The organism is Corynebacterium endometrii (assembly GCF_004795735.1).
GTDB lineage: Bacteria > Actinomycetota > Actinomycetes > Mycobacteriales > Mycobacteriaceae > Corynebacterium > Corynebacterium endometrii.
Map to the genome: position 1 here is coordinate 630,170 of NZ_CP039247.1, position 57,274 is coordinate 687,443.

The following is a 57,274-nucleotide window of genomic DNA, read 5'->3' on the forward strand; positions in this document are numbered from 1 at the left end:
CTCCGAGTACGGCGTGCCGGGCGAGCTGACCGCCGAGCAGCTGCGCGAGGCCCTGGTTGCTGACGCCAATTCCGAATATGACCAGCTCGAGGAAACCATCACGGGCATTGGCGGTGAGAAGCAGATGCGCAACACCGAGCGCATGGTCATCCTTCCGATCATCGACCAAAAGTGGCGCGAGCACCTCTACGAGATGGACTACCTCAAGGAGGGCATTGGTCTGCGCGCGATGGCGCAGCGGGACCCTCTGGTTGAATATCAGAAGGAGGGCGGGGACCTCTTCCACGCGATGAATGATTCCATCAAGGAAGAGACCGTTCGTCAGTTGTTCCTGCTGCGTAAGCAGTTCCTGGCGCAGGAGGCGGCGGCCGCGGAGCAGGCGGCTAAAGCCAACGGTGATGGCGCCGTAGAGGCCTAAGGATTCGGCGTTCCCGGGCCCCAAGGCCTGCTTAATGCCAAAAATTGCCCGAACCGGGGTGTTGTCTAACGCGTCAACACCCCGGTTTCCTTAGTTTTCCGCCCTTGCCCGGGCCCCATGGGTTCCTAAAGGAGCCTGAAGGAGACTAGCTTTTCGCCCTCGATCGAACCGGTGAACGCGTGCTGGGCGCTGCCAATGCCCGCGGTGCCAAAGATTTCCCCATTGGGCCTAATGTGGATGGAGCGAACCTTTGCCTCGCGCTTGCGCTTAAGCTCATGGGCGCGGATCCAGGTACCTAGGTGAAGCTTGATGGTGGGGTGGAAGTGCTTGTGGGGCAGGTGCGTTATGGCGCGCTGCCCGGCCGCAACGTCCACGGCCAAGCTCACCAGCCTGGTGGCAATTTTTCTAGTGCGCACGTCCGTGACGTGGCTGGGCCGCGAATACACCACGCGGTCTTCCGGCACATACAGCTTGAGATGGGCAAACCCCGGAATCGCGGTATACACAATTAAATCTCCTTAGTCTAAAGTGCGGACGCGCAAAGCCACGTGCGGTCCTAACCAACACAAGGAGGAAACGGCGCACGGTTCCGCGAGCGGTAGCCGTGCTTGAGCCAAAATAAATCCCCCGATTTGCCACTATTGTGCCACACCACCAGCCGCTACGCACGGCTACCGCCCGTTCCTGGGAGTTTCCTGTCAGGGGTGGGCGCGAAGTACGTGGTGCGTCCTATATACTCGCCCGGTACATAAAAACTAGGAAGAACCGGTTGTGTGTTCACGCCCTCGCCGGGGAGCCACGGGCGTTGGCTCGCCCTTGGCGGTGGCGCGTGAAGCCCGGAGATATTCAAGGAGTGAAATTTATATGCGCGGTCTGGTCGTGGACTACGTGGGTGTGCTGGATGGCACCGAGGATGACGTTCGTCGCTGGAAGAGTCTTCTCGCCGCGGCGAAGGAAAACGGAGTGGCAACCGCTATCTTGTCTAACGATCCGGGCGGCCCAGGCGCTGAGCACATCCGTGAATGGGAATACAACGGCACCGTGGATGCGGTCATCCTCTCCGGTGAGGTTGGTGCCGAAAAGCCCGAGTTGGCCGCTTTCCAGGCCGCAGCGGATGCAATCGAACTGCCGATCAATGATTGCGTGATGGTGGATGACAATATCCTCAACGTCCGAGCCGCCGTAGACTTTGGCATGGTGGGCATGCTGTACTCCGTCTTTGACCGCACCAGCATTGAGATCCAGGCCGTGTTCGATATTGACGGTGAGTTCTAGCCATGGCTGACGTCCGCGTCTATATTCCCGCCACCTATGCCATGCTCGCCGAGTTGGCCGAAACTGGCACCGTCTATGCGCGTTCCGGTTGGGGGTTCATGGTCACCCCCGCGCTCCTAGAGTTTTACACGGAGGGCGATGAAGAGGAGATTGCGTACGGCGCATTCCTTGAAGCATCGATGGCCTCTCTGCGTTTGCTCGCCATTGGCGATGAGCAGAAGTTCCCGCATCGCCGCGTGGTCATTTCCGCGGATGTGGATGAGAGCGTAGTGACCTTTGCCCCTGACATGGGTGAACCCGTGGTGAAGCTGGAGCCTGCCGCTATTTCCACGGAGCAATTGGCCGCCATCCACGTAGACATCGAGGAGTCCGAGGCGGCCACCGCGAAGGCCATCGAGGTCATCGATACCGCCGATCTCGGCGATGAGGACGCGGAGCTGGCGGTGGGGGATGCTCTAGACAACTTCATGGCGTTCTATGACCCGTCAGAGTTGCCCTTCTTGGTAGAGCTTCTGTAACGCTCTACTGCGCTTGCGGCGATAGAACGAATAAGAGAGCCCGAAAGATTTCCCAAAGAGGAGGCTTAAACCGCCATGAAGAAGACGCTTGCAACCCTGGTCACCGCCGCCGCTGTGGCCTGCGGAGCCGCAGCCCCGGCCGCCGCGCAGGAGGCACCGGCCAGCCCCGTCCCGGCAGTCTCCCAGTCAGGGGACATGGCAACCGGCACGGATAATGGCGCTGCCGAGCCCGGCGCTGTTGAAGAAGATGTCCCCACCACGGCGTGGCTTACGCTGCTGGAGTCCTCACAGCAGGGCAACATCGGCGTAATCATCGGCGCTGTCTTGGGCGTCGTCACGGTTGTGTTGTCCCTGTATGGCGCTTTCAAGGACGTGTTGCCTAATCTTGGAGCCTTAGCGAAGTAAGACCTATGGGCTTGGCGGGCCGCACCGGGGTTCCCGGGCGGCCCGCTTTCTCAGTCTTTCACAGGGACTGACTCCATCAACGCCCATTGCTGCGAGGATGGCATTGTCGTTGGGGCAACCACCCCAAGAGTTAAGGCGCCCCGGGTTCAGGGCGGCCTGGGTTGGTGAGGGGGTCAGCGGGTTGCGCCACCCGCGACAAGCGCGGCTCGCAGGCCGCAACATCGGCCTAGTTCTCCCAGTCGACGTTGGTGCGGAGGGCGGCCAGGAGGTTGCGCACTGCGTCGCGACGCCGCGCCGTGGCGGAATCCTCCGGGACAAGGTCTGGGTTGTCCAGACCGCATTCCGGGTCCGCGGGAGGGCCGGCGTGTGTGCAGCCACGGGGGCAGTGCTCAACGGCGGCAGCCAGATCGTCGAATACATTGACCACCGTGTCGGCGTCTACGTGGGCCAGGCCAAAGGAGCGGATCCCCGGTGTGTCGATGATCCAACCGCGATTATCCGGCAAGCGCAGGGCCACGGACTGGGTGGAGGTGTGGCGGCCCTTGCCCACGGCGGAGACCTCACCGGTTTCGCGATCCGCATCGGGGACCAGGCGGTTAACCAGGGTCGACTTACCCACGCCGGAGTGGCCGATGAGCGCGGTGATGTGGCCATTTAATACGCCATCGACGGCGGCCAACTCATCATCAATGCCGGCCTCAATGACCGTGATGTCCAGATCCGCGAACTCGGCGGCGAAGGGCGCGGGATCGGCAAGATCGGTCTTCGTCAGGCATAGCACCGGGTGGACGTTGCCAACGAACGCGGCGATGAGCGCGCGCTCGACAAATCCGGAGCGCGGGGGAGGATCCGCTACCGCGGTCACGATCAGCATCTGGTCGGCATTGGCCACGACTATGCGCTCGTAGGGATCGGTATCGTCGGCGGTGCGGCGCAGGACGGAGGTGCGCTCCTCAAGCTTGACGATCCGGGCCAGGGTGTCCTTCCTGCCTGAGGTATCACCCACGACGCCCACGCGGTCGCCCACCTCTACGGCGGTGCGGCCCATCTCGCGGGCGCGCATACAGACCACCTCAGGGCCATCATCGAGCGCCACGCCCCACCGCCCGCGGTCCTTGGTGATGACCATGCCAAACTTGGCATCCTTATGCTCGGGGCGGTCCTTGGTACGCGGGCGGGACCCCTTTCCGGGCCGAACGCGGACATCGGACTCATCATAGTTTCTGTAACTGCGGCCGCCGCGCCTAGCCATTGTTGACCATCTCCTCCCACATGCCGGCAAAGCCCGGCAGTGTCTTAGCGGTGGTTTCCACATCCTCCACAACAACGTCCGGGATGCGCAGGCCAATGATGGCGCCGGCCGTCGCCATGCGGTGGTCAGCATAGGACTCCCACTGCCCACCATGGAGTGGTGCGGGGGTGATGAGCAGGCCGTCTGCACGCTCCATGACGTCACCGCCCAATTTGTTGATCTCGGCGGCCAGCGCAGCCAGGCGGTCCGTTTCGTGGCCGCGCAGGTGGGCGATGCCGGTCAGAGTGGAAGGGGAATCCGCAAGGGCGGCCAACGCGGCGACGGTTGGGGTGAGCTCGCCAATATCGCCCATATCCCAATCGATGCCGTGGAGCTCGCCGCCGGTGACCGTTAGGGTGCCGCCGGCGAGCCGAACGCTCGCGCCCATAGCCTCAGCGATGTCGCGGAACTCATCACCCGGCTGGGTGGTGGATTCAGGCCAGAACGGGATGCTCACGGAGCCACCTGCCACCATCGCGGCGGCCAAAAACGGGGTGGCGTTAGACAGGTCCGGCTCAATTTCCCAGGTGCCGCCGCTAATGGTGCCGGGATGCACGGTCCAGGTGTGATGACCCGTATCGACCTTCACGCCGGCCCTGCGCAGCATGTCCACGGTCATGTCGATGTGTGGCATGGATGGCAGTGGGCCGCCCTCATGGCGCACGGTAATGCCGTCCGAATAGCGTGGGGCGGAAAGCAGCAGGCCTGAGACAAACTGTGAAGAACCGGAGGCGTCAATGGTGACGCTGCCGCCGGATGGCGCATTCGCGTTGCCGCCGACGGTAAACGGCAGACCATCACCCTCCACCGAAACGCCCAGGTCGCGGAGGGCCTGGAGGATGGTGGCCATGGGGCGCTTGCGGGCCTGCGCGTCGCCATCAACGGTCACTGGGCCGTCCGCCAGGGCGGCCAGCGGCGGCAAAAAGCGCATGACGGTGCCGGCCAAGCCGCAATCGATGGTGGCCCCGTGTAGCTGACCAGGGGTGATGGTGACCGTGTTACCGTCTTGCTCGACGCGGCAGCCCATGGCGTTGAGGGCCGCTGACATGAGATCCGTATCGCGGCTGCTCAGTGGGTTCAGCAGGGTGGACGGGGAATCCGCCAAGGCGGCAAGGATATAGGCCCTGTTGGTAATGGACTTAGAGCCAGGAACAGGCTGGGTCCAGCGCAACGGGCCGGGGGCAACGGGGGCTTTCCACAAAGAAGGCATAGGCACCATAATAGGACAACATGTGCGGCCGATTTGTTTTGTTTACTGAGTCATTACTGGATCACGCGGGTTCGCTCCCCGGTGTTGAGGAGTCCCACGCGCCGGCGGGCCTGCCTCGCCCGCGCTACAACATCGCGCCCACACAAATGGTTCCGGTGGTCCGCCTTGATGGCGCCACGGCGGTGGTCGAGCCGGGACGCTGGGGGCTGCTGCCGCACTGGAAGAAGGACCTGACTGGTCCCCCTTTGTTCAACGCGCGCGCCGAGACCGTGGCATCCAAACCCTCGTTCCGCGACGCGTTCAAGGCGCGCGAGGGATCCGGGCGTTGCCTGATTCCCATGGATGGCTACTACGAATGGCACGATGACGGCTCCGGCAAGGCGCCCTACTTCGTCACCCTGGGGGAGGGCAAGCTCATGTGGGCTGCGGGGCTCTGGTCATCCGGGTTGGACCAGCTCTCCGCCACCATCGTCACCACTGACTCCGCCGAGCCGATGGACTGGCTGCATGACCGCCTGCCGCGGTTTCTGACGGAAGAGGAAATGCGCCAATGGGTGGAGGGAACCCCGGAGGAGTCGGCCGAGCTTCTTCATCCCGCGCCGCGGGAGCTGCGCGGGGCGTTCGAGGTGACCAAGGTGGATAAGGCCGTGGGCAACGTGCGCAACGATTACCCGGAATTGCTGGAGCCGCAACGGGACCTATTCAGCGAGGATGTCAGCGAATCGGGCGCCGATAATTAACGCCAAGTCCTGGGCCTTCATCTCGACGTCCAGGCCGCGGCGCCCGCCGGAGAACAAGATAGTGTCAAACAAGACGGCGGTCTCATCAATCACCGTGGGCAGCACGCGCTTTTGGCCCAGCGGCGAGATGCCGCCGGGAATGTAGCCGGAGGACTTGGTGGCGTCGGCGGGATTCGCCATAGCGGCCTTGGATGCGCCGAGCGCCGCTGCCGCCTTCTTCAAGCTGAGCTGATGGGACACCGGCAATACACACACGGCCAACTCGCGGCGCGGCCCCTTGCCCGCGGAGAGATCGATGACCAAGGTCTTGAAAACCCGGTCCGGGTCCGCGCCCAGGGCCGCCACCGCATTGTCGCCGAAATGATCCGTTCCGGCCTCGAAGGTTGAGACCTTAAAGGGCAGGCCTGACTCATGGAGGATTTTTAACGCCGGGGTGGCGGCACCCGGTTGCTTCTTTGCCATGGGGCTGATTCTAGATCCGGCATCTCCCGCTAGGATGGGAGAGGTATCACTTTGGACGCGAAGGAGCACACAATAAACGTGGCTACTGATAGAACAGGCGGCACGGTCACCGCCGAGGAGCTGCATGACAGCTTTGAGGAACAGGCCATGCCGTTGCTTGACCAGCTCTACGGCGGTGCGTTGCGGCTCACCCGCAACCCGCAGGACGCTGAAGATTTGGTTCAGGAGACCTTCCTAAAGGCGTTTAAGGCCTTTGGCTCTTACAAGCAGGGAACCAACCTTAAGGCGTGGATGTACCGCATCATGACTAATGCGTACATCAACAACTACCGCAAGGCGCAGCGCCGCCCGCAGCAATCCAGCGCCGACGAGCTGACCGACGGCCAGCTGTACACCACCGCCGGCCATGATTCCACCGGCCTGGAATCCGCCGAGATCGAGGCGCTCAAGGCCATGCCCGATTCCCAGATCTCCGACGCGATGAACGACCTTCCCGAGGACTATCGCATGGTGGTCTATTACGCGGATGTTGAGGGGCTAGCGTATAAGGAAATCGCTGAAATCATGGATACCCCGCTGGGCACGGTGATGAGCCGGTTGCACCGTGGAAGAAAATTGCTTCGTAGCGCGTTGAAAGACGTAGCACGTGAGCACGGTATTGGTCTAAGCCACCCGGATATGGAGGCATAAGTTATGAGTTCATGCACTAACAACGGTGGTTGCAACTGCAGCCACGAGGAAGTTCAGGCACTCATCTGTGAACTCTTGGATAACTGCTCCTGCAGTGACCGCGCACGGGAAATCCGGGCTAGGCTGGCGGAGTGCACTGCCTGCCACGAGCACCTTGAGCATGAGGAATACATCCGCTCCATGGTTCGCAATTGCTGCGGCGGCGACCGCGCGCCCGAGCATCTGCGTGAGCGCATCTCCTTCCAGATCCGCATGACCCAGGTTGAGGTCCGCTATAACGGGTAGCCTTGTAGCCCTATGCGGTTGAAGTAAAAAAAGAGAAAGCACCTGGCCGGAAACGGTTCCAGCCAGGTGCTTTGACTAATTTGCTGTGCGTTATGCGTTAGGACGCTTGCCGCGGTTAGCGGACTTCTTGCGGCGATCCTTGCGCTTACGACCACGCTTGCTCATTGCGTACTCCTTCGTTGAGGGTAAATGAACGTCTTCAACTGTAGCGGCAGGATGCGCCGGGGAGGAAATTTGGGTCCAAGTTTCCTGCTACGGGCCATGGACATTCTATTGCCGCATGGCCCCTAGGGAGGCGGTAGACCGCCTCGTGCTGAAGCTAAGAATGAGCTTCCAGTATTGAATTGTGGATTGTGTTTGCGCGGTCTATGCCTTAAGCGGACACGCGTGAGCGGCCGCGGCCGCGGTTGCGGCGGCGCTTGAGCGCGCGACGCTCTTCCTCAGACAGGCCGCCCCATACGCCGGCGTCCTGGCCGGACTCGAGTGCCCACTTCAGGCACTGGGAGGCTACTGGGCAGCGGTTGCAGACCAGCTTGGCCTTAGCGATCTGGGTGAGGGCGGGGCCGGAGTTGCCGACTGGGAAGAAGAGCTCTGGGTCCTCATCGCGGCAAACTGCATCGTGGCGCCAATCCATTATTGAATCTCCTAACTAAATCTGTGACAGCATGACAAAGAGCGCAATTTACTAGAGCGCAAACTGCATCTTGCGTTGTAAAGGGGGTGCCACTGCAGGGACCGGTCTGTGTGCTTCAAGGCCCAGTCTCGAGGTTGGGCCGATGCTCACCGCCATGGTGTGCGTGGCGTGCTCATCAAGGGCGTGGGTTTGCTCCTTGACGTGGAGGGCCGCAATGGGTAGTTGCCTACTCCAGTGCCGCACCTGCTTTGTGCTACTGATGAATGATTGCACGTTTGAAGACCGAGCGCTAGAGTTTGAGTCCAAAATGTGGCGAAGCTCACCGCTGCGGGGCGGGATTTGACCGCAATCGGGTGATTTCTGCAAACGATTGCCAAAAAATTGCCCCGCGCCCGTAACTTGATTACCTGCGGTAATGGAATTGATAGGGTGAGTGTTGGAAGCGTCACAACGTCAAATTGTAGAACGGTTCGTGCCCCCGCGTTCCCCGGCGCATCTTAGTTAACTCTTAGTTTCCCTCCCGCGGGGGAGCGGGAAACTGTGAACGCGTGAGGGAATCCGCGGCCCGAATTCCCGGGCCATGCCGTGGGAAGCAAGGACCCGCGGTGTGCATTACGTAGAATGGACCGGGTGAGTAAACGTAAACCCCGTAAGCAGTCAGGAAGCCCGGCCGCCCCAACCGGCGGTGCCGCAAAAAGTAATACTCGTGCCGCAAGCAGTTCCGGCCGCGGCGCCGGGGCGGGAGCGCTCAAGCCGCCTCCAGCGGTCCTCCTGGGCGCGGCCATAGCCATCATCCAGTCCATCGTCGTCATTGTCTTTGGATGCTTCCTCATCTACCGCGAGCTCATCCAGGCGGAAAACCAGTCCATGGTCTCCGATTCTTCCGCGGCTAATTTTGTGGGGACCGGCACCGCCATCTTCATTTTCATTATTTTCGGCTACATCATCGTCAGTTCAATCCTGATGGTCAAGGGCAAGCGCTGGGGCAAGGGCGGAATTATTCTGGTGCAGTTCATCTTGGCCTTTAGCTCCTTCCAGATGATGTCCGGCGGTGCTGTAGCCCTTGGCGTGGCCACGCTGCTGTCCGCGTTAATCTGCCTGTATTGCCTGATGTTCGTCCCGGCCTCTCAGCAATGGTTCCAATCCACCTACGTGCCCCTGAAGTAGCAATCACCGCATAGCGGGCTCACGGTAAAACGCCGCTTTATCCCCGTGGTAGTTCACGGCGGATGAAGCGGCGTTTGCGATCGGCGCGGCGGATCCCGGCGTTTACCCCGTCCGCATTTTAAGAGCGACTACTTCATTACCACGCAATTCGACAAGGTTGTTGCCGGCGCGGGATACGGCCACGGGCCCACTGTACCCGCCGCGGTCGACCGGGATGGTGCGTTCAATTTCCCCCGTGGACCAATTGGCCACCGCAATGCCGTCCCTGGTGGGGAAGACTAGGCGGTCGCTTATGGCGGTGCCTACGCCTAATGCCCGGTCAAAACTCCGCTCAACGGCCAGTGTCTCCGGGTTGAACAGGTAGAGGCGCTTGCCATCCCACCACGTCATGTGGGCGGGAAGATCGCCGGTGGCGGGGGCGAAGGGGCTGGAGGCCTGGGTCACGGTGGGGGAGGCGGGAACCTCGGTACGTGAGGTTTCCTGGCCCTGCTGATTGAAAGAGATGATAAGCGGTGGGGAGCTTGGTACGTAGACCGCGGCGCCCTCGGTGCCCACGGCCACCACGCGGGCGCCGCTGGTGGAGATGGCCACGTCCTTTAATACCTCCGGCTTCCTCGAGTCCTCGGGGGTGGTCTTCATGAAGCGCAGGTAGGAGGTTTCAGGTTGGTCCGGGCAGGACTCTGAGACCACCAATAGCTCTGAGCGGGTCAGCGCTGAGTTGATGGTGCAGTCCTCATGGGGTTGGAAACCAGACTCCTGCTTGGCCTCCACGTCGCCGTATTCCACCGTGCGCACGAGGTCCGAACGCCACAGTTCCACACGTTCATTAGACACCGTGCCAACACGGTCATTGGACCTTATCGGCACCACATAGTCTGAGGATAAGGCCGAACGGGTACCGGCATACTCGCCGGTGGCGGCGGAAATGGCTACCACGTCGCCGCAGCCCACTCCGGTTTCAAAAGTGACAACCACCTTGTCCCAGGCCGAGCCGATGGAACAGATTGGAACGTCGCTGCGGGCGTAGGTCCACGCGGTTGAGCCGTCCTCATTTGTCGCGGTGACCGTGTGCTCATCGTTGGTGATGACCAACCCGCGCGCCACCAGCGGCCGGTTGAGGCCCGGGTACCCCGCGGTGGGCAGCCTGAATGCCTCAGTCAGGGCGGCGGGGGCCTGGCTTGGCACAACGACCTGGGCGTCATCCCCAGGGGCGTTGACCACGGTGCGTTCAGCGTCATTGATGTTGGCGGTGAGCACCGCACCACCGACGGCCACCGCGGCTAGGGCGGAGATGGCGCCCATGGCGATCCAATCCCCCTTTTTGCGGCGGAGCACCGGGGCGTAGGAGCCGGTATCCCCCCGGGCGGCATGAGCCGGGCCAACCGGGGGGATTTCCCCCCGTGAGAGGTCTGGCTCCACGCTCATCGGCGGCCTCCACGGGCGCTTCCGCGTGGGCCCCCACGGCCACGGTCCTTGCGGCCGGAACCCCCACGCCTGCCATCGCGCCGGTTATGTTCGCCGCGCTCGCTGCGCGCGCCGATGACCTTGCGGGCCGGGCCCACGCTGTCCTTGGCTCCCTCTGGAATATCCAGCGCCTCGCTAAGCTCCGGGGAGGTGCTAAACCATTGCGGCGGCTCTGGAAGATCCAGGCCTAGCTCGTCATTGATCAGCCTCCACTTGCCCAGTTCGTCATACCCCACCAAGGTCACGGCGGTGCCCTTGTTGCCCGCGCGGCCGGTGCGGCCAATGCGGTGGACGTAGGTCATTGGGTCATCGGGGACCTGGTAGTTGAACACGTGAGTCACGTCATCGACGTCGATGCCGCGGGCGGCAACGTCTGTGGCCACCAGGATGTCCACGGCGCCAGAACGGAAAGCCTGCAGTGACTTCTCGCGGGCCGCCTGGCCCAGGTCGCCATGGACGGCGGCGACTGCGTAACCGCGGCCGGCGAGGTTATCGGCGACGTCGGCGGCGGAACGCTTGGTGCGGGCGAAGATGATGGTGCGGCCGCGGCCCTTGGCCTGCAGCGCCCGGCCGAGCACAGCGAGCTTGTCCATGCGGTGGGACTGAAACGTCACCTTCTTAGTGGTGGCGTGGGTCTGGCTATCATCCCCGGATTCGGCCCGGATATGCATTGGCTTTGTCATAAACGTGCGCGCCAGCGTGAGGACGGGACCAGGCATGGTGGCGGAAAACAGCATGGTCTGATGCGGATTGCCATGCAGGGCCTCAAGAATCTTTTCGATGTCAGGGAAAAAGCCAAGATCCAGCATCTCATCGGCCTCATCCAGGACCAAGACGGCCACGTGGTCTAGCGGAAGGTGGCCCTGGTTGTGCAGATCCAGCAGGCGACCCGGGGTGCCAACCACCACGTCGACGCCTGCCTTGAGCAAGCTAACCTGTTCCTCATACGGGCGCCCACCGTAGATGGTGGCCACGCGAACCGGCAGGTTGACGGCGAGGCGCTCCAGGTCCTGGCCCACCTGCACGGCCAGCTCACGGGTGGGAACTACGATAAGGGCGCGTGGGGTGCCGTCCAACTCCTCTACGCCCGCGTCATCGAAGACACGATCGAGCAGGGGCACGCCAAACCCCAGGGTTTTGCCGGTGCCGGTGCGGGCCTGGCCAATGAGGTCATGGCCAGCCAACGCGATGGGCAACGTCAGCTCCTGAATGGCGAAGGTGCGTGTAATGCCCTGCGCGTGGAGGGCATCGCAGATTTCGGCGGCCACGCCTAGTTCGACAAAGGTGGCCGAGGCGGCATCTTGCTGGGCTTTGTTTGCAAACACACCTTGATAGTAGCCGTCATGGTTATAGTGGGGACAATTGAGATCACACCCAACTAACACCGAAGAGGGATGAAAACAATCACCATGGACATCAAGTTTGGATTCGCAGACACCGCACGCGAACTGGTAATCAACGCATCCGGCACCCAAGAGGAGCTCGCCGCGCAGATTAACGGGGCCCTGGCAGACAACGCGGTGCTGGAGCTGACCGACGACAAGGGGCGCAAGTACATTGTCCGCACCGATCGCGTGGTCTACGTGGAAATTGGCACCGCCAAGCCGCACGTAGTGGGCTTCGCGGGTCACTAATCCCCGCGGGTGGCTAGCTTAAAGCGTCCCGTGACGCGCCCGGCGCGGGCACCCCGGGGCGCGGCTAGAACGTGATTTTTCACCCGCTTGCCGGCCGATGGTCCGCCCATGGCTGGCAAGCGGGTATTCTATGTGCCCATGGAACCTATCCACGAGCCAGGCAATGCACCCCGCCCGCGCAACCGCAGGCGTGCCCAGCCAGAATCCAAGCTTCAGCGCTTCGCGGCTGAGTACGGTTGGTGGCGGGTAGTAGCCATCCCCGTAATGAGCGTTATTACCGTGTGGATGCTTGTGGACGTGGTTGGCGGTGGGGATGAAACCTCCCTTGCCTCGGATTCGGCTAGCACCTCTGCGCCCCAGACCGGGGCAGAGCAGCCGCAGCCATCCCCTAAGGAGGGGCTGGGCGGAGACGCCGGTGCAGTGGGCCCGGATCCAGCGCAAGCCGAGGCTATGAAACTCGCCGCAGAGCAGCTGCCTCCGGGCGGGCCTTTTACGGAAACCGGTGAAGGTACCTTCCGTCCCGTGGGCCAACCCGGGATGGAAGCCGGTGAGGGCACGCGCCGCACCATCCGCTACACCGTCGAGGTTGAAGATGGCGTGGATACCAGTGCCTACGGCGGGGATTCCGCCTTCGCCGCGATGGTCGATGCCACCTTGTCCGATCCCCGCGGCTGGACCAATGACCCGGCGTTTAAGTTCGTGCACGTGCGTGAGGGAGAAGAGGTAGACACCCGCATCCGGCTGGCGTCCTTGGCCACCACCGCGGAACTATGCGGCGATGCGCTGGCCATGGAAACCTCGTGCCACACCACGACCACCGGAGAATCCACGGTGATCCTCAACGAGTCCCGCTGGGTGCGCGGAGCGCAACCCTACGAGGGGGACCTGGGCAATTACCGCCAGTACCTCATTAACCATGAAGTGGGCCACGCCATCGGCTATGCCTCCCACCAGCCGTGCGGCGGCGAAGGCAAGCTAGCGCCAATCATGATGCAGCAGACCATCGAGCTCAATAACGCCAGAATCGCCGAGCTTTCCCCTGGGGACGTCTATAACGGACAGCCGGATGTGACCTGTGAGCCTAATCCGTGGCCGTATCCTACTGCCGCTACCACGGACATCAATGACCCGCAGGCTGGCTAGCTCTCCCGCTTAAACCCTCCGGGCCCGGCCCAAGACAAGTCCCTATCCCTTATCGCGCAAGGAGATGTTTAACGTTGCCACAGGTTCCAGACCATGTACTTGGCGCCTTTCACGCCCCCACCACCAAGGAGCCGGCCCAGCAGATGGGCCCGGCGTGGGACAACGGTCTCAAGGTAGGCAACGTGGTCTACGCGCGGGCTCAACCCACCGCAGCGTGGTCCGCCAAGGTCCGCCAGGACCTGGAGGTCCCGGGCGCGCGGGTGGTGCGCCCGGTGCTTACCACGGACGGTCGATTCACCGTCGCCGGATGGAAGGCCTCCGTCCACGTCCCCGGCGCGGTGGCGTATCGCGTGGATGAAACCGTGGCGTTGGCGGGGCGCCTAGAAGCAGCCCTCGGCGAGGCATCCGCGCCGAATGGCGCGGCCATCGGCCGCGATGACGTCTTCGCCCGCGCCGAGGCCGCGGCGTGGGAGGAAACCGGCGAGGCCTACCGTGAGCTACCCGCGGACACGCCGCTGGTCTGGGGGCATGCGGATCTAGCCGCGGTCACGCTGTATTCCGGAACGGCCCAGCCGGCCATCGTGGATCTGGTTCCCACCGCTGCACGCCGCCCAAGGGGGTATACCGCGGCGTTGGTCATTGTGGATGGCCTGATTGCCGAGGCGGTGGATGAGGCGATCTGCGACCGTTTCAGTTATATCCCGGAATTCGATCAGCTGCTGCTGCGCGCCGTGGCGTACCGCAGGCACATCAATAACCTGCATCCGAAGTCCAAGGCGGCCGTACGTTCGCATATCGAGCGGGTTGAATCGATGCTTGTGTCCAGGGCGGCTGCCATACTGTAGCTTATGGCTTCTCAACCGCATCCTGTAGCTTCATCTTCCCGTAGCGCCCAGGCGGGCTTCGGTGGTACCGCCCGCGCCTACGACCCGCAGGCCACGGCCCGCGCCGGGGTGGTGCTTCCGCCGTCTCCCCAGGTGCGCCTGGTGGCAGGGGAGGGCGCGGCCCCGTCGCGGCAGTGGGATTGCCAGTTGCCGCGTGAGGGGCGCTGGCGCGTGCGCGGGGTGGCGGGGTCCGGCGTGTCAAGCTTGCTTATTGACACGGTGATCCAGGCCCTGCGGGAGGGCGCCGACCCTGATGGAATCCTGGTGGTGGCCTCTTCGAAGGAATCCGGCGGCAAATTGCGCCGGGAGCTGGCGGCGCACCTGCAGGACTATGCGGCTAGTAATTCCATGGTGCGTTCCGTCCACTCCCTGGCCTTTGCGTTGTTGCGGCAGGCCGAGGAATCCGAAAGGGAGGCCGGAAGTGGTGAGGCTCTGCGCCTGATCACGGGTGCGGAGCAGGATGCGGTGATCCAGGAACTGCTTCAGGGCCACGCGGAGGCGGGCGGGGCCGGGTGGCCCGAATATATACGCCCGGCGTTGGGCTTTGTGGGCTTTGCCCGCCAATTGCGTGATTTCCTTTTGCGCTCGGTGGAGCGCGGTTTGGGCCCCGGGGATCTCATCGAGTTGGGGCAGCGCCATGCCCGGCCCATGTGGGTCAGCGCAGGGCATTTCCTGCGCGAGTATGAGGAAGTCATGGCGCTGTCCGGCATCAATTCCTACTCGGCCGCCGAGTTGGTGACCCAGGTGCTGCTGCGCCCGGGGCTGACGGCGGGGCACACGTGGCACACCATCGTCGTGGATGACGCGCAGCTGCTGACTCCCTCCTCTGGCACGTTGATCACCCGCTTGTCGGAAACCGCACGGCTGACCGTGGTGGCTGGCGATCCGGACCAGGCGGTGTTTGCCTTCCGCGGTGCAAACTCTGACTTCTTTGAGGAGTTCCCGGCCGACCACGAGCTGACGCTCGCTACGCCTCGCCGCTCCGGGGCGCCGGCGTGCATCAGCATCGTGGATTCCCGCGCGCAGCAGCGTGACGTGCTGGCTGACTCCGTGCGCCGCAGGCATTTGGATGATGGGGTCAACTGGCGGGACATCGCGGTCATCGTGCGTTCAAGCTCGGAGATCGGTGCGGTCCGCAGGACCTTGCTGGCGGCGGGCGTGCCCGTTCACATCAACCCCACGGACGTGGTGTTGGCCGAACAACGGCTGGTCTCCGCCATCCTCCTAGCCCTGCGAGCGGTGAATGGGGAGGTCACGGACGCGGAACTGGAAGAGCTCATCACCGGCCCGGTGGGCGGTGCGGACCCGGTGTCGCTGCGCCGCCTCATCCGCGGCCTGCGCCGCTTCGACCCGGCTACCCGGGGGATAACAACCCTGCGTGGGTTACTCGACGGGGACCTGCCCGATTTTCAGGGTTTGCTTGCCCCGCGCGAGCTGGCCATCCTGGAGCGGATCCGCGCCGTCATCCGCTCCGGGCGGGAGGCCGTGGCCGGCCGCGGTTCGGTGGAGGAAATCATCTGGGCCGTGTGGTCCGCCACCGGTCTGGCGGAGCGCCTCCAGGCGGCGGCACTACGCGGCGGCGCCACGGGTTCGCAGGCGGACCGCGACTTGGACGCCATGATGGCCTTTTTCGATGCCGCCGGGGACTTTGCCGAGCGCCGCCCGGGCGCGGGCATCGAGGCCTTCACGGCCTTCATCTTGGACCAGGAACTACCCACGGGCGTGCGCGACCGCCGCGCGGCCATGCCGCAAGCGGTATCGGTCCTTACGGCGCATGGCGCGGTGGGCTACGAGTTTGACACCGTGGTGGTCATCGGCGCTCAGGAGGGCGCGTGGCCAACGCTGAGCGAAACCGGCTCCTTGCTGGGCCAAGAGGATCTCATCGACCTGCTCGATGAGGGAATTAACCCCGACATTCCGGTCAGCCACGTGGCCCGGCGCCTGGAAGAAGAACGCCGCCTGTTCCACGTTGCCACCACCCGCCACACCGGGCGCCTGCACATCATCGCCGTCAACGCGCCGGAAGGCGACGAGGTGCTGGAGCCGTCCAGATTCATCGATGAATTCGCCCATGTCCGCGTCAACTATCCGGACAAGCTCGCCCGCGCCCGCGCCGCCGCGCGCTACGCCTCGCAGGCCTTGGGCCGCGAGCTGGGTCTTACGTTCCCCGAGCCGGAAGATGGTGGCCCTGACGGCGGCCGCGCGGAGGGACCTTCAGCCGCCCCGCCGGTCGCGCGAGAGTTGGATGACGAACTAGACCCGCTCAATGTGTCCGTGCTGTCCGTACCGGCGCTCGTCGCGCAGCTGCGCCGAGTGGTCTGTGTTGGCGAAGAAGCGGATGCTGAGCATTCCGCTGGGAGGGTCTATAGCGAGGAAGAAAAGCGCCAGGCCGCACGCCAATTGGCGCGCCTCGCCCAGGCCGGGGTACCAGGCGCTGATCCCAGCGGATGGTGGGGCGCGCGGTCTACGGCCGGCTCCCGGAGCCTGGATTCGCGGGGGCGCCTGTCCCCATCCAAGCTGGAGGCCCTGCTGGCCTGCCCGCTGCGCGCCGTGGTGGGCAACCTGAGCGAGGAGGAATCCACCCCCATAGCGCTTACCCGTGGCTCCATGGCGCACGCATTCCTGGAGGCCATAGGCAACGGCGCAGACCCAGAGACCGCCAAGTCGCTAACGATGGAGGCCTTTGCGGGCGTGCAAACCGCACCAACCTGGCAGCGGGAAACCGAACTCGAGGGATTCGAACGCCTCCTCGACCGCACGCGCGAGTGGATGGAATCCTCCCGCAGCGCCTTCGAATTGGTGGGCACCGAAGTCCCCGTCAAGGTGGAACTCGCCCCAGACGTGACCATCACCGGTTACATCGACCGGCTAGAGCGCACCCCAAGCAACGGCGAATACGTGGTAGTTGACCTCAAGACCGGTAGCACGGCGCCAAGCGCCGCCGATGCCCAGGCCAATATCCAGCTCGCCGCCTACCAGCTAGCCCTGTCGCGCGCCCAGATTTACCAACATCCCGCGACCGGACGCGTAAGCCTTATAACGGCAGTGGGTAAAAGCCCCGAGTCCACCTCCGGCCTGCCGCGCGGCGGCGGAGTCCTTGTGTACCCGGCCACCTCAGCGGTGAAAGTGACCACCCGCGAACAGGCCCCATGGGAGCAAGAGGAACTACAGGAATTCGCGGATAAGCTACCGGGGCTTGCCCGTCAGCTGCACGGGCCAACGCTAAAAGCCCAGCTCAATCCCGGATGTGATTCCTGCTCCATCCGCCATATCTGCCCGCTGCAACCCGAAGGAAGGATGACCACCGATGCCCGTTAATCGCGCCAAAGCCAACGCCGGTGCCGCGTCCGGCACGCAGGTTCCACACCTCCCGCCGGACTTCCTGGCCCGCGCCCTGGGCAAAAAATTCCCGCCCACGGAAGAACAGGCCACCGTTATCGACGGGGAATTTGGCCCCAAACTCGTAGTTGCCGGCGCCGGCGCCGGCAAAACGGAGACCATGGCCTCCCGCGTCGTCTCCCTCGTTGCCAACGGGCACGTGCGCCCCGAACAGGTTCTCGGCCTGACCTTTACGCGCAAGGCCGCACAGCAACTAGCCCAGCGCATACGCCATCAGCTCATCGCGCTGCGGGACACGGGCCTGTTCGCGCCGGGCGGCCCGGTGGCCCAGGGGCTGGAAACCATTGTGCCCACGGTCTCCACCTATGACTCTTTCGCCGGTGACCTGGTCCGTGAGTTTGGTCTGTTGGTCCCGGTGGAACCGTCGGCGCGCATCATCACGGAGGCGGAGCGCTTCGCCATCGCCCACGAGGTAGTGCTCAACTACGGCGGAACCCTCACGGCCAGCCAGTCAGTAAGCACCGTGACGGAGACGCTCCTGGCTCTTACCAATGCCATGGACAACGCGCTGGCCAACCCGGAAGACATCCGCGAGCATGCCCGCAACTTCCGCCTCGAGGCGGAGAACCTTGAACCCACGCGAAAAAATGGGCCGGCCTTTTCCAAGGAACTGGAAAAGTACCTAGCCATCCAACAGCTCAGGGTGGAATATCTGCCGCTTGTCGAGGCGCTAAAGGCGGAGCAAGCCGCCCGCAAGGTGGTCACGTTCGGTGAGCAAATGTCCATCGCTGCAACCCTGGCCGAACGCCACCCGCAGGTAGGGCAGGCGCTGCGCCAGCGTTTCTCCGTGGTCATGTTGGACGAATACCAAGACACCTCACACGCCCAACGCATTTTGCTGCGCAGCCTCTTTGGCAATGGCCCGCATGAGGGTTTGTCGGTGACTGCCGTGGGGGATCCCATGCAGGCAATCTACGGCTGGCGTGGCGCTACCGCGGAAAACCTCGCAGCCTTTGTGGAGGACTTTCCGCAAACAGACGGCAGCGACGCGCCGAAGGACCAGCTGACCACGTCCTGGCGTAACCCGGCCGGGGTATTAGAGATGGCGAATATCGTGGCGGGGGACGTCTTCGGCACCGGGCCACGACCGGTAGATGAACTGGCCCCACGCCCGGGTGCCGAGCGCGGTGACGTTAAGCTCGGGTACTTCGCCACGGCGGAAGAGGAACTCGAATTCGTCACCAGTCACCTGTCAGCCCTCTACCAAGAGAGCCTGGAGACGGGCAAGGGACTCAGCGCCGCCGTGCTGGTTAGGGCTAACCGCCACTCAGCGCAGATGGCCGCCTACCTGGAGGAAGCGGGCGTCCCGCATGAGATCGTGGGCCTGGGCGGGCTGCTGTGGGAACCGGAGGTGCAAGACGTGGTTGCCGTGGCCACCATGCTCATCAGGCCGGGGGACACGGACGCCGCCCTCCGCGTACTCAGCGGCCCCTTGTGCGGCATCGGTATCGCAGACATCATGGCGCTTAAGGCCCGTGCGGATAACCTAGCCGGGTCCATGCATCATGAGCCGCCGGCCGCAGGCCCCGAATCCGCGGGCACCGAATCCGAGGGCACCGTGCAACCGGGCCTAGGGGATCCCGCCCTGGACCACCTGGCTGAGCAGCTGGCAGAGCTCACGGCGGAGGGGCCGGATCAGGTGGTGGGCCTGACGGATGCGGTAGCGGACCTTGGCGAACGTGAACGCTACACCTCGGAGGGACTGGCGCGCATCGAGGAACTCTCGGCCCGCCTGCGCTACCTGCGCAGCTACAGCCTGGCCAAACCCCTTGCTGACCTATTCGCCGATATCGAGGCCGTGTTCAACGTGCGCACCGAATGCCTCGCCCGCGGGGGAGCCGTGGGCACCGCCCACCTGGACGCGTTGCTCGATACCGTGGCGGGCTACCACGGGGACAGCCTTGGCGGCCTCTTGGATTACTTCGCCCTCGCACGCGAGCGCGAAGACGGATTGGACCCGGGGGAGGTGCCGGCCGCCGCGGATCGCGTGCTGATTATGACGGCGCACAAGGCCAAGGGGCTGGAGTGGGAACACGTCTGCGTCCTCCATGCCGATTCAGCCACCTACAAGGCCCAGGCCAAAACGTTCATCACCACCGTTGAGCAAGCGCCGGGGGATGAAGATTACATTGAGCTTGACCCGGACGCCACCAAGCGCTCGGAGTTCGGCAAGGCCTGCAAGCGCTTCATCGAGCACAACCGCGAGCATAACGCGGAGGAGACCGCCCGCCTGTTCTACGTGGCGCTCACCCGCACGGAATCCACGCTCACCATCACCGGATCCGGCACTAATAACGCGAAGGGCGCCTCAAAGAAGGGGCCGTACCGCTACCTGGAGATGCTGGCGAAGAAGTACCCGGACTGCGTGGTGGAGTGGACTGTGCCCGAAAAGCCGGTGGAAGCGGTAGAGGCGGGGGAGGCCGGGGCGCAACCGGACAACTCCGCAGGGTTCCCGGCCCTGCAGGCCCATTCCTCGGCGCTACGCGGGGCAGCGCTGGTCTCCGCGGCCATGGGGGAGCTGCCCGAGCTGCGCGCCGGGGAGCAATTCCACCTGTGGGAACAGGATGCCTCCGCACTGATCGAGGAATACCGCCAGCTGCAATCCCCGGTCGTGGAGGTTGAGCTCAGCGCGGAGCTTACCGCCTCTGACGTGGTGGCCATCGGCACGGATCCGGTGGCGTATGCGCGCCGCCAGCGGCGCCCGGTTCCGTTCAAGCCCAACTCATACGCCAAACGCGGTACCGCGTTCCACTCCTGGCTTGAGGACCGCTTCGGCGGCAACGCGCTGCTGGGCATGGATGAATTGCCCGGCATCGATGAGGAGCCGGCCGCAGACCTTGAGGCCCTTAAAGAGGCATTCCTCGCCAGCCCATGGGCGGATAGGACCCCGGCCTTCGTGGAGGCCCCCTTCGAATTCAGCGTGGGCCGTGCGGTGCTTCGCGGGCGCATGGATGCGGTATTTAGGGAGACGGATGGCTCGTGGCTCATCGTCGACTGGAAGACCGGCCGCGCCCCCCAAGGGCGTGATTTGGCCAACGCCGAGCTGCAGTTGGCGGTCTACCGTGAAGCGTGGCGGCGCCTGCGGGCCGATGGGGCGCCGGTGCGTGCGGCGTTTCATTACGTATCGCAGGGCTACACGCTGGAGCCCCGGAGCCTGCCCAGCGGTGAGGATCTCCGCGGGCTTCTGGAGGCGGCGATTTCAGCAAATGCGCCAGAAAGCGGCTAAAGTTATCCGAATCTTTGGAGAAAGTACTCTCCGCAATATTTCCGCTAGCTAGGAGGAGACCGTGCCATCACGCGCAGTACGCATGCAAAGGCGCATCAAGCAGCGCTTTTTCTCCAGCGTGCAGCTGTCCTCATTGCCTGACTACGCATTGCTGGACGTTATTACGGTTCCGCGCCAGGAAAACAGCAGCCCGTGGTCCATGCTGGGGCGGCGCTTCGTGTGGGCGATGTTACTTGTGGTCTTCGTAACCATCGTGGTCTACATAGGCCAGGAGGGCTACAGCGAGGAGTTGACGTTCCTTGACGCCGCGTATTACGCCACGGTCTCCCTGACCACGGTGGGCTATGGCGATATTGTGCCGGTATCGCAGCAGGCTAGGTTTATTAACGTCGCGGTTGTCACCCCGGCCCGCCTGGCCTTCCTGTTCCTGTTGGTTGGCGCCACCCTTTCAGTGTTGACGGATAAAACCCGCCGCACGTATCAAATTCAGCAATGGAGGAAGAACTTGCGTAATCACACCGTAGTTATTGGTTACGGCACCAAGGGCGCGGGCGCGGTTGCCGCACTTCTTGCCGATGATGTCCCAGCGTCCCAGATCGTTGTCATTGACACGGACCGCTCGGCGCTGTCCAATGCAGAACACCATGGGCTGGTGACCATTTATGGGTCCGGCACAAAGGCCGACGTACTAAACATCGCGGGCGTATCACGCGCTAGCTCCGTGGTGGTCACCCCATCCACGGATGACACGGCCGTGCTGTGCACCCTCTCCGTGCGCGAGCTGGCGCCGGATGCCAAGATTGTGGCCTCCGTGCGTGAATCTGAGAACCGCCACTTGCTCCGCCAATCCGGCGCGGACTCCGTGGTCACCTCCGCTGAGACCGCGGGCCGCCTGCTGGGCCTTGCCACCGTCACCCCAACCGTGGTGGAGATGATGGAGGATCTTCTCTCTCCAAATGAGGGCTTTTCTGTTGCGGAGCGCCCCGTCAAGGAATTCGAGGTGGGGTCCAACCCGCGCCACTTGGCTGATATTGTGCTCGCCGTGCTCCGCAACAATGAGGTCCACCGGGTGGACACCAAGAATGCATCCGCGCTCAAGCCGGGTGACCGCTTGCTCTACATCAAGCACTCCATGGAAGACCCTGCCGAAGTCGAAGACTCAGAGGATTAGATAGGTTAGTGGGGTGAAGTTTCTCCCCGTTGACTCCCGCGGCCGCGTGCCAGTCGATGCGCACGGCCAGCCGCTGTACTGCGCTCAACCCATCGACCCGCCTGTTTGCCGGGACACCCTGGCATTGAATCGGGGCGAAGGCTCTGACCCCGGCGTTGTAGTGCGGGTTAGCAAGGACCCGGAGCTGTGGGCGTTTCTAGTCCCGGAGGGTGCGGAGTCCTCGCTGCCCGCGGCGGACTGGGTGGCTCCACGGGAATTCGCCGCACATGGCAAATACGCCTCGGCTACTGTCACCCGTGCCATCGCGCTCATCCGCTATCGTAGGCAGCACCTTTTTCATCCGCGTACCGGTGACACGCTTCAGTTCCCGGGCGCGGGGGTGGTGGGCCTCGGCGATGGCGGCGACCAGCTTTTCCCGCGACTGGATCCCGCCGTCATTGTCATGGTGAAGCATCCCGAACGGGAGGCAATCCTTTTGGGCCGCAACGCCCGCCGCCCGGATTTTTATTCCTTTGTAGCCGGCTACGTGGACCTGGGGGAGAGCCTAGAGGAGGCGTGCGCGCGCGAGGTGCGGGAAGAGGCGGGCTTAGAAATTGGTGATATCACCTATTGGGGGTCGGCGCCGTGGGCCCAATCCGGGTCGATTATGCTGGCCTTCCACGCGCGGGCCCGGCATGTCCGGTCCGTAGGCAATACTGATGGGGAACTAGTAGACGTGCGGTGGGTAACGAGGCAAGAGCTTCCCGAATTACCGTTGGCCCGCGAAGGCTCAATCGCCAGAGCAATGATGATGGAGTGGATCTTTCAGTGAATGACAAGTTGCAGGTCAATCTCAACGAGCTTGATGAGGACCAGCGCCGCGCCGCCTCCGCCCCGCGCGGTCCCGTGTGCATCCTGGCGGGCGCCGGGACGGGTAAGACCCGCACCATCACCTACCGCCTTGGGCACTTGGTGCAGCAGGGGTATGTCAATCCCAGGCAGGTGCTGGCCGTGACCTTTACCACCCGCGCGGCGGGTGAAATGCGTGACCGCCTCAACCACATGGGAGTCAGTGGGGTCCAGGCCCGCACGTTCCACTCCGCGGCCATGCGTCAGCTGAAGTACTTCTGGCCACAGATCGCCGGCAGCACGGAATGGCAGCTAGCCAATGAACGCTTTCCCATGGTGGCCAACGCCGTGCGCAGCGTGGGGTTGGAAAACAACGTGGACATGATCCGTGACGTGCTGGGCGAGATTGACTGGGCCAAGTCCTCGCTGGCCTCCCCGGCAGGTTATGAGGCCGCTCTGGCCAAAACCACGCGCAAGGCCCCAGCGGATCCGGCTAAGGTGGCCCAAGCGTATTACCAGTACGAACAGATGAAGTTGCGCGGCCCAGTGACCCTGCTGGATTTCAACGATTTGCTCATCCATGTGGCCGGCGCATTGGAAAATTCTCCGGGGGTGGCAGAGGAGTTCCGCCAGCAGTACCGGAGCTTCGTGGTTGATGAGTATCAGGATGTCACCCCACTGCAGCAGCGCGTATTGGACGCGTGGTTGGGGGAGCGTGATGATCTCACCGTGGTGGGGGACGCGAACCAGACCATTTACTCCTTCAACGGCGCAACCCCGGATTTCCTGCTGAACTTTTCAAGAAAGTACCCGCACGCCGCCGTGGTCAAGCTGCAGCGTGACTACCGCTCTACCCCTGAGGTGACCAACCTTGCCAATACCGTCATCTCCAAGGCGAAGGGGCGCGTGGCGGGCACCCGGCTAGAGCTGCAGGGTATGCGCCCTGCGGGTCCGGAGCCCTCGTTTGATGCCTATGAATCTGAAGAAATCGAAGCCAAGGAAGTAGCGGGCAAGGTTCTCACGCTGCTCAACCAGGGCGTGCCGGCCCGCGAGATAGCGGTGCTCTACCGCATCAACGCGCAGTCAGAGGCTTTCGAGCAGGCTCTGTCCGACGCAGGCGTTGTCTACCAGGTGCGTGGCGGCATTGGCTTTTTCTCCCGCGCGGAAATCGTCGAGGCGCTGAAACAGCTCTCCCGGGCCGCGCAGCGCACCGACCTGCCCAATGACCCGCTGCGGGTAACGAGGGCCGCCCTGGCGCCGCTGGGCTATTCCAGCCAGGAACCAGAGGGCGCACAGGCCCGTGAGCGTTGGCAGTCCCTGAAAGCGCTGGTGGACCTCGTTGAGATGTTGGTTAATGACATCGAAGGTATAGACCTGCGCGGCGTGGTGCAGGAGCTTTATCGCCGCGCGGAGGACCGCCAGAATCCCTCCGTCGATGGCGTCACCCTAGCCTCCCTCCATGCGGCCAAGGGCCTGGAGTGGGACGCGGTTTTCCTGGTGGGTCTCAATGAAAATATGCTTCCCATCACCCATGCCATCAAGTCGGGGGACCCGGAAAAGATCGAGGAAGAACGCCGATTGTTCTATGTGGGTATCACCCGCGCCCGTGTCCATCTGCACTGCTCCTGGTCGCTGGCTAAAACCACCGGTTCCAGGGCAACCCGCTCACGAACGCGTTTCCTGGACGGCGTTGTCCCCGACTTGCCGCAGGGTGATGCGTCCCCAAGCTCCAGGACCAAGCGCCCAAAGCGCTGCCGCGTCTGCAACGGACCACTGAACACCCCCGCGGAAAAGGTCCTTGCCCGGCATGAGACCTGCGAGGCGGACTTCGATGAAGACGTCTTCGAGGCGTTGCGCGCCTGGCGTCTGGACACCGCCAAGGAAAACAACGTTCCGGCGTACGTGGTCTTCAGCGACGCTACGCTGCTAGCCATCGCCGAGGCCTTGCCGGAGGACGAGTCCGAACTGACCAGTGTCTCAGGAGTGGGTCCCGCGAAGCTAGAGGCCTACGGAGCGGAGGTTCTCCACGTAGTCCGCAACCACCGCAGCTCCTAAGCTTCCAGGCACTCTGGACACAGGTGATGCTTACTAAAGATCCGCTGCTGGTCCTTGCCGTAGGGGTCTATCTCGTAGAGTTCGCCCGGCAAGTAGCGGCCGTTGCTTGCTCCCGGTGGACCGGGAATCCCTAGGATCCGGAAGGCAACTAGAGCGGCGTATCCCGCCATGATGTTCGTGGTGGCGACCTCCGGGGGAGTTGAGGTTTCGCCGGCCTGTTTGACCACCACGGGCCAGCATGGATCGCTATCGGCGCGGATCAGGTCGAAGCAGACGGGACATGGGCCCTCATGGTTGAGGTGGATGGGGCCAATCAATGCCCGGTTGTCCAAAGCGGAGACCTGCACCCACGATTCGGTGCCCGCACTGCGGAGCGCCCGGGCCAGCTCGATGGAGTGGCCTAGCTGGTCAAAGATGAAAACCGGCACTTGCGTATCGAGGCTGCTCAGGAAGTCAGCATGGGATTCGCCCGCGCCCGGGGCGTAGGCCTTGATCCCCTCCCGCGTGCAGAGTTCTTTAAAGCAGCGCGCAAGGCTACTGTTTCCAATGACGCCCAAAGACCGTTGCGGGCCCAGTGGGCGTATGGTTCCAAAGGCCAACAAGTCTTCGAATAAACTGGCCGCCGCCAATGGGTCCAGGCCGGTTGCCGCGCACCATTCCTCGCGGGTGGCTGGCATAGTCAATAGCTCAAGATTCGCCGCCAGCACTTTCGGGTTGGGTATCTCTATGACTCCCATGCGTGTGGCATCCAGGCCGAATTGAAGAGCGCGCTCATCGCGCACGTATACCCCTGTGCCCGGCGCGTATTCATACAGCGGCGCCGTGCGCGCCGCCTGATCGAACCGCTCCGCGTACGGATCAATAAGCAATGACATGTTGTCCCCGTTTCCCCGAATGGCCGCGGCCGCTTCCCAAGGCGGGCCGTGCCCTTACTTTATAAAAGTTGGTGAGAACCTTCAGGCCGCGAGGCCAGCTTTCTTAGGTTCTTAGTCACATATTGCACCACAGGTAAGATGCGTTGTCATGGAAAAACCTCAAAATTCTCATTCCAACGCGGCGGGCGGTCCGCCAGCACCCCAAGTACGGGTCATCCGCTCCGCCCGCCGAAAGCGCACGGTGCAGGCCCGGATGAGTGGGGGAGTACTTGAGGTCCGCATTCCCGGTTGGATGTCTCAAAAGGAAGAGGATGAGGCCGTCGCGGACATGGTGGCGCGGGTGCGGCGCAAGCATTCAGGCACCAGTCGCAGCGACGATGACCTGGTAAAGCGCGCCCACGAACTCAACAGGCGGGTTCTGGAGGGGCGCGCCACGGTGGGTTCTTTGAGGTGGGTAAGCAATCAGAAATCGCGGTGGGGAAGCTGCACGCTTTCAAGCGGTGACATCCGCATCTCGGATCGCCTGAAGAGCGTGCCGGATTACGTACTCGACGCGGTAATAGTCCACGAACTGACCCACACTTTTATCCCAGGCCATGGGGCTGAATTCTGGGAATGGGCGGATAGGGCTCCCCACTCGGAGCGTGCCAAGGGCTACCTCGAGGCCTATCAGCGCCACGGAGGGGCCTAAAACCGCCAACTCCGTTTATTTCCCGGTTTCGGCAACCCGGGAGATAAACGGAGTCACTATGCGTGGCCAGCGTGGGCTAGAGGGGGATTACTTGGACTCCCCGTTAGGCTTTTGCTCTGGGGCGTTTCCATCGTCGTTGCCAGAGTCATCTCCAGAATCCTTATCCTGTCCCTTCTCTGGGGACTTATCAGAAGATTCCTGGCCAGGAATCTTATCCTCGGCGGACGTGGACTCGCTGGAACCTGCTGCGTCGGGGTTGCGCAGCATTTCTTCGAGTTTCGCGAATTCCTCATCGAAGCCGGAGGTATCCGCGTCATCGAGCAGTGAATCAATGAAGGATGCCGGGTTGTCCACCTGCTCAGCGGTGGGCAGGAAGTCCGGGTGGTTCCATGCAGAATCGCGCTTGTCCACGCCAACGGCAACGGTGGTGCGGCGCCAGAGCTCGGCGGCCTGCTCAACCCGGATGTTGCCAATCTCAATGCCAACAACCTGGGAGAAGGCCTTATCGGCGGAGCCGCCGGTAGCCTGGCGCCGAGCCCAGGCCTCACGCATCTTCTGCGCGGAAGGAATGCGCTCACCCAGCGCCTCGGCAACCACAAAGTCAGTCCAGCCCTCGACGAGAGCCAGCAGGGTCTCAAGGCGGGACACTGCGCTTGCATTGCGGGAGGTCACGCGCGGAGAAAGGTCCATGCCCTGCAGTTTGGAGATCGCGTCCTGAATTGCCTGGGGGTCACCGGATTCGAGGTTGAGCTCGCGCGTGGCTTCCTCAATGTGGGAGGTGTCGATGACCAGGCCCATTGCGTATTCCTCTACGGAGGATACGAGGCGCTCAACAAGCCATGGCACATGCTCGAACAGGCGCTGGCGGGCGGCCTCACGCGCCGCAATGTAGACCAAAACCTCCTGCCCCGGAACATTGAGATCGCGCGCTATGGACTGGATATTGTGCGGGAGCAGGGCCGTGGTGCCAGCGGGGGAGACCGGAAGGCCGAAATCGCATCCGGTGAGCGCCTGCTTCGCCAAGTCACCCAGGGCGTGGCCGAGCTGCATGCCGTAATTCATGCCGGACATGGACGCCATCATGCTGGACAGCGGGCCCATCATCTCACGGGCTTCCTCCGGCATGGATTCCAGCTGCGCGTCATTCATGTGCTGGGCCACAGGGGTCACGAGGCGCTGCCACATTGGCATGGTCGCCTCCAGCCATTCCGAGGAATTCCACGCGGCAACCTTGCCGGAAACGCTCGGCAGGGAGGTGGCATCATCGAGCCACAGTTCGACCAAGCGCACAGACTCTTCAACGGCCCGCTTGTCCTCAGCGGTGACGGGCTTATCGCCCGAGATCTGCTGGCGGGCTATGCGCCCAGCCATCTCATAGTTAACTGGGCCGGAGCCCTGCGGGGAGTTCATGTCAGAGCCCATGCCGGAGAGCATTTGACCAAACTGGTTGAGCATATCGCCTAGGCCGCCGGCACCGCCGGCTCCAAAGCCAAAGGCACCGAACGGGTTCTGGTCGCGGCGATTGTTGTCATCATCGTCGTCATTGTTGCCGAAAGAGAAACCAAATCCGTTGTTCATGCTCACCAATATACGTACCTGCTTAGGGCTTTGACCACGTCAACTCAAACGCTATAAGCGAACACAGGTAGGCTTATGCCTCATGACCAACGCTGTACCAGAAGGTGAGTCCACCGGAAAGAACGTGGATGCCGTTATCGACGAACCTGCTGACCTGTCATCGGCCAAGGAACGCAAGAGCGGTAAAGGCACCGCGTCCCAGCGGCGCTACAAGACCCTCGCGCTGGGACTAATCCCCGTCGTGGTTCTCGGCGGGCTGCTCAGCATGGACTCCATCCCGGGGACCAATATCTCATTGACGGTGCCGTACGCGGCCGAAGGCCCAGGGCCAACCGTCGATACCTTGTCCCAGGTCGATGGCACGGACGTTGTGGAGGTCGTTGCCGATGATGTGGACACGCCGGAAGGCCAGCTCAACATGACCACGGTGTCAGTGACCACAAACATGACCTTGGGGCAGGTCCTCTACAAGTGGTTAAGCACGGATGACACCATCGTCCCGCTGTCTAACTACATGCGGCCGGACACCACCATGGAGGAGGTCGAAGAGGCCAATAAACAGGCCTTCGTCCAATCTGAATCCGCGGCAACCTATACCGCTATGGAGTACCTAGGGGTTCCGGTGAAAACAGTTGTGGCGGAGGTGCTCAAGGACTCGCCGGCCCGCACGGTCCTCGAGCGCGGTGACGTCATCACTGAAGTCAATGGCACTCCGGCCGCTGAGCCGGCAGAGATTCAGCGCCTTATCCAGACCCAGGCCCCGGGCGATGAGCTCACGCTCAAGATTGAAAGGGCTGAGCAGGAGAGGGAGGAAAAGCTAACCCTAGGGGAGCACCCTGAAGACGATTCCCTGGCTTTCCTAGGCGTCACCATGCTGGCGGAGCCCGATACGGATATTGAGGTTAACTACAACCTCCAGGATATCGGCGGGCCTTCGGCCGGAATGATGTTCACCCTAGCCGTAATCGACAAACTTTCGCCGGGTGACCTGAGCGGCGGCAACTTCGTTGCGGGCACGGGAACCATCGGCCTCGACGGGCAAGTGGGGCCCATCGGCGGCATCAAGCACAAGGTCCGGGCCTCGATGGATGCCGGTGCTGAGCTTTTCCTCGCGCCGGCCGATAACTGCCAGGAGGCAACCAGCCGCGACCATGGGGACATGGTAATTGCCAGCGTGCGCACCATCGATGATGCGATCAAGGCGATGGAAGATTTCGCCGCAGGCAAAGAAGTCACAACCTGCCCGGCTTCTTAAGCGCTGGAAAAGTCCCCGCGCCCGCGGCATAGAGGGGCGGGGACCGAAGAGGCTATTGGGGGGTTAAGTGAGGCCTAGTTCGGCCAGGCGCTCCTCGGGGTCGACCTGGTCCGTGGAAACCATTTGCTGAGCCACTAGGCCGTTGTCATTGTCCACTACGGTGAGAATGGCGGTACTGCCGAGCGTCGACCAGCCCACGACCCGCGAACCGCTGTCCTCAATCACATGGGAGGAGCGCAGCTCAGTAAGCACCTGGGTGGTCTGAGTGGCCTTGGTGTCAGAGTTATAGAATTGAAACTGACCCACCTCAGGGCCGGAACAATCGTAGGTGTCCTCAATGGCGGACGGATCGCAGCTGCTGAACTGGTCAAAAATCTCCCGGGGTAGCAGCGGGGAGAAGATCTCGTAGGCACTCGCTACGGATTCATCCATCCCCTCCTCCGATGCGTCTGTGGAAGTTTCCTCAGCATCAGACTCTTCAGAGCTGGTGGAACGGGAATTGGTTTCTGACGGCTCTGCGGCTTCGTCACCTCGGCTCGCCGTGGGATCAGAACTAGCTGATTGCCTAGACGGAACATCGCTATCTTCAGAGTTCGAAGCTTCCCGCGCGGCGGTGGCTTCCTTGGCTTCGGTCTGTGCCGCCGCGGTGTCAGCAGCAGGCGCTGGGGCGGGGGAATCCTCACCCGAAGAACCGCAGGCTACGAGGGTGCCGGCAAGCAACGCACAGGCAGAAGTTATGCTGACACGGCGAACTAGCTGTGGCATCTGCACTAAACGGGCTCCTCAACAAACAGGCGGTAATACAGGTGAGCGGCGACGCAAGGAGGTCTTCCGTAACGCCGAGCGTTACGGAAAACCTGCACGGGTGTCTAGTCTAACCCAAGTCTTCTGGATCTTGCTCCAAACCGTAGCGTAGAGCTGCTATAACGCCGGGGGCAACTTCCGGGCCGCCTCGAAGGTCAATGTCGTCTTGCGCAAACGGGCCGGCGGCTTCCAATTCCTCCTCGGTGGGGCGAAGCTGCAGCAGGGTGAGCTCGAGTCCTTGCTCCCGCAAGACGCCGGAGAACAAGCGCGCCGGGCGAGGGGAGTCATCTTCCGCACTGGTGTCGCGGAACATGATTTCCTGCGCCAGGATGACTCCAGCAACCTCTGCCGGCCACGCCAGGCGCGAAACGTACTCAGCAAGCTGCTCGGAGCCGGGCTCGATATTCTCCGGAAGGTTATCTTGCACAATCAACGTGAGCTGGGAATCGTCCTCCAGCTCCAGTTCTGCGAGTTGATCCGCCACCAGCATGGATGGCACCAGGGCAAATAGGGTCGGGGAGGCGTCCCAGCCTTCGCCGTGGATAAACTCCACGGCCTCAAGCATCGCTTTATTCAAAGACTGCTGGGAGAAGTTGGGGGAACTCATGTGCATCCTTATTCGTTAATCTTTTGGCTCTTCTTTAAGCTGGAAGCACTATAACCCGTTTTATTCGAACAATATTGATTGGAGCTGGCGTTGGTCTCAGGTCTAACCCAACCCACTGCCCCTATGAAACGCCCACCAAAGGCGCTGACATGGATTATCGCGGCGGTTGCGCTGTTGATGTTTATTGGCCCCATGTTGGTGGGCCTGTACACGGACTGGAAGTGGTTCGGTGCAATTGACTATCGCGGTGTGTTCACCACCACCGTGGTCGCGCGCATCGTCTTGTTTTTCGTTGGTCTTTTAGTAACCGTCGCCGTGATGCTGCTTGCCGGATACTTTGTCTGGCGCGGGCGCCCCGAGCCTACCGATGTTGGCGACTTGAACTCCCCGGTCCAGCAGTACCGCGAGTCTATCGAAGCTACGGTTCGTTCTGCGATGAAGTTCCTGCCAATCATCATTGGCATCTTCGCCGGTTTCATTCTGCAGTCCAGCTGGCGCAGCATCATGCTGTTTCTCAACAGCCAGGAGTTCGGGGTCACGGATCCCCAGTTCGGCAAGGACTTAGGCTTCTACGCATTTCAGCTGCCGGTCATCCGCCTCGTAGTTGATTCCTTCGCGATGCTGGCCGCCTTGGCGTTCATCCTCGCGATCGTAGGCCACTACATCCTTGGCGGGATTCGCCTAGGAAATCAGGCAGCCGGCATCAAAGGAAAGGTATCCAAGCCCGCCCGCGTGCAGCTAGCGGTAACGGCTGGCCTGTGGATGCTCCTGCAGGTCATCAATTTCTGGCTTGACCGCTACGAGCTGCTCTACACCCGCAATGACCTGTTCACCGGCGCGTCCTACACGGATATCAACGCGCAGCTTCCTGCCAAAATCATCTTGATGGTTATCGGCGTATTCGTGGTTATCGCCTTCTTCATGGCGATCGTCATCAAGGACCTGCGCATTCCGGGTCTGGCCGTAGTGCTTATGCTCGTGAGCTCCATCGCCATTGGCACGGTGTGGCCGCTTCTGATGGAGCAGTTCTCCGTCCAGCCCAACCGCCAGGCCAAGGAAGCGGAGTCTATCCAACGCAATATCGAGTCGACCCGCTACGCGTTTGGGTTGACCGACGATAAGGTCACCTACGTTGAGAACTGGGGCGCCAACGGCGCATCGGATGAAGACGTGGCGGCGGATGAGGCCACCATCTCCAACCTGCGCTTGCTGGACCCGGACATCTTGGCACCGACCTTTACCCAGATGCAGCAGCTGCGTAACTTCTATGGTTTCCCGGAGACCTTGGCCATGGACCGCTACGAGGTCGATGGCGAAATGCGTGACTTCGTGGTTGCCGCGCGCGAGATGGATCCCAATGCGCTTCAGGAAAATCAGCTGAACTGGATCAACCGCCACACGGTTTACACCCACGGCAATGGCTTTATTGCCGCGCAAGCCAACACGGTTGACGAGGTAGCCCGGGACGCCGGTTCCACTCGTGGCGGTTTCCCAATCTTTACCCGCTCCGACCTTCAGGGGCTCGCGGGCGAGGATGAGACTGAGGGTGAGACCCTCGACGCCGAGAAGGAGCTGGGTATCCGCGTTGACCAGCCGCGCATCTACTACGGGCCGGTAATCGCAGCCACCTCTCCCGATTTGGATTACGCCATCGTTGGCCGCACCGGTGAGGAGCCAGTGGAGTATGACACCGATACAAGCACCTACACCTATGAGGGTGACGGCGGCGTGGCCATCGGCAATATCTTTGACCGCACCGCCTACGCCCTGAAGTACCGCGAGATTAACCTGCTGCTGTCCGACCGTGTGGGTGAGGAATCCAAGATCCTCTACGACCGTGACCCGCGCCAGCGCGTGCAGGAAGTGGCCCCGTGGTTGACCACCGATTCCCAGACCTACCCAGCGGTAGTTGATGGCCGCATCAAGTGGATTGTGGATGGCTACACCACGCTGGATTCCCTGCCCTATGCTCAGCGCACCTCTCTGACAGAGACCACTCAGGACGCGCTGAACCCGGACGGCACCACCCAGCGCCTGATCAGCGACGAGGTGGGGTACATCCGTAACTCCGTCAAGGCGGTCGTGGACGCCTATGATGGTTCCGTTACCCTGTACGAGTTTGACACCCAGGACCCAGTGCTCAAGGCGTGGCAGGGCGTATTCCCGGGCGTGGTTAAGCCCGAGTCTGAAATCTCCGATGAGCTCCGCGCCCACCTGCGCTATCCGGAAGACCTGTTCAAGGTTCAGCGCAATCTGTTGGCCCGCTACCACGTTTCGGATCCGGGCGTGTTCTTTAACAATGACGCGTTCTGGTCTATCCCCGGTGATCCAACGTCCTCTGAGGCCTCTGGTGAGGCTTTGGATCAGCCACCGTATTACGTAGTGGCCGCGGACCCTGAGACCAACGAGCCTTCGTTCCAGCTGATTACCACCTTCCGTGGCCTGCGCCGCGAGTTCCTGTCCGCGCACATGTCCGTGTCTTCCGATCCGGATAACTATGGCCAAATCACCGTTCGCGTCTTGCCAACGGATACCCAAACCCTGGGTCCAAAGCAGGCGCAGGATGCGATGATGTCTTCAGACCAGGTTGCTCGCGACCGCACGCTGTGGGAGGGCACTAACACGCTGCATAACGGCAACTTGCTGGCCCTGCCGGTGGGTGATGGAGAAATCCTCTACATCGAGCCGATTTACTCCCAGCGCTCGCAGCAGGAATCCGCGTATCCTAAGCTGCTTCGCGTCCTCGTGTCCTACAAGGGTCGCGTGGGTTACGCACCGTCCGTCTCAGAGGCCCTGCAGCAGGTAGGCATCGATCCCAAGGCCGCGCAGGAGATTGAGGTAGTGCCGGGCGATGGTTCGGACGCGCCGGAGGATGCTGCCCAGGATCAAGCGGCGCCCGAGGATGACGCACCTGCGGCCGACGACTCCTCGGAGGAGTCTGCAACCCCTGCCCCGGCTGCAAGCCAGGACGAGACGGTCCAGGCCATTAACGACGCGCTGCGTGGGCTGGAGGAAGCACGCGACGGCACCAACGAGGAATACGGCCGCGCTCTGGATGAGCTGGACGCAGCGGTTCGTGCCTACCAAGACCTTTAAGGTTAAAAAGGCGCCCGCTAATTGCGGCTAAGCCTCTCAAGGCCCCGCCCAAACCCCGGTTGTACTGGGGATTTGGGTGGGGCTGCACCTTTATGTATAGTTACAGGAGTCGCCAACACGGCGAGATGATAGGAAGTATCATCCGACGCGGGGTGGAGCAGCTCGGTAGCTCGCTGGGCTCATAACCCAGAGGTCGTAGGTTCGAATCCTGCCCCCGCTACCAACTTCCAGGCCCTGACCAGTGGAAACACCGGTCAGGGCCTTTTCGTTGTGCTACTCGGTTTTGAAACTGGCGGCTTGACAGACTAAGGGCCAGGAAGAGCATTTTCATCCGTCAACTCCGTACAGGAATTTCCTGGATATTAGGTGCAGTAGGCCTTCGACGATTAGATAGAATCTTCGTTATGCAAGCACCTACCGTATCCCGTACTCCTCAGCAGCGACGCGCTGCGGCAGAATCCTTCAGCGCTACGTGGGAGGGGAGGGGGTACGAAAAAGGCGATACTGCAACTTTCTGGAACCAGTTGCTTACAGAAGTAGTCTGTCTGGAGGATGTGGTCACTAACGTTCGCTACGAAGAGCGTGCCTATTCAGGTGGCTACATCGATGTAGTCATTGCAGAAGCAAGGACCATCGTTGAGCAAAAGGCCCTTGGAGTCTCGCTGGATAAACCAGAGCTGCGTCAGGGCCAGATGGTTACTCCATTCCAGCAGGCCTTGAGCTACGCGAATTCCCTGCCTAACTCACAACGCCCAGACTTCATTATCGTCTCTAACTTTGAGACGTTCCGGATCCACAATCTTGATGTGGCAAAACCAGACGAGAATTACGTGGAGTTTGCCCTCGCCGAGCTTGCTGCTCAGCTGCACCTTCTTGACTTCCTAACTGATCCTCAGCGTGCACGAGCAAAGCGTGAGGAAAAAGCCTCCATGGAAGCCGGTCAGCTCATCGGTAAGCTTTATTCGAAACTCCGCGACCAGTACCAATTCCCCGATTCTACTGCGAGCCAGCATTCGCTCAATGTGCTTTGTGTACGTTTGGTCTTTTGCCTTTTCGCCGAGGACGCAGGACTTTTTGGCAAGGATGCGCTTTATAACTACCTACATGGCATGCCAGCCAATGTGGTACGTGGTCGGCTTAAGGAACTCTTCGAGGTTCTCGATACTCCTGTAGAGCAGCGTACCGATCCTTACATGGATCCACAGTTAAAGGCATTCCCTTACGTCAATGGTGGATTGTTCCGTCCCGGAGACAATCAGGAGATTCCTCCCTTTACCGATGACATTCTGGAGTTGCTGTTAGAAGAGGTTTCCAGGGATACAAACTGGGCAGAGATTTCTCCAACCATCTTCGGCGGCGTATTCGAGTCCACGCTAAATCCTGAAATCCGTGCCCAGGGCGGTATGCATTACACCACCCCAAACAACATCCATAAGGTCATTGACCCGCTTTTTCTCGACGACCTGAAAGATGAGTTGGCGGAAATAGTTGATGCAGAGGGGTTAACTCCTCGTAAGCGCAACAAGCTATTGGAAAAATTCCATGACAAGATTGCATCGCTGACGTTCTTTGATCCGGCTTGTGGGTCCGGCAACTTCTTGACGGAGACGTATATCCAGCTGCGTCGTCTGGAAAACAAGGTTCTTTCCATTCTCTATGGTGGACAGACCCAGTTGGGTTTCGAGATGACAAACCCCTTGAAGGTTTCGCTGAACCAGTTCTACGGAATTGAAATCAATGACTTTGCGGTTTCGGTGGCATCCACCGCTCTCTGGATTGCCCAGTTGCAGGCTAACGTTGAAGCTCAGTCGATAATCACGCAGGAAATCGAAGATTTACCGTTGCATGATGCTGCCAATATTCTTCATGGGAATGCGCTTAAGGTTGATTGGAAGACTGTGATTGCCCCTACGGTCTGCAACTACATCATTGGCAATCCGCCGTTCTTGGGTGCCCGTAACCAATCCAAAGAACAAAAAGCAGAGCTTAAAGACGTATTCCCAGCGGGCACTCGTAACGTTGGCGATATCGATTACGTTGCTGGATGGTTCATTAAAGCCGCCGAATTCATGGGTGACCACGATGTACGCACCGCGTTTGTTGCAACCAACTCCGTGGTACAAGGCGTGCAAGTCGCAAATATCTGGTACCCGATCATGAACATGGGCTTCCAAATCAATTTTGCCCATGACACTTTTCGTTGGGTCACCGATGCCAATGATGGGGCTCATGTCTTCTGCGTTATCGTCGGGTTCTCAAAGCAGAATGATTTAGTACGGCTGTTTCACTACGATCATCCCGATGCTCGGCCAGAGCTGCAGCACCCGAATCGCCTCAATGCTTATTTGGCTGACGGGCCTGACGTCTTTATTTGGAATCGCAGTAAACCTATCTCGAATGTGCCAGAAATGGCGATTGGCAATAAGCCGATTGACGGCGGGCAATATATTTTCACGACCGAAGAGAAAGAAGCCTTTGTAGCGCAGGAACCGAAAGCGGTAAATTTCTTTAAAGAATTTATTGGTTCGCGAGAATTAATCAACGGCACGAAACGCTGGATTCTCTGGCTAGGAGAGGCTACGTCTGACGATTTTAAAAAAATGCCGCTCGCTCGAGAGCGCGTCAAAGCGGTCCAAGAATATCGCTTAGCGAGTAAGAGCGTTCCAACTCAGAAACTTGCTAATAAACCCACGCGCTTTCATGTCGAGAACATGCCAGATGGCGAATCGATTGTGATTCCTGAAGTTACGACATCCCGCCGCAAGTACCTTCCAATTGGGCTGATCCCACCAGGGGTACTTGCTTCGAATCTTGTGAAGCTTATCCCCAATGCATCGAGATTCCATTTTGGTGTACTCAATTCGCAATTTCATCATGCCTGGATGCGAGTAGTTGCAGGACGTTTAGGCAACGGTTATCGCTATTCTAGTGGTGTGGTTTACAACAACTTCGTGTTCCCTCAGCCAACGGATGCTCAGCGGCTTGAGATTGAGCGTTGTGCTCAAGCGGTGCTCGATGCTCGTGCGGAATATGAAGGAGCAACCCTTGCTGACCTCTACGACCCGGATAACAACTTCCTCTATCCAACTCTGGTCAGGGCTCACCAGGAGCTAGACAAGTCGGTCGAAGCTGCCTATGGGGTTGAATTCTCTCATTTGGATGACGCGGAGCGTGAGCAGGAGATTGTTGCCCACTTGTTTAGGCTCTACGCTGAAGCAATCGAACTGGAAAATAAGTAGTAGAAGCTGAGGCCGGTTTACTTTACCAGGAGGGTAAAACTCCGTGGGCCGGGCCTGCTGTGGTAGACACTATTGGCGTCTAGCCCGCATGAGAGGATTCACTGGAGAGCCTATAAGAGTCCGTATAGCAGGCTTGGGATTATGCTAGATCACTGTCGCCTATCGGCGTAATGGAAGGGGCTGAAGGGCGCGACAGTCCCAGACGCGGTGGTTGGTATGTTGGCTACGCCGGGTCTGTTGGCGTAGCTTTAGTTGAAGATACAGGGGCATCATCGTTGCGGAGGGTTACCTTATCGATCATGCTTGGGTCGTTGGCGTTGTAGGTGGTAAACGTCAGTTCGTCGCTGGAGACGTCCACGCGCATGTAATCCTCGGTGTAATCCTGGCGCCAGAAGGCGGTGGAGTCATGCTCTAGGGATTTATCGATGTGTTCGTAGCGGGCGTTGGGGTATTCCTTGCCGTTTGCATCGGCGAAGTCATAGAACTTGCCGCCGCCGGCGGAGGTGGTGGTGATGTAGAGGACCTCGCCTTCTTGCGGGGAAAGTGCATCGCCGCGCTGGGGTGCGGCCTCGGGCTCAACCGGGGTGAGACCATTCATTAGGTGCGTGCGGGTATAGATATGGTCATGGCCGGAAAGCACCGCGTCCACGCCCAATTCAGACATCACCGGGGCTAGGGACTCGCGGAGTGCCGTAACGTCGCGGTCGAGGTAGTGATCGCCCTGGGAGAAGAATGAGTGGTGCATGCCCACAATCACCCAGTCATTATCGGCGGCGTGCGCGGCGACCGTATCGCGCAGGAACCGCTCATGGGCGGCGATGTCCGCGGCAGAGGACGCCGTGGTATTTAGGCCGATAAAAAGGACGTTGTTGCGCTCAAAGAAGAAGTCCCTGTTGGCCTGGGCGTTAGGGTTGATGAAGTGTTCGTCATAATGCGCCAATTCCAGGGCGGAGGCGTAGGTCTCATGGTTGCCCGGCAGCGCGTTGATGGGCACGCGGCGAAGCTCGGGCGCGGAAAAGAAGCGTTCATATTGGCCGGTCGGTGCGCCCCAGCCCTCAACTTGGTCGCCAAGGGACCAGATCATCTCCGCATCGGGCACGTCGGCAATAGCGTTGCCAATGGTGCTCCGCCACTGCTCAGCCTGTTCGTTAAGGCCCAAGTTGACGCCAATCTGAGCGTCGGCGACGGTGACGAAGGACCACTCGGAATCGAAGTTGCCGGTGCGGTAGGTCTCCGGCGCAGACCAACCCCCTTCATCGGAGCCCACACGGTAGGTGTATTCCGTATCGGGCTTGAGGCCAGTGGCGGTGGCGAACTGGGATTTGTACAGGATTTTGCCCGCATCCTTTTCCTGGGCGGGGAAGACGGTCGTGGTGCCGTCGGCCGCAGTGAGCTCTAGAACCTCTGGCGCCGAGGTGGCAGACGTGCGCCAGGTGGCAATCAGCTGGGTTTCATCCTGGCCGGGCTGAATGGCAGCGCGGTAGATGGGCGCGGCCTGGGCCACCGCGGTGCCGGGGGTGCTAATTCCACCGCCTACGGTCAACACGGCGGCGGTGGCGGCAGCGGCAAGTTTTACTGAAGAGCGCATGGGTCCCTTTTCTCAAAGCGTCGTTGAACTGCAACTCGAACAGGAAACCATTACTTTGTGAACTAACAGTTAACTCCAATAGAACTCTTCTATGATTGGAGTTTAAATAGGCGTATTCGCGAAGCGAGGCCCCAGCGGCCGCGTTATGTTGCCAGTCATGGTTAACATCGCTGACATCTCACTCGACCGCCGCACCGCTTTGAGCTGGGGCGCGGCCGGCGCCGCAGCCGCAGGATTGTCCGCCACCGGTGTCGCCCACGCCCAACTCAGCAGCGGCCGCACGGCGCAGCAGCCTAGCAAGTACCAGCCCATCGACGCCGAGCTGCCCTTCCTGCACGGCGTTGCTTCGGGCGACCCGCTCCCCAGTTCCGTGGTGCTGTGGACGCGGGTGACCCCGGACCGCGACGCGCTGCCGGGATCCGGGTTGGGCGTTGACGTCCGGGTGCGGTGGGAGATTGCGCGTGATCCAGATTTCGCCGACGTGGTGGCCTCCGGCGAGGCGGTGGCCAGCGCAGCCCACGACCACACCGTGCACGTAGATCCGCACGGCTTGGAGGCGGCGACGGTCTACTACTACCGCTTTACCGTAGCTGACGGGTCCCATGCGGGGGCCACGTCCCCTGTGGGGCGCACCAAAACCGCCCCGGCCGCCGACGCGGAGGTTGAACAGGTAAACTTCGCGATCGCCTCCTGCGCCAATTGGGAGTCCGGCTATTTTGCGGCGTACAAGGACATGGCGGCCCAAGGGCAGGCGGATGCGTTCGATTGTGTAGTCTTCCTTGGCGATTACATCTACGAGTACGGCACCGGCGAATACGTTGGCAAAAGTGGTGTGGTTCGCCCGCACCATCCCAGCTGGGAGATTGTCACCGTAGAGGATTACCGCATGCGCTACGGCCGCTACCGCACGGATGCACACCTGCAGGCGGCCCATGCGGCGGCCCCGTGGGTGGTTATCTGGGATGACCACGAGACCGCCAATAACTCCTGGCGGCACGGCGCGGAAAACCATACGGACGGATACGCAGAGGGGACGTGGCCGGTGCGGTTCAACGCGGCCATGCAGGCGTACTACGAGTGGATGCCGTTGCGCCAGACCCGCCCGTCCAAGGAGGGGCACCTCTACCGCAACATGCGCTTTGGCACGTTGGTGGAGCTGACCATGATGGACCTGCGATCCTATCGCGACGCTGAGACCACCCTGGCCCGCTACTCGGCACCAGACCGCACCATGATGGGCTCGGAGCAGTACCAATGGCTAGAGCGCACGGTAACCAATTCCCAGGCGCGCTGGATGGTAATGGGCAATTCCGTCATGATGGCGCCGATGCGCCTTTTGACCATCCCGGGCAACCCTGACGCTGACGCCGCCCTCCAGCACGTCAAGGCCACCACCTCCGGCTTTCCCCTCAATTCGGATCAGTGGGACGGCTACACCGCGGACCGTGACCGCTTGCTTACACTTTTGGCCCAGCGTGGTGGGCGGAACCTGTTCCTCACCGGCGATATCCACAGCGAGTGGGCAAACAGCATCTTCCACCAGGGCAAGGAGGTGGCGTGTGAAATGGTGACCACGTCCATTTCCGCCCCCAACATTGACGATTTGCTCACCCAGTACACCGGCATCCCGCACAATGAAGATAATCCCACCACCATTCTCGTGGAGAACACCCTGCGCGGGGCCAATCCATGGGTCCGCCACGTGGATTTCGACGCGCACGGCTACGGCATCGCTCGCATCAGCTCAGACAGGGTGGACATGGAGTTTCGCCGCGTGAGCTCCTTGGCGGACAACAATGCCTCGGTGGCCCCCGCGGTGAGCGTGTCCTGGGCGCCGGGCAGCGGATTCGGTAGTTAGCGCCTTTATGGCAATGGTAAATCCCGCAAGCCGGTGGGTCCGGCGGGATTCATGCCACAACCACCGTGGTTTATGGAGGGCCGGGTGGTCGCGCGGGCAAGGCACATGTCAAGCAATCATGATCTATCTCAGGCGTAAACCTCGGGCATGGAAGGGGCGCGCAAACTCATCCACGACAAGCCGGAGTTGGTCCGTCAACACCCTGGCACCGCCCCATACCGTCGCGGTAATTTTGGACGCTACCGCCGGGCCTGGCCCCGCAATATTGGCCCCAAGGCAGCCCCTTCGGTAATCGAAGGAAAATGCCGGCTATTTACAAGCTCAATTGGCCTCCACGCCGTGCCCATTGTTACGGGCGTGCGAGATAAGGCCGCCCTGACCGCCCCCTTTATCGGAGGCAATCGCCTGGAATTGGATTCCAGCATTCCTCAAGGCTTAGCCCCGCGGGTCTCCCGGCCGTATCCACCGCCGAGGCGGAGGCCGCGAGCAGGAGCTGGGCGCGCTTGACCCCTGCCGTCACTTGGGAAGGCCAACCCATTACCGCGAACACAATTACCAAGTCTTTCACTGCGTCGCCGGTGGTTGACCGCCCCCTCCAAACGGGGCTACGGGGCGGTAGCAAACTGGGGCTTTTGCGTCCTTTGGGTATCGGCTTGGTAACAGTCACACGAGTCTCTTCACCCGCAAAATCAGCCGTGAGAGTATGGGTGGCGTTGGTCAAAAGGTACGTGTTAGAAAGGCTCTTTTATGCTCCGCTTTTCGCACCTCAAGAAGGTCCTTGTGGGCTCGGCCTTCGCGGGTGCGTTTCTCTTTGCAGCGCCAGCTGCATCCGCCCAGGATTTACCGGACTTTTCACTCGATTCCGCGCAGATTGTCGATCAGGTGCGTGGCGAACTGAGCAGGTTTGGCATTGAGACCGCTCCGGTTGATGAGCAGGTTACGGATGCGGTGGATGCCGCAGCTGACCAGCTCAACCAGCACGTCTCACGCGCCGCTAAGGCAGCAGCTCAGGCTGTGCCGGAAGCAGCGCCACTGATTGAACAGGCAACGCAGGCTACCCAGCACTATGCCGATATGCCCGCCACGAACCCCAACCCCTTGGGGATCGAGGACGAGCTTGAGCAAGCTACCCAGCCTGAGTTCAAGCCCCAAGTTAGTGACCCAAACTACGTGTGGAAAAATGACCTGTTTTCCAAGGTGATGGCCGCAAAGCCCACCGCGGATTACGTCCTCCACCGGGTTCCGGGCTCCTATTTCGATGCGCCGCGCATGCCAAAGGAGTCCAACCAGGCACTAGCCCAGGGCAAGTCCCTATACGGGCCGGGAACGCCAATCTACGTGGGTGGGGACACCATGTGCACGCTGACCGTGGCTGGCTATGACGCCCAGGGGCACAAGGTGGGAATCACGGCCGGGCACTGCGGTGACGTTGGGGAATCCGTTGCCTCCGCCGATTCGTGGCAGGTCGGCGATACCGGCACCGTGGTGCACAAGGATGAGGCCCTGGATTATTCCGTGATTGAACTGGGCTCTGATGCAGAGGTGTCCCGCACCTATAACGGCGTCACGGCCTACCGGTTCGGCGGTGACGTCAATCCCGGTGACATCATGTGCAAGCGTGGCGTGGCTTCAGGTACCACCTGCGGCATGACCTTTTTGGTGACTGACCAGCTCCAGTTCAACCAGGTCTGCGCCATGGTCGGGGACTCCGGCGCGCCGGTATTTAACCGCGGCCGGGTGGTAGGCGTTATCTCCGCCGGCCTGACCGCGGGCGGCAACACCCTTCCATGCGTCACCCCGCTGCAGGGCGGGATTCACGTACCAACGGTTACCAGCGACGCCGATGCGATCAAGGCGTCCATGGACCGCCGTGGGGGAGTGGGGGCAGGCTTCTATCTCCCCAAGGATTAACTGGGGGACACCCCTACAGGGGCCGACCTGAAGGGGCCTGGCCGCTGCTCGTTGAGACAGCGGTCAGGCCCCCCTTTTTTGCTACCCCTCTGAAACGGGGGTAGGGGTAACTTAGGCCCCTAGTTAGCCTCGGTGATGGGGTAGCCGGTTACGGGCCCTGCGGTGTTTGGCTCCCACCCCAGTTCGGGTGCCACGTGGGTGGCGAAGTTATCCAGGATGCGTACGTTGACGTCCACTCCCATGCCGGTGGGCACCGTAAGCATCAGGGTGTCCGCGGCCATTACGGCGGGGTCAGCCTTGAGCTGCTCGATGAGTTTATCCGGCTCGGCCGCGTAGGTCCGCCCAAAGGTGGTGGCGCCCACATCGGGCAGCATGCCCACTTGATCGGAGCTCGATGCCTGCATGCCAAAGCGCTGCATATCGGCACCGTCCACGATGGGGAAAATGGAACGGGACACGGACACGCGCGGCGCCCAGCCATGCCCGGTATCCCGCCAGGCTGCGCGGTAGCGGGAAATTTGTTCGGCTTGAATCTCACCCAGAGTGGATGAGGAGGTCTCCGAAACGAGGGTTGAAGACATTAGGTTGACCCCATCGCGCGCGGCCTGCTCGGCGGTGGCGTGGGTACCAGAACCGTAGAATACGCAGCGGCGCAACTCCGGCGCGTGGGGAAATACCGGCAGCGGCGAACCGGGCTGGAACATCTGTGGGTATTGCCGCTCCAGCGGGGCAGCGGTGGCAAAACCGTGGCCGTCTATCGCGGCCATGAACTTCTCAAAGTGCTCGCGCGCTAGATCAGCCCCATTGCCCTTCTCCGCCGTGTAACCAAAGGCCTCCCAGCCGCGTTCCGCCACCTCGGGTGCCCCGCGGGAAAGGCCCAGGGCCACGCGGCCGCCGGAGAGCTGGTACAAGGAGGCCGCTTCCTCGGCCAAGTAAAGCGGATTCTCATAGCGCAGGTCAATGACCCCGGTGCCCACCTCGATTCGCTTGGTGGCCCCGGCTACAGCGCCCAGCAGCGGCATGGGTGCGGACGCCTGCGGGACGAAATGGTGGACGCGGAAGGAGGCATTATTTACCCCTATATCGTCCGCGGCCTTGGCCAGCTCCAGGTGAATCTGGGCCATTGTGGTAGCGCTCGGTCCACGCGTGCCGCCAAAGGCGTAGTGGCCGAATGAGAGGAATCCAAAAGCTTTCATTGGGGTCTATCACCTGCTCCTTTTGCAGCGCGTAACCGCGCGATCTCCGCAGCGGCGGGGGCGTAAGAACTATGAGTGGCCAGTTTAGTTGGATTCGGCCGGCGCGTCCGGAGCCAAGGCTTCTATCACCGCGCGGTGCAGGTGGCCATTGGAGGCCACCGCGTTGCCGCCCGCTGGGCCGGGTTCGCCGGTGAGGGAGGTAAAGACGCCGCCGGCCTCGGTGACCAGTAACGCGGGCGCCGCCAGATCCCACAGGGAGACCTCTGGCTCCGCGGCAATGTCCACGGCGCCTTCCGCAACGAGGCAGTAATTCCAAAAATCACCGTATCCGCGCAGGCGCCAGGTGGATTCGGTTAGCCCAATGAACTTGTCCTGCAGCCCCAGTTCCTTCCAGCCGGCGAGGGAGCTCATGGCCAAGGACGCGTCCTCGAGCTTCGTGACGCCGGAGACATGGAGTTCCCTGGCCTCGCCGTTGACTACACGGAAAGCGCCGCAATCCCTGGACGCATACCAACGGCGGCGCATCGCCGGTGCGGAGATGACAGACACAACCGGCTCACCGTCCTCAAGCAGGGCGATGAGGGTTGCCCATACCGGGACGTTGCGCACGTAGTTCTTAGTCCCGTCGATCGGGTCGATGACCCACTGGCGGCCCTCAATGGTGGACTCGCCGCCAAATTCCTCGCCCAGAACCTCGTCATCGGGGCGGGCCTCCGAGAGCTTGTCGCGGATGGCCTTCTCACACGCCAGGTCGGCATCCGAGACGGGGGTCATGTCCGGCTTGGACTTAACGTGCAGGCTGTCCGACTCGAAGCGATGCATGGTGATGGCATCTGCCACGCCGGCCAACTCAAGGGCCAAGGCCAAGTCCTCTGAATACTTACCCACGGAACAACTCCTCAATTTCGGCAACAACCTGCTTATTTCCTGCAACGCACCACTCTACGCCGCCGGCTTCCACCTTGATGGCCTTTCCGCCGGCGGCTTCCACCAGAGCCTTGCCCGGAAGCCAATCCCAATCGGCCACGGAGTGTTGAACCCAGGCGCCCCACGTGCCGTCCGCAACGCTAGCCAGGTCGATGGAACCGGCGCCCAGCATGCGCAGGGTGGCAAAGTTTTCCGCCACGTGCTGCCAAGCCTCGCGGATCTCCGGGATGGCCATGGACGTTGGGTGCAGGTACGTGGCCAGGCTGCTGCGGGAGGCCGGGCTGTCCGCAAGCGGGGTTACTTCCTTACCGTCGCGCGAGGTTGGGAAATCGCGGCCGCCGAACCAGGTATAACCCATCGCCGGGCGATGCACCGCCCCCATGATGACGCCCTCGGCATCGGACAGGGATAGGGCGGAACAGAAGTAGTCAGAACCCGAGGCAAAGTTGTACGTGCCGTCAACCGGGTCGATGTGCCAGATACGCCCTGATTCGGAATGCCGGGCCGCGCCTTCCTCGCCCACGATTCCATCTTCCGGGCGGACGGCCTCAAGTACTCCTGAAACGAATTGCTCGGCGGCGCGATCCGCATCGGTCACCACGTCAGACACGGAAGTCTTGGCCTCGGTGGTGATGCCCTGCTCCCGCAGGCGCCAGGCCAGCCGGCCGGCGTTGTAGACCAATGCCTGCGCCAAGTGGGCGTCAGTATCATCGGCATGGGCCACGATGAAGGTCTTGGTGACCGCGTCAATCATCTCAGTCAAGGACGGTTCTGAATTCATGCGTTCCATTGTGGTGCTTTTCAAGGGCGATCGCTAATTGAACGGGGATACTGGGTAGACTGGGGCGTTATGCGACCTGAAACATCCGCCGCCATCAACGAACTCTCCGCAACCCTGACCACTATTGAGAAGGTCATGGACCCGGACGCGCTCGCGGAGCGAGTCCGGGAGCTGGAGGCCCAAGCGGCGGATCCATCACTATGGGATGACCCGGATCACGCGCAGCAGGTCACCACGGAGCTATCCGCCACTCAGGCCAAGCTGCGTAAACTCTCCGGCCTGCGCGGGCGCATCGACGACCTTCCGGTGATGTATGAACTCGCGGAGGAAGAGGGGGATACCGCCCTCGCGGACTCCGAGCTGGAGGAACTTCGCGGTGAAATCGAAGCGCTGGAGGTTACCACCATGCTCTCCGGCGAGTATGACCAGCGCGAGGCCGTCATCAATATCCGCTCCGGCGCGGGCGGGGTGGATGCGGCGGACTGGGCCGAAATGCTCATGCGCATGTATGTGCGTTGGGCGGAGAAGAAGGGGCACAAGGTCGATGTCTATGACATTTCCTACGCAGAAGAGGCCGGCATAAAGTCCGCGACCTTCGTGGTCCATGGTGAATATATGTACGGCACCCTATCGGTGGAACAAGGCGCACACCGCCTCGTGCGCATTTCGCCGTTCGATAACCAGGCCCGCCGCCAGACCTCCTTTGCCGAGGTGGAGGTCCTGCCCGTGGTTGAGCAGACGGATTCCATCGAGGTCCCCGACTCTGAGGTGCGCGTGGACGTGTACCGCTCCTCTGGGCCAGGCGGCCAGTCCGTCAACACCACTGATTCGGCCGTTCGCCTGACACACCTGCCGACGGGGATCGTGGTCACGTGCCAGAATGAGAAGTCTCAGATCCAGAATAAGGCCTCCGCCATGCGCGTGCTTCAGGCCAAGCTGCTTGAGCGCAAACGCCAGGAGGAGCGGGCGGAAATGGACGCGCTGGGTGCCGGGGGCAACGCCTCGTGGGGCAATCAGATGCGCTCATACGTGCTGCACCCCTACCAAATGGTTAAGGACCTGCGTAACAACTTCGAGGTGGGAGACCCGCAGAAGGTGCTCGACGGTGACATCGATGGATTGCTCGAGGCGGGCATCCGGTGGCGCATGTCCCAGGAGTCCCCTCAGGCATAACCCCGGCTCGCATGCGGGGTAGCGGCGAACAATCCCGGGCGCTAAATAGTGGCGCTAAATAGGGGGTGGTGTTTAAACCTCGCCCTATACCCGGGGGAAGACAAAAGCGGCGCCCCCTCTTCCGCGTTGGAAGGGAGGGCGCCGTAAGGAAAACGGGGGTGGCTTGGCGGAGCCTTAGCCAGCGGCTGGGTATTCCATGGACACGCCGGGGCCCAGAGGGAGGCCCAGGAGGTACCACGCCACGAAGAAGAGGAACCAGCCGGCGATCATTGTCAGGGAGTACGGGAGAGCCAGGGACATCAGGGTTCCCACGCCGGCCTTCTTGTAGTAGCGCTGCAGGAAGGTCAGCGCCAGCGCGAAGTAGGGGCTCATCGGGGTGATGATGTTAGTGGGGGAGTCGCCGATACGGAAAAGCATCTGGGTGACCTCGGGGGAGGTGCCCACGTACATCATCATAGGGACCACGATTGGGGCCATCAGCGCCCATTGCGCGGAACCGGAGGTGATGAACAGGTTGAGCAGCGCCACCATGATGACGAAGGCCGCGAACATGACCAACGGCGGCAGGTTCCAGGTCTGGAGTAGTTCGGAGCCCTTGATTGAGGTCCAGATGCCCAGGTTAGACCATTCGAACCAGGCGATGAACTGGGCCACTGCGAAGAATAGGACAATCATCGGCAGCATGGATTTGAGGCCGTCTGCCATGAATTCTGGAACATCCGCCGCGGAGGTGATGGACTTGGTGACCATGCCGTAAACGATGCCCACAGCCAAGAACATCAGGGTGATGGGAATCGCGATGGATTGGATGAGTGGGGACTGCATGAAGTCACCGTCGGGGCCGGAAAGCGGGGAGGCTGGGATCAACATGAGGGCAAAGTACCCGGCCAGGAAGGCCACTAGCGTGACGCCGGCGGCTTTAAGGCCCTTGGACTCGATAGAGTCCAGCGCCAAATCTTCCTTAGAGATGCCGCCCTCAGCGCTGATCTTGGTATCGGCTGGGGCAGAGTCCGCGTCCGCAATGACGTTGCCGTCCTCATCGGTGGCGGGAGCCTTTTCAAAGGACAGCTCGCTGAGATCCAGGTCGTCATGGTCCACCAGCTGGCGGGCCTTCTTATCGATGAAGAACTCCGTGACAACGGTGATGATGAGGGCCAGGACGATAGCGGATGGGATGACGAAGAAGATATTCGCCAGAGGGGAGACCTCATAGTTCTCATCGACAATCTGGGCGGCAGGGGTTGAGATGCCGGCCAGCAGGAGGTCCGTGATGTTGAGGATCAGGGAGGCGTTGAATCCGGCGGAGGACGCCGCGAACGCTACCATCGCGCCCACAATCGGGGAGCGGCCTAGGGCATGGAAGGCCATGGCGCCCAGTGGGATGAGGATAACGTAGATGGCGTCGGACGCGACGGAGCCGGTGACGCCCGCCAGGGCCACGACGAAGGTCAGGGATTTGGGGCCAACCTTGGAGACCATGGCGCGGACCAGGGCGGAGAGCAGGCCGGATTTTTCGGCGACGGCTACGCCCAGCATCACGGCGAGGATCACGCCGAGCGGCGGGAAGGAGGTGAAGTTCGTGATGGCCTCGGAGACCATGCGCGAGATTCCCTCCTTATTAAGGAGGGATTCTACGTAGACGGGTTCCCCCGATTCGGGATTCACAGCCTCGAGGCCGATCTTGGAGCCGATCCAGGAGCTGATGGCAACTACGCCGGCGAGGATGACGAAGAGCCAGAAAGGATCCGGTAGCTTGTTGCCCACCTTCTCGATGGCTCCAAGGAAACCGCCCGTTCCCTGCTTTGTCTGGGAATCGTCGGAGGAATCCTGCGGATTGATTCTCGGTGGTTGTTTATTCTTTTGACCAGTTGTTGACATTGGTCTCGGCGCTTTCTTTGTAGATCGGTCGTCGGGCCATGTGAGTTTTCAACGCTATGGCAATGAGATCCAAATAACAAGTTTAGGCCCAGGGTTAACCATGGCTCAATGGCAATTAAGATTCCGCTTGTTGACTGGAGTTGCTAGAGTTGCGCATGTGATTACCTTCGATAGAGTAACCAAAATTTATGACTCGTCCGGCCGGCCGGCCTTAGATGATGTCTCATTCACCATTGAAGATGGAGAGTTTGTTTTTCTTATCGGCCCATCCGGTTCAGGCAAGTCAACCTTCCTGCAGCTCATGGTCCGTGAAACCAATCTGACCAGCGGTGATATCCATTACGATGGTTTCCACGTCAATGCGCTTAAGGGCAAGGACGTCAACAGGCTTCGCCAGTCCATTGGTTACGTCTTCCAGGATTTCCGCCTGCTGCCCAAGCTGACGGTGGAGCAGAACGTGGCCTTTGCGCTGGAGGTTATCGGCAAGAAGAAATCCCGCATCGCCAAGCTAGTCCCGGAAACCCTGGAGATGGTGGGGCTGGGTTCCAAGGCGCACCGGTACCCGCATGAACTCTCCGGAGGTGAGCAGCAGCGAGTGGCTGTGGCCCGGGCCTTCGTCAACCGCCCCAAGCTGGTTCTGGCGGACGAACCCACCGGAAACCTGGACCCATCCACCGCCGCTGAGATTATGGGATTGTTGAACCAAATCAACCGCCGCGGCACCACTGTGGTCATGTCCACCCACAATGCCCGTGCTGTTAATGAGGCGCGTCAGCGCGTCATTGAGCTGCACAATGGCAAGCTCGTGCGCGATGAGCATAACGCTATCTACGGGGAGGCCCAGTAATGAATGCCAAGTTTGTGCTGCGAGAGGCCTTCAAGGGCCTGGGCCGCAACCTCACCATGACCATTGCCCTCATCATCACCACCGCTATTTCCGTTGGGTTGGTTGTGGCGGGCATCCTGGTCACCAACATGACCCAGGACACCAAGGACATCTACCTAGAACGCGTCGAGGTCATGATCCAGCTGGATGAGGATATCTCCGCCAATGACCAGAATTGCTCCTCGCCGGCCTGCCGAGAGGTCAAGGACACCTTGGAGGCCCACTCCGGCGTGGAGACGTTGACCTACCGCAATCGCGAGGAATCCTTCCAGCGTTTCACGGAGGTCTTCCAGGAAACGGATCCACTGCTGGTTGCGGAAACCTCCCCGGACGCCCTTCCGGCCGCGCTGCATGTGCGCCTGGTTGACCCAACGGATACCTCCGCCATCGATGAGGTCCGTGATCTGCCTCAGGTGGACACCATCGTTGACCAGGTCGAAGAGGTGCGCGGTGCCACGGACAACCTTGATTCCATCCGCAACGCCACGTTCGCGTTGGCCGCGGTCCAGGCCCTGGCCGCCATATTCTTGATCGCCAACATGGTGCAGATCGCGGCGTTTAACCGTTCCACTGAGATTTCCATCATGCGCATGGTGGGCGCCTCCCGCTGGATCACCCAGGCCCCGTTTATCCTTGAGGCCGTCCTGGCCACCCTGGTGGGCGCCGTCCTGGCGGGCATTGGCGTGTTTATCGCCAAGACAACGGTGGTCGATGACGCCCTGGAGGGGCTCTACCGGGCCCAGCTCATCGCCCCGATTCAAACGAGCGATATGTGGGTAGCGCTGCCTATCGCCGGAATCGCCGCCATGGTAGTAAGCGCGATTGTCGCCCAGGTAACGCTGCGCGCCTACGTCCGCAAGTAGCCACCCGTGGCCGTGGTGGAAAAATAGCTCACGATAAGCCCTTCGGGGACTCGCATCCCGCGGGGCCTTCGTGAGTTTTCCCAAGCTGGCGCTAGTACTATGGCCTGTCATGACGCATCTTGGATTGTCCTACACATCTGATCCCGCCGGCCCGGTCTTTGCCGCTGTGACCCAGGCCCCGGGGCGTGCCGAGGCCGCGCGCGTGGTGGGGCGTTACGCTTCGGCCGATGCAGCGCGTGCCGCGCATCCGGGCGCCGAGGTAGTTGAGGTCCATCCCGCCGGGCAGGCGGGCCTTACAGACCTTGAGGTTTTAGACCGCTCCATTCCGCGCGGGGTAGTGGTGGTGGATGTGGTGGAAAAGACTGTGTCTTCCTATCGGGCGGACGGTTCCCTTGCCGTTCGCCCGTTTTCGCGCGCGGCCTTGTCCGACGCCACCATCACCGCCCCCTTGCACTTCACCGTCTGCTTGGTGCACCCGGATAGGGAAGCGCTCACGGATGAATTCGTGGTGCTCAGCCAGGACTTCAACATTGCGCTGGTGGCGCGCTCTTCCATCGCGGCGTGGGCCCTAGATATTCATGGGATTCCCGCTGAACGCACCCTGGCCTCGTACGGCGCGGCATCCCCGCAGCGACGCGCGGCCGGTAGGCGGACGGGATTCCTCGGCAAATTGTTTGGCCGGTAGGGCAGTTCGCCGGTAGATTGGTAGGTTATGGCTAAGAAGGCAAAAAAGAAGAAGGCGGCGTCCGGCGAGGCAACTCTTGCGACGAACCGCCGAGCCCGCCATGATTACAAAATCCTGGAGGAGATCGAGTGCGGGATCGTGCTGCTCGGCACGGAGATCAAGTCCCTGCGGGAGGGCAAGATATCCCTCAACGACGCCTTCGCCACCATCGACAATGGTGAGGTATTCCTCCGTAACCTTCACATTCCGGAATACTCCATGGGGCACTGGACGAACCACACCCCGCGCCGAACCCGCAAGCTGCTGCTTCACCGCCGTGAGATTGACAAGCTCATGGGGCAGGTCCGAGACGGCAATAAGACGCTCATTCCCCTCAAGGTTTACCTGAAGAATGGGTATGCCAAGCTGCAGCTGGGCCTTGCGCAGGGCAAGCAGGCCTATGACAAGCGCGAGGACATCAAGCGCCGCGACCAGAACCGTGAGATCACCCGCGAGCTGGGCCGCCGCGTCAAGGGGATCAACGCCTAGAACCGGCGGATTTAACCCACCCCTTCACATTGACGCGCCGCATAACCTTCCCAGCTCGGGGCCGCCTTGCGGGAATGAACGGGGCTGGGCTAGTGTTGAACGCACTGTAGAGAAGATGCACATCCCGCTCTGCAAGCAATGGGGTTGATTTGGTTTCGACTTCGCTCATTGCGCCAGGGGAAGCGTGCCGGTGCAGGCTGGAGACCACCGTAAGCGTCGCAGCAACCAATAAACGCAGAGAAGAACTCTCAGCGTGACTACGCCCTCGCTGCCTAATTTCAGCGACGCGTGTCTGTCGGCCTAGGTTTCGTTCCTGACCTAGATCCCGGCATCGACTAAGGGACTCGCCGTTTGGCTGCGTTGCCAGGGCCAAACGGGACTTTCACTGGCAACTGGGCCCATCATCCGGAGCGTGTTTGCCCGAGCCGGAGGGTCGAGTAGAGATCCCGCGCAGACTGCGCACGGAGAAGCCCTGGCAAGGTGGCGAAGGACCCGGGTTCAATTCCCGGCAGCTCCACAAAATGGAAACTCCCTGTTCGATGTTGAGCAGGGAGTTTCTTTTATTTTCCCTGGTTGTGCCGTATTTCCCATCATGCCACAATAGGAACCAATACGCACGAATATGAACGTGTAACGTACCAGTTGCGTACCAGTTACGTACCGACAACGTACCAAGTAGGGCAGACACGATGGCAAGAAAACGCACCCGTTCCCGTTAGACGCCGCGAGTGAACTACTTCTTCCACGAGGGCAGGCGCTCACCTGGGTCGAAAGCCTCCCGCGCGGTAATCAGACCGTCGCGGTCGATGAGAGTGATGTGTTCGTCGCTGCCGCGATCGTGCGCGGAGACGTTCGCATCGAAATCGACGATGGCGTTGAGGAGATTGGCGCCAGACGGAATGGTGGCGCGGTTGAGAATCACACAATTGCGCACGCTGGCGCCCTCCTCGATGGTGACCTGGGGGCCGATCACCGAGTTAATGACCTCGCCGTGCACCTTCGCTCCGGGCGAGATAAGCGAGTTTTCGAGCTTGGCATTCGAGTCAACGTGGGCCGGCAGCAAGTGTGGCTCCGCAGACCATATCGGCCAGTGGGCATCGTCCAGGCGAATGCCCTCACCGGCAAGGATTTCCATGTGCGCCGCCCAGTAGGACTGGACGGTGCCCAGGTCTAGCCAATACCCGTTGTGCTTGTGCTGGGCTACGCGGTGGTTGTGCACAAAGTACGGAATGAGATCATCGCCGTAATCGGCCAGCTCATCTTTCTCCTTAAGCTCACGCAGCGCCGCCACGAGCTTTTTCGCATCGAACATGAAGATTTCGCAGCCAACCGTGTTGGAGATGGGCTCATCAGGCTTGTACTGGAATTCGGTGACTATCTGATCCTCGGCCTTAATAACGGAGTAGCGGCCTGGGTCATCATCGATCTCTGTGGTGACCATGGTCAGATCCGCCTCTAGGGACTGGTGGGTTTCCAAAACATCGAGGTAATCGACAAGGTATAAGTGGTCCGCGGATAGGACCAAGACAATGTCTGGATCGGCGCGTTCAATCTCGCGAACCTGGGAGAAAAGCGTCGCGGAATTCCCATCATTGAAGCCCTCGCCCTCCGCACCCTCGAAGGGAAAGGCGAGCTTCAGGCCGCCGTGCGAACGGTCCAAGTCCCAGGGACGCCCGCCGTCGATGTGGTGGTTGATGGAACTTGGCATGTACTGCAGCGCCATGAGCACATCGGTGATCTTAGAGTGGGCGAGGTTAGACAGGGATATATCGATCAGCCTGTATGTACCGGCAATGGGCAGGGAAGGCTTGGCCCGGTGTTCCGTCAAGGATCCAAGGCGGGAGCCCTTTCCACCGGCGAGGATAATGGCGAGAATCTTCGGCAATTTCATATTTATTAGCCTACTGAAACTCTTTGTGTTGCGGCTGTCATTTTGCCTTGCTAGCCAACCCACTGGAGTCGCAGGCAGCCCACGCGCCGGGAATTCGGTGCCGGTTGCGGGCGGTTACCCGGTATACGGCCTCGATCGGCACACGCAGCGGGAGGCGACTGAGCAGCCACGAGAGGGCTCGGCCGCCGGCACCCCAACTGCAAAGCAACCCGGTGATGGCCTGCCCGCCGCCGCGTACCTCAACACGGCCGGCGCCGCGAACGATTAAGTAGGCACGCTCGCGGACATCGTTGCGGCTTAGGCCAAACTTGGCATAATCCACCTCGCGCGATGCGCGGAATTCTACGCGCGGAAAGGCGCGGCTGAGCCGTGAAACCGCGGCCGTGCAGAAGCCGCAGTCTGCGTCATAGATGAACAGCATGCCTTACAGGTTACGCAACCACCACGCCTGCCGAGTAATGCGGCGAAGTGGCTTATGCTGGAGCCATGAGCTCTGACGCCACCGCCCACGGCCCACTGCGCATCCGGCGCGCGGCGGTCAAGGACGCGCAGGCACTGGTAGCGCTGTCAGCCGAGACATTTACCCAGACCTTCGGGCATTTGTACAAGCCGCAGGATCTAGCGGCTTTTCTCGATTCCGCTTACGATCTTGGTAAGCACGCACAACTCCTTGAGGATCCGGAATTCGCGGTGTGGTTGCTCGAGGCGGAAAACGGGCCCGTGGGCTACGCTTTAGCCGGGCCATGCGGGCTGCCGCATGAGGGGGTTGGCCCGGGAGACCGTGAGCTCAAGCGCCTCTATATCCTGTCCAACTACCAGGGCTTAGGATACGGCGCGCGCCTGATGGAGGTATTCCTTGACTGGTGCGGTGAGCACACGGCGTGGCTTGGGGTGTGGTCAGAAAACTTTGGTGCTCAGCGCTTCTACAGCCGTTATGGCTTTAAAAAGGCTGGAGACTACTACTTCGCAGTAGGCGAGCATCGCGATTACGAGTTCATCATGAGGAGGCCTGCAAGTGCTACAGCCTAGGACACTCAAACCCGGTGACAAGGTTGCCATACTTTCACCGGCGTGGGCCGCACCCGCGTATTTCCCGGCGGTGCATGAGCAGGCGATGGGCCGAGTGCGTGACGTGCTGGGGCTGGAACCTGTGGAATTTCCCACTACTTCGATGATGGGGGCCTCCGCCGAGGCTCGGGCGGCCGACGTGAACGCGGCCTTCGCAGACCCCGAAATCCGCGCGATCTTCTCCACGGTGGGCGGCGACGACCAGATTATGGTCACCAGGCACCTCGACGCGGAATTGGTGCGCGCGGACCCCAAGGCCTTCTTTGGCTACTCGGATAACACCAACATCTTGAATTGGCTATGGCGAAACGGCGCGGGCGGCTACTACGGCGGTTCCACCATGGTGCACCTGGGCCAGGCCCAGGTCGATGAGCTACATCTGGAGACCTTGCGCGCGGCCCTCTTTGGTGGTGGGGACGTAACGCTTTCCATGCCCACCCTGTCAGAGGATTACGGCCACGACTGGTCCGATCCGCAGGCCCTTACTGAGCCCGCCCCGCGTTATCCGGCCGCGCCCCTGGAATTCGTGGGGCCGGCGACTACCGTGCGCGGCCGCACGTGGGGAGGCTGCCTGGAAGTCATTGATCAGTTGGCCTTGGCCGGGAGGCTGCCCGCGGCCGAGGAACTTGAGGGAAGCATTCTCCTGTTTGAGACCTCTGAGGTAATCCCGCCGCCGGACTACGTGGGGCGTTGGGTCCGGGCCATGGGTGAGCGCGGCTACCTCGACGCGGCCGTCGGCGTGGCTTTTGCCCAGCCGGTGGTTTCTGATCGCGATCACCCGGTGCCGCCCGAGTATCTCGAGGCTCGCCGGCAAGCCTATTACGAGTACCTGCTGGTAAACATCGCGCGTTTTAACACCGAGCTCGTTGTGGCCCTGAATGCCCCATTCGGCCACACGCGGCCTCAGGCGGTATTACCGTACGGCGGGGAAATCACCCTGGACGCCGAGGCGGGCACGGTAACCGCTCACTATCCCCGGTAAGAGGTTTTCGCCCGGCGCCCACTACCCGGCGTTTCAACCAGTGCTCGAGGCTGCTGGCCCGGTCCGTATCCGCGGTGGAAGGGCGGAGCGAGGTGGGCGGTGGCGCCGAGCTGTGGAGGAAAACACAGTCTGCAAAGGGAAAGCCTGCCCCCATTCCAGGGCCAGAGTGGGGGCAGGCGGTACGGGAAGTTTGGCGCTATGCGTAGCGAGGCGAGTCCACGCCCGCGTCCTGGAGCATAGGCACGGTGGTAATCGCCTTTGGAACGTCAAAGGCATCGACCAGAACCTCGGCCCATGGGCCCAGCGAATCGACCAAGTCACGGATCGCTGCGCGAGCCACGCGGATGCGGGAGGACGGCAGCACATTGTGTTCCTGGTACCAGCCCGCGTGCTCAACGATGGTAGACAGTGCGTACAGATCGCGGACCTGCTCTAGGACCGGACGCGCCGGGGAATCTGCCGGCAGCTTCGCTTCGGCCTCGACCAGGTGCTGCAGGGCAAGGGAATCCATGCGGGCCCAACCCGCCGCGATCATGTGATCTTGAGCCTCATCCACGAGCTTGGCGGCCTCGGTGGGCTCCAGCTTGCGGGCGTTGCGCATGCGGCTGGCCAGGGACTTCAAGATGGACTGCGCGCGGTCCTCGAGGAGCTCGACCTGGTAGCCGGCGTCGAAGATGGAATTGTCGTTGCTCTTACGCGCCACGTCTATCGCGCTCTGGACAGTGCGCGAAAGGCCCGAACGGCGCCGGAGGAGATCGCCTACCTCGTCGATGCCGTAGCGCACCATATCGATTGGGGAGAGGTCAGCCATGTCGCGGCCGTAGGCGGTGAGCATCTCCTTGGCCACCATCTGGATGAGCACCGTGTTATCGCCCTCGAAGGTGGTGAACACGTCAGAGTCCGCCTTGAACACGGTCAAGAGGTTTTCCGCCATGTATCCGGCGCCGCCGCAGGCCTCGCGGCATTCCTGGATAGTCTTGGTGGCGTGCTGTGTAGCCATGACCTTAAGGCCGGCCGCCCAGGATTCCAGCTCGCGGGACTGGATGAGCTGCTCCTCGGTGGGGTTGGCCAGGTCCAGTACTTCCTCGTTAATCTGGCGCTGCTGGTTGTACAGGCGCCCGGTGACCTCATTGTGCAGCAGCATCAGAGCGTAGGACTTGGCCAATGGGATGAGCAGGCGCAGGCGGTGACTGCGGTGATCAATAATGCGCTTTTCCTGGGTATCTCCACCGGAATTGAACTGGCGGCGCCGCGTTGCGTAACGCACCGCGATATCCAGGGACGTGCGGGTTGCGGCGTTTGCCGCGCCGCCGACCGCGATGCGTCCACGAATCAGCGTGGACAACATGGTGAAGAAGCGGCGATTCTGCGACTCGATGGGGGAGTGGTAGTTGCCCTCTTCATCGACATCGGCGAATCGGTTAAGGAGGTTCTCCCGCGGGATGCGAACGTTATCGAACATCAGGGTGCCATTGTCCACACCGAGCAAGCCGCCCTTGTGGCCGTGATCTCCGATCGTTACGCCCGGCAGCGGCTCATGATTCTCGTCGCGGATTGGAACCACGAGGCAGTGCACGCCGTGGGATTCTTCTACGCCAGGGGTGTACAGCTGAGCGAAGACTGCCGCGATGGTGCCGTGCTTCGCCGCATTGCCCAGGTAAACCTTCTTGGCCGAAGGACTTGGGGAGTTAATGATGAACTCCTGAGTCTCGGGGTCATAGGTAGCGGTGGTCTCCAGCGCCTGCACGTTGGAGCCATGGCCTAACTCGGTCATGGCATAGACACCCAGCAGATCTAGGTCCATCGTGGGCTTGATGTAGCGGCGGTGACGCTCAGTGCCGAGGTTATCAATGGCGCCGCCCCACAGGCCCCACTGCACGCCGCCCTTAACCATCGCGCTGAGGTTTGCATGGGCGAGCGTCTCCAGTCCGATGACGGAGCGGTCAGCCTTTCCGGTGCCGCCATTAGCCTGCGAGAAGGAATCCCAGGAATATCCACCATCCCGGAAGCGCTCT

General features: G+C 61.5%; 49 protein-coding genes, 1 tRNA gene and 1 other RNA gene (2 of these 51 cut by a window edge). 31 read left to right on the forward strand and 20 right to left on the reverse strand.

Annotated features, from left to right (window positions below; translation table 11 throughout):
• On the forward strand, window positions 1–418 hold the 3' end of the coding sequence (secA, locus tag CENDO_RS02865) for a preprotein translocase subunit SecA (protein WP_136140695.1). 2,159 nt of this gene lie to the left of the window's left edge; 418 of the gene's 2,577 nt are visible here — the last part of the coding sequence; its start codon lies beyond the left edge, outside the window; its stop codon occupies window positions 416–418.
• Window positions 419–543: 125 nt separating this feature from the next.
• Here secA and CENDO_RS02870 read toward each other — a convergent pair whose 3' ends face one another.
• Window positions 544–924 (reverse strand): hypothetical protein, encoded by a 381-nt coding sequence (locus CENDO_RS02870; protein WP_136140696.1) that lies wholly within the window; start codon window positions 922–924, stop codon window positions 544–546.
• A 358-nt stretch (window positions 925–1,282) separates the two neighbouring features.
• On the opposite strand from CENDO_RS02870, the gene CENDO_RS02875 reads away from it, so the two are divergent.
• The 3 genes from CENDO_RS02875 (at window position 1,283) to CENDO_RS02885 (ending at window position 2,616) form a co-directional block, all read left to right on the forward strand.
• Window positions 1,283–1,693 (forward strand): HAD-IA family hydrolase, encoded by a 411-nt coding sequence (locus tag CENDO_RS02875; protein ID WP_136140697.1) that lies wholly within the window; start codon window positions 1,283–1,285, stop codon window positions 1,691–1,693.
• A gap of 2 nt (window positions 1,694–1,695) precedes the next feature.
• Complete coding sequence (locus CENDO_RS02880) at window positions 1,696–2,211, forward strand: DUF6912 family protein (RefSeq protein WP_136140698.1); 516 nt, start codon at window positions 1,696–1,698, stop codon at window positions 2,209–2,211.
• 75 nt (window positions 2,212–2,286) lie between these two features.
• Entirely contained in the window at window positions 2,287–2,616 is a 330-nt protein-coding gene (locus CENDO_RS02885; RefSeq protein WP_136140699.1) for a hypothetical protein, read from the forward strand.
• Window positions 2,617–2,842: 226 nt separating this feature from the next.
• On the opposite strand, the gene rsgA is transcribed toward CENDO_RS02885, so the two are convergent.
• Entirely contained in the window at window positions 2,843–3,868 is a 1,026-nt protein-coding gene (gene rsgA, locus CENDO_RS02890) for a ribosome small subunit-dependent GTPase A (RefSeq protein ID WP_136140700.1), read from the reverse strand.
• A complete protein-coding gene (gene aroA, locus CENDO_RS02895) occupies window positions 3,861–5,117 on the reverse strand; it encodes a 3-phosphoshikimate 1-carboxyvinyltransferase (RefSeq protein ID WP_136140701.1) in 1,257 nt (418 codons plus the stop codon). The genes rsgA and aroA overlap by 8 nt, the downstream gene beginning before the upstream one ends.
• Before the next feature lie 20 nt (window positions 5,118–5,137).
• Between aroA and CENDO_RS02900 the strand changes: the two genes are divergently transcribed.
• Window positions 5,138–5,857: an SOS response-associated peptidase gene (locus CENDO_RS02900; RefSeq protein WP_136140702.1), complete on the forward strand. Its 720-nt coding sequence runs from the start codon at window positions 5,138–5,140 to the stop codon at window positions 5,855–5,857.
• On the opposite strand, the gene ybaK is transcribed toward CENDO_RS02900, so the two are convergent.
• Window positions 5,816–6,319: a Cys-tRNA(Pro) deacylase gene (ybaK, locus tag CENDO_RS02905; RefSeq protein WP_136140703.1), complete on the reverse strand. Its 504-nt coding sequence runs from the start codon at window positions 6,317–6,319 to the stop codon at window positions 5,816–5,818. The two genes, CENDO_RS02900 and ybaK, sit on opposite strands and share 42 nt — an antisense overlap.
• 78 nt (window positions 6,320–6,397) lie before the next feature.
• Here ybaK and CENDO_RS02910 point away from each other — a divergent pair, with 78 nt between their 5' ends.
• Together CENDO_RS02910 and CENDO_RS02915 are read left to right on the forward strand one after the other, a co-directional pair.
• Window positions 6,398–7,009 (forward strand): sigma-70 family RNA polymerase sigma factor, encoded by a 612-nt coding sequence (locus tag CENDO_RS02910; protein WP_136140704.1) that lies wholly within the window; start codon window positions 6,398–6,400, stop codon window positions 7,007–7,009.
• 3 nt (window positions 7,010–7,012) lie between these two features.
• Window positions 7,013–7,294, forward strand: a complete 282-nt coding sequence (locus tag CENDO_RS02915) for an anti-sigma factor (protein WP_136140705.1) — start codon at window positions 7,013–7,015, stop codon at window positions 7,292–7,294.
• Between the two features lie 90 nt (window positions 7,295–7,384).
• On the opposite strand, the gene CENDO_RS11415 is transcribed toward CENDO_RS02915, so the two are convergent.
• Together CENDO_RS11415 and CENDO_RS02920 are read right to left on the reverse strand one after the other, a co-directional pair.
• The gene (locus tag CENDO_RS11415; RefSeq protein ID WP_100227335.1) at window positions 7,385–7,459 is read right to left on the reverse strand and encodes a 50S ribosomal protein bL37; all 75 of its coding nucleotides are present in this window, start codon (window positions 7,457–7,459) and stop codon (window positions 7,385–7,387) included.
• Between the two features lie 208 nt (window positions 7,460–7,667).
• Window positions 7,668–7,928 carry a WhiB family transcriptional regulator gene (locus tag CENDO_RS02920; protein WP_136140706.1) on the reverse strand — a complete coding sequence of 87 codons (261 nt, stop codon included), beginning with the start codon at window positions 7,926–7,928 and terminating at the stop codon, window positions 7,668–7,670.
• A 630-nt stretch (window positions 7,929–8,558) separates the two neighbouring features.
• On the opposite strand from CENDO_RS02920, the gene CENDO_RS02925 reads away from it, so the two are divergent.
• Window positions 8,559–9,095 (forward strand): hypothetical protein, encoded by a 537-nt coding sequence (locus CENDO_RS02925; protein ID WP_246014355.1) that lies wholly within the window; start codon window positions 8,559–8,561, stop codon window positions 9,093–9,095.
• Window positions 9,096–9,197: 102 nt separating this feature from the next.
• Here the strand turns inward: CENDO_RS02925 and CENDO_RS02930 are convergent, their stop codons facing one another.
• Complete coding sequence (locus CENDO_RS02930; protein ID WP_342773421.1) at window positions 9,198–10,520, reverse strand: Rv3212 family protein; 1,323 nt, start codon at window positions 10,518–10,520, stop codon at window positions 9,198–9,200.
• Entirely contained in the window at window positions 10,517–11,884 is a 1,368-nt protein-coding gene (locus CENDO_RS02935; RefSeq protein ID WP_136140707.1) for a DEAD/DEAH box helicase, read from the reverse strand. The genes CENDO_RS02930 and CENDO_RS02935 overlap by 4 nt, the downstream gene beginning before the upstream one ends.
• An 84-nt stretch (window positions 11,885–11,968) precedes the next feature.
• Here CENDO_RS02935 and CENDO_RS02940 point away from each other — a divergent pair, with 84 nt between their 5' ends.
• The 8 genes from CENDO_RS02940 to CENDO_RS02975 all read left to right on the forward strand — a co-directional run bounded on the left by CENDO_RS02940 (window position 11,969) and on the right by CENDO_RS02975 (window position 24,899).
• Entirely contained in the window at window positions 11,969–12,193 is a 225-nt protein-coding gene (locus tag CENDO_RS02940; protein WP_136142114.1) for a DUF3107 domain-containing protein, read from the forward strand.
• A 138-nt stretch (window positions 12,194–12,331) separates the two neighbouring features.
• Window positions 12,332–13,336, forward strand: coding sequence for a DUF3152 domain-containing protein (locus CENDO_RS02945; protein ID WP_136140708.1), 1,005 nt, complete (start codon window positions 12,332–12,334; stop codon window positions 13,334–13,336).
• A 74-nt stretch (window positions 13,337–13,410) separates the two neighbouring features.
• Complete coding sequence (locus tag CENDO_RS02950) at window positions 13,411–14,181, forward strand: hypothetical protein (protein WP_136140709.1); 771 nt, start codon at window positions 13,411–13,413, stop codon at window positions 14,179–14,181.
• A gap of 3 nt (window positions 14,182–14,184) precedes the next feature.
• Window positions 14,185–17,538, forward strand: coding sequence for an ATP-dependent DNA helicase (locus CENDO_RS02955; protein WP_136140710.1), 3,354 nt, complete (start codon window positions 14,185–14,187; stop codon window positions 17,536–17,538).
• Complete coding sequence (locus tag CENDO_RS02960) at window positions 17,528–20,845, forward strand: ATP-dependent helicase (RefSeq protein ID WP_136140711.1); 3,318 nt, start codon at window positions 17,528–17,530, stop codon at window positions 20,843–20,845. Before CENDO_RS02955 ends, CENDO_RS02960 begins: the two co-directional genes overlap by 11 nt.
• A gap of 82 nt (window positions 20,846–20,927) precedes the next feature.
• Entirely contained in the window at window positions 20,928–22,016 is a 1,089-nt protein-coding gene (locus CENDO_RS02965; protein ID WP_136142115.1) for a potassium channel family protein, read from the forward strand.
• Window positions 22,017–22,029: 13 nt separating this feature from the next.
• Window positions 22,030–22,827, forward strand: a complete 798-nt coding sequence (locus CENDO_RS02970; protein ID WP_136140712.1) for an NAD(+) diphosphatase — start codon at window positions 22,030–22,032, stop codon at window positions 22,825–22,827.
• Complete coding sequence (locus CENDO_RS02975) at window positions 22,824–24,899, forward strand: ATP-dependent helicase (RefSeq protein ID WP_281276146.1); 2,076 nt, start codon at window positions 22,824–22,826, stop codon at window positions 24,897–24,899. Before CENDO_RS02970 ends, CENDO_RS02975 begins: the two co-directional genes overlap by 4 nt.
• Here the strand turns inward: CENDO_RS02975 and CENDO_RS02980 are convergent.
• Window positions 24,896–25,774 (reverse strand): hypothetical protein, encoded by an 879-nt coding sequence (locus CENDO_RS02980; protein WP_136140713.1) that lies wholly within the window; start codon window positions 25,772–25,774, stop codon window positions 24,896–24,898. The genes CENDO_RS02975 and CENDO_RS02980 overlap by 4 nt on opposite strands.
• Before the next feature lie 148 nt (window positions 25,775–25,922).
• Between CENDO_RS02980 and CENDO_RS02985 the strand changes: the two genes are divergently transcribed.
• On the forward strand, window positions 25,923–26,465 hold the full coding sequence (locus CENDO_RS02985) for a M48 family metallopeptidase (protein ID WP_136140714.1): 543 nt from the start codon (window positions 25,923–25,925) through the stop codon (window positions 26,463–26,465).
• Window positions 26,466–26,552: 87 nt separating this feature from the next.
• Here the strand turns inward: CENDO_RS02985 and CENDO_RS02990 are convergent, their stop codons facing one another.
• Window positions 26,553–28,043 carry a zinc-dependent metalloprotease gene (locus CENDO_RS02990; RefSeq protein WP_136140715.1) on the reverse strand — a complete coding sequence of 497 codons (1,491 nt, stop codon included), beginning with the start codon at window positions 28,041–28,043 and terminating at the stop codon, window positions 26,553–26,555.
• An 82-nt stretch (window positions 28,044–28,125) separates the two neighbouring features.
• Between CENDO_RS02990 and CENDO_RS02995 the strand changes: the two genes are divergently transcribed.
• Window positions 28,126–29,298, forward strand: a complete 1,173-nt coding sequence (locus tag CENDO_RS02995; protein ID WP_136140716.1) for a YlbL family protein — start codon at window positions 28,126–28,128, stop codon at window positions 29,296–29,298.
• Window positions 29,299–29,361: 63 nt separating this feature from the next.
• Here the strand turns inward: CENDO_RS02995 and CENDO_RS03000 are convergent, their stop codons facing one another.
• Both CENDO_RS03000 and CENDO_RS03005 read right to left on the reverse strand, forming a co-directional pair.
• Complete coding sequence (locus tag CENDO_RS03000; RefSeq protein ID WP_136142117.1) at window positions 29,362–30,063, reverse strand: beta-N-acetylglucosaminidase; 702 nt, start codon at window positions 30,061–30,063, stop codon at window positions 29,362–29,364.
• A 109-nt stretch (window positions 30,064–30,172) separates the two neighbouring features.
• A complete protein-coding gene (locus CENDO_RS03005; RefSeq protein ID WP_136140717.1) occupies window positions 30,173–30,709 on the reverse strand; it encodes a PPA1309 family protein in 537 nt (178 codons plus the stop codon).
• Between the two features lie 123 nt (window positions 30,710–30,832).
• Between CENDO_RS03005 and CENDO_RS03010 the strand changes: the two genes are divergently transcribed.
• The 3 genes from CENDO_RS03010 (at window position 30,833) to CENDO_RS03020 (ending at window position 37,044) form a co-directional block, all read left to right on the forward strand.
• A complete protein-coding gene (locus CENDO_RS03010; protein WP_136140718.1) occupies window positions 30,833–33,805 on the forward strand; it encodes a UPF0182 family protein in 2,973 nt (990 codons plus the stop codon).
• Between the two features lie 146 nt (window positions 33,806–33,951).
• Window positions 33,952–34,028 (forward strand) — tRNA-Met (locus tag CENDO_RS03015).
• A gap of 181 nt (window positions 34,029–34,209) precedes the next feature.
• Window positions 34,210–37,044 carry a class I SAM-dependent DNA methyltransferase gene (locus tag CENDO_RS03020; RefSeq protein ID WP_136140719.1) on the forward strand — a complete coding sequence of 945 codons (2,835 nt, stop codon included), beginning with the start codon at window positions 34,210–34,212 and terminating at the stop codon, window positions 37,042–37,044.
• Window positions 37,045–37,267: 223 nt separating this feature from the next.
• Here CENDO_RS03020 and CENDO_RS03025 read toward each other — a convergent pair whose 3' ends face one another.
• The gene (locus CENDO_RS03025) at window positions 37,268–38,632 is read right to left on the reverse strand and encodes a purple acid phosphatase family protein (protein ID WP_136140720.1); all 1,365 of its coding nucleotides are present in this window, start codon (window positions 38,630–38,632) and stop codon (window positions 37,268–37,270) included.
• Window positions 38,633–38,789: 157 nt separating this feature from the next.
• On the opposite strand from CENDO_RS03025, the gene CENDO_RS03030 reads away from it, so the two are divergent.
• Together CENDO_RS03030 and CENDO_RS03035 are read left to right on the forward strand one after the other, a co-directional pair.
• Window positions 38,790–40,490, forward strand: coding sequence for an alkaline phosphatase D family protein (locus CENDO_RS03030; RefSeq protein ID WP_136140721.1), 1,701 nt, complete (start codon window positions 38,790–38,792; stop codon window positions 40,488–40,490).
• A 747-nt stretch (window positions 40,491–41,237) separates the two neighbouring features.
• Window positions 41,238–42,401: a S1 family peptidase gene (locus tag CENDO_RS03035; protein ID WP_136140722.1), complete on the forward strand. Its 1,164-nt coding sequence runs from the start codon at window positions 41,238–41,240 to the stop codon at window positions 42,399–42,401.
• Window positions 42,402–42,520: 119 nt separating this feature from the next.
• Here CENDO_RS03035 and CENDO_RS03040 read toward each other — a convergent pair whose 3' ends face one another.
• From CENDO_RS03040 to CENDO_RS03050, 3 genes are all read right to left on the reverse strand, one after another.
• Complete coding sequence (locus CENDO_RS03040; RefSeq protein WP_136140723.1) at window positions 42,521–43,597, reverse strand: LLM class flavin-dependent oxidoreductase; 1,077 nt, start codon at window positions 43,595–43,597, stop codon at window positions 42,521–42,523.
• A gap of 84 nt (window positions 43,598–43,681) precedes the next feature.
• Complete coding sequence (gene hisN, locus CENDO_RS03045) at window positions 43,682–44,485, reverse strand: histidinol-phosphatase (protein ID WP_136140724.1); 804 nt, start codon at window positions 44,483–44,485, stop codon at window positions 43,682–43,684.
• Window positions 44,478–45,314, reverse strand: coding sequence for an inositol monophosphatase family protein (locus tag CENDO_RS03050; protein WP_210726560.1), 837 nt, complete (start codon window positions 45,312–45,314; stop codon window positions 44,478–44,480). The genes hisN and CENDO_RS03050 overlap by 8 nt, the downstream gene beginning before the upstream one ends.
• A 60-nt stretch (window positions 45,315–45,374) precedes the next feature.
• Here CENDO_RS03050 and prfB point away from each other — a divergent pair, with 60 nt between their 5' ends.
• Window positions 45,375–46,478, forward strand: a complete 1,104-nt coding sequence (gene prfB / locus CENDO_RS03055) for a peptide chain release factor 2 (RefSeq protein ID WP_136140726.1) — start codon at window positions 45,375–45,377, stop codon at window positions 46,476–46,478.
• A gap of 174 nt (window positions 46,479–46,652) precedes the next feature.
• Here prfB and CENDO_RS03060 read toward each other — a convergent pair whose 3' ends face one another.
• Window positions 46,653–48,356: an AbgT family transporter gene (locus CENDO_RS03060; protein WP_136140727.1), complete on the reverse strand. Its 1,704-nt coding sequence runs from the start codon at window positions 48,354–48,356 to the stop codon at window positions 46,653–46,655.
• A 157-nt stretch (window positions 48,357–48,513) separates the two neighbouring features.
• Between CENDO_RS03060 and ftsE the strand changes: the two genes are divergently transcribed.
• The 5 genes from ftsE to ssrA all read left to right on the forward strand — a co-directional run bounded on the left by ftsE (window position 48,514) and on the right by ssrA (window position 51,838).
• Window positions 48,514–49,203: a cell division ATP-binding protein FtsE gene (gene ftsE / locus CENDO_RS03065; protein ID WP_136140728.1), complete on the forward strand. Its 690-nt coding sequence runs from the start codon at window positions 48,514–48,516 to the stop codon at window positions 49,201–49,203.
• Window positions 49,203–50,105 carry a permease-like cell division protein FtsX gene (gene ftsX / locus CENDO_RS03070; RefSeq protein ID WP_136140729.1) on the forward strand — a complete coding sequence of 301 codons (903 nt, stop codon included), beginning with the start codon at window positions 49,203–49,205 and terminating at the stop codon, window positions 50,103–50,105. The genes ftsE and ftsX overlap by 1 nt, the downstream gene beginning before the upstream one ends.
• A 109-nt stretch (window positions 50,106–50,214) precedes the next feature.
• On the forward strand, window positions 50,215–50,790 hold the full coding sequence (locus CENDO_RS03075) for a hypothetical protein (RefSeq protein WP_136140730.1): 576 nt from the start codon (window positions 50,215–50,217) through the stop codon (window positions 50,788–50,790).
• A 27-nt stretch (window positions 50,791–50,817) separates the two neighbouring features.
• A complete protein-coding gene (smpB, locus tag CENDO_RS03080; protein WP_136140731.1) occupies window positions 50,818–51,318 on the forward strand; it encodes an SsrA-binding protein SmpB in 501 nt (166 codons plus the stop codon).
• A gap of 140 nt (window positions 51,319–51,458) precedes the next feature.
• Window positions 51,459–51,838, forward strand: a transfer-messenger RNA (tmRNA) gene (ssrA, locus tag CENDO_RS03085).
• Window positions 51,839–52,051: 213 nt separating this feature from the next.
• On the opposite strand, the gene CENDO_RS03090 is transcribed toward ssrA, so the two are convergent.
• Together CENDO_RS03090 and CENDO_RS03095 are read right to left on the reverse strand one after the other, a co-directional pair.
• Window positions 52,052–53,209 carry a glucose-1-phosphate adenylyltransferase family protein gene (locus tag CENDO_RS03090; RefSeq protein WP_136140732.1) on the reverse strand — a complete coding sequence of 386 codons (1,158 nt, stop codon included), beginning with the start codon at window positions 53,207–53,209 and terminating at the stop codon, window positions 52,052–52,054.
• 37 nt (window positions 53,210–53,246) lie between these two features.
• Complete coding sequence (locus CENDO_RS03095) at window positions 53,247–53,630, reverse strand: thiol-disulfide oxidoreductase DCC family protein (protein ID WP_136140733.1); 384 nt, start codon at window positions 53,628–53,630, stop codon at window positions 53,247–53,249.
• A gap of 65 nt (window positions 53,631–53,695) precedes the next feature.
• Here CENDO_RS03095 and CENDO_RS03100 point away from each other — a divergent pair, with 65 nt between their 5' ends.
• Both CENDO_RS03100 and CENDO_RS03105 read left to right on the forward strand, forming a co-directional pair.
• A complete protein-coding gene (locus tag CENDO_RS03100) occupies window positions 53,696–54,238 on the forward strand; it encodes a GNAT family N-acetyltransferase (RefSeq protein ID WP_136140734.1) in 543 nt (180 codons plus the stop codon).
• Window positions 54,225–55,259, forward strand: a complete 1,035-nt coding sequence (locus CENDO_RS03105) for a S66 family peptidase (RefSeq protein ID WP_246014357.1) — start codon at window positions 54,225–54,227, stop codon at window positions 55,257–55,259. Before CENDO_RS03100 ends, CENDO_RS03105 begins: the two co-directional genes overlap by 14 nt.
• Before the next feature lie 196 nt (window positions 55,260–55,455).
• Here CENDO_RS03105 and CENDO_RS03110 read toward each other — a convergent pair whose 3' ends face one another.
• Window positions 55,456–57,274 carry the 3' portion of an acyl-CoA dehydrogenase family protein gene (locus tag CENDO_RS03110; RefSeq protein ID WP_136140736.1) on the reverse strand. Its footprint extends 266 nt past the window's final position, so only the last 1,819 of its 2,085 coding nucleotides appear in the window; its start codon lies beyond the right edge, outside the window — the gene reads right to left on this strand; the stop codon is at window positions 55,456–55,458.

What these genes read in the sequence shown, in the direction of transcription:
- CENDO_RS02875 (WP_136140697.1), top strand. Translation starts at nt 1,283, where the DNA reads ATGCGCGGTCTGGTCGTGGACTACGTGGGTGTGCTGGATGGCACCGAG.
- CENDO_RS02880 (WP_136140698.1), top strand. Translation starts at nt 1,696, where the DNA reads ATGGCTGACGTCCGCGTCTATATTCCCGCCACCTATGCCATGCTCGCC.
- CENDO_RS02885 (WP_136140699.1), top strand. Translation starts at nt 2,287, where the DNA reads ATGAAGAAGACGCTTGCAACCCTGGTCACCGCCGCCGCTGTGGCCTGC.
- rsgA (WP_136140700.1), bottom strand. Translation starts at nt 3,868, where the DNA reads ATGGCTAGGCGCGGCGGCCGCAGTTACAGAAACTATGATGAGTCCGAT.
- aroA (WP_136140701.1), bottom strand. Translation starts at nt 5,117, where the DNA reads ATGCCTTCTTTGTGGAAAGCCCCCGTTGCCCCCGGCCCGTTGCGCTGG.
- CENDO_RS02900 (WP_136140702.1), top strand. Translation starts at nt 5,138, where the DNA reads ATGTGCGGCCGATTTGTTTTGTTTACTGAGTCATTACTGGATCACGCG.
- ybaK (WP_136140703.1), bottom strand. Translation starts at nt 6,319, where the DNA reads ATGGCAAAGAAGCAACCGGGTGCCGCCACCCCGGCGTTAAAAATCCTC.
- CENDO_RS02915 (WP_136140705.1), top strand. Translation starts at nt 7,013, where the DNA reads ATGAGTTCATGCACTAACAACGGTGGTTGCAACTGCAGCCACGAGGAA.
- CENDO_RS02920 (WP_136140706.1), bottom strand. Translation starts at nt 7,928, where the DNA reads ATGGATTGGCGCCACGATGCAGTTTGCCGCGATGAGGACCCAGAGCTC.
- CENDO_RS02930 (WP_342773421.1), bottom strand. Translation starts at nt 10,520, where the DNA reads ATGAGCGTGGAGCCAGACCTCTCACGGGGGGAAATCCCCCCGGTTGGC.
- CENDO_RS02940 (WP_136142114.1), top strand. Translation starts at nt 11,969, where the DNA reads ATGGACATCAAGTTTGGATTCGCAGACACCGCACGCGAACTGGTAATC.
- CENDO_RS02945 (WP_136140708.1), top strand. Translation starts at nt 12,332, where the DNA reads ATGGAACCTATCCACGAGCCAGGCAATGCACCCCGCCCGCGCAACCGC.
- CENDO_RS02955 (WP_136140710.1), top strand. Translation starts at nt 14,185, where the DNA reads ATGGCTTCTCAACCGCATCCTGTAGCTTCATCTTCCCGTAGCGCCCAG.
- CENDO_RS02960 (WP_136140711.1), top strand. Translation starts at nt 17,528, where the DNA reads ATGCCCGTTAATCGCGCCAAAGCCAACGCCGGTGCCGCGTCCGGCACG.
- CENDO_RS02965 (WP_136142115.1), top strand. Translation starts at nt 20,928, where the DNA reads ATGCAAAGGCGCATCAAGCAGCGCTTTTTCTCCAGCGTGCAGCTGTCC.
- CENDO_RS02980 (WP_136140713.1), bottom strand. Translation starts at nt 25,774, where the DNA reads ATGTCATTGCTTATTGATCCGTACGCGGAGCGGTTCGATCAGGCGGCG.
- CENDO_RS02985 (WP_136140714.1), top strand. Translation starts at nt 25,923, where the DNA reads ATGGAAAAACCTCAAAATTCTCATTCCAACGCGGCGGGCGGTCCGCCA.
- CENDO_RS02990 (WP_136140715.1), bottom strand. Translation starts at nt 28,043, where the DNA reads ATGAACAACGGATTTGGTTTCTCTTTCGGCAACAATGACGACGATGAT.
- CENDO_RS02995 (WP_136140716.1), top strand. Translation starts at nt 28,126, where the DNA reads ATGACCAACGCTGTACCAGAAGGTGAGTCCACCGGAAAGAACGTGGAT.
- CENDO_RS03000 (WP_136142117.1), bottom strand. Translation starts at nt 30,063, where the DNA reads ATGCCACAGCTAGTTCGCCGTGTCAGCATAACTTCTGCCTGTGCGTTG.
- CENDO_RS03005 (WP_136140717.1), bottom strand. Translation starts at nt 30,709, where the DNA reads ATGAGTTCCCCCAACTTCTCCCAGCAGTCTTTGAATAAAGCGATGCTT.
- CENDO_RS03010 (WP_136140718.1), top strand. Translation starts at nt 30,833, where the DNA reads ATGAAACGCCCACCAAAGGCGCTGACATGGATTATCGCGGCGGTTGCG.
- CENDO_RS03020 (WP_136140719.1), top strand. Translation starts at nt 34,210, where the DNA reads ATGCAAGCACCTACCGTATCCCGTACTCCTCAGCAGCGACGCGCTGCG.
- CENDO_RS03025 (WP_136140720.1), bottom strand. Translation starts at nt 38,632, where the DNA reads ATGCGCTCTTCAGTAAAACTTGCCGCTGCCGCCACCGCCGCCGTGTTG.
- CENDO_RS03030 (WP_136140721.1), top strand. Translation starts at nt 38,790, where the DNA reads ATGGTTAACATCGCTGACATCTCACTCGACCGCCGCACCGCTTTGAGC.
- CENDO_RS03035 (WP_136140722.1), top strand. Translation starts at nt 41,238, where the DNA reads ATGCTCCGCTTTTCGCACCTCAAGAAGGTCCTTGTGGGCTCGGCCTTC.
- CENDO_RS03040 (WP_136140723.1), bottom strand. Translation starts at nt 43,597, where the DNA reads ATGAAAGCTTTTGGATTCCTCTCATTCGGCCACTACGCCTTTGGCGGC.
- CENDO_RS03050 (WP_210726560.1), bottom strand. Translation starts at nt 45,314, where the DNA reads ATGGAACGCATGAATTCAGAACCGTCCTTGACTGAGATGATTGACGCG.
- prfB (WP_136140726.1), top strand. Translation starts at nt 45,375, where the DNA reads ATGCGACCTGAAACATCCGCCGCCATCAACGAACTCTCCGCAACCCTG.
- CENDO_RS03060 (WP_136140727.1), bottom strand. Translation starts at nt 48,356, where the DNA reads ATGTCAACAACTGGTCAAAAGAATAAACAACCACCGAGAATCAATCCG.
- ftsX (WP_136140729.1), top strand. Translation starts at nt 49,203, where the DNA reads ATGAATGCCAAGTTTGTGCTGCGAGAGGCCTTCAAGGGCCTGGGCCGC.
- CENDO_RS03075 (WP_136140730.1), top strand. Translation starts at nt 50,215, where the DNA reads ATGACGCATCTTGGATTGTCCTACACATCTGATCCCGCCGGCCCGGTC.
- smpB (WP_136140731.1), top strand. Translation starts at nt 50,818, where the DNA reads ATGGCTAAGAAGGCAAAAAAGAAGAAGGCGGCGTCCGGCGAGGCAACT.
- CENDO_RS03090 (WP_136140732.1), bottom strand. Translation starts at nt 53,209, where the DNA reads ATGAAATTGCCGAAGATTCTCGCCATTATCCTCGCCGGTGGAAAGGGC.
- CENDO_RS03095 (WP_136140733.1), bottom strand. Translation starts at nt 53,630, where the DNA reads ATGCTGTTCATCTATGACGCAGACTGCGGCTTCTGCACGGCCGCGGTT.
- CENDO_RS03100 (WP_136140734.1), top strand. Translation starts at nt 53,696, where the DNA reads ATGAGCTCTGACGCCACCGCCCACGGCCCACTGCGCATCCGGCGCGCG.